This is a genomic window from Variovorax sp. 01T432 (genome assembly GCF_056398605.1).
This window is the reverse complement of record NZ_JBFTPS010000025.1, coordinates 55104-103158: the sequence shown is the minus strand read 5'-3', so window position 1 is coordinate 103158 and position 48055 is coordinate 55104. Positions and strand designations below refer to the sequence as shown.

The 48055-nt window shown below is 68.4% G+C and carries 49 protein-coding genes (1 of these 49 running past the window's edge); 24 read left to right on the top strand and 25 right to left on the bottom strand.

The features are described 5' to 3' along the window. Positions 1-31: 31 nt before the first annotated feature. The 6 genes from AC1DNF_RS19665 to AC1DNF_RS19640 all read right to left on the bottom strand — a co-directional run bounded on the left by AC1DNF_RS19665 (position 32) and on the right by AC1DNF_RS19640 (position 6762). The gene (locus AC1DNF_RS19665; protein WP_478150288.1) at positions 32-673 is read right to left on the bottom strand and encodes an alpha/beta fold hydrolase; all 642 of its coding nucleotides are present in this window, start codon (positions 671-673) and stop codon (positions 32-34) included. After that, entirely contained in the window at positions 670-1122 is a 453-nt protein-coding gene (locus AC1DNF_RS19660) for a MaoC family dehydratase (RefSeq protein WP_478150287.1), read from the bottom strand. Before AC1DNF_RS19660 ends, AC1DNF_RS19665 begins: the two co-directional genes overlap by 4 nt. Before the next feature lie 106 nt (positions 1123-1228). Next, positions 1229-2506, bottom strand: coding sequence for a benzoyl-CoA 2,3-epoxidase subunit BoxA (gene boxA, locus AC1DNF_RS19655; RefSeq protein ID WP_478150286.1), 1278 nt, complete (start codon positions 2504-2506; stop codon positions 1229-1231). 55 nt (positions 2507-2561) lie between these two features. After that, positions 2562-3989, bottom strand: coding sequence for a benzoyl-CoA 2,3-epoxidase subunit BoxB (gene boxB / locus AC1DNF_RS19650; protein WP_478150285.1), 1428 nt, complete (start codon positions 3987-3989; stop codon positions 2562-2564). Positions 3990-3998: 9 nt separating this feature from the next. Next, positions 3999-5666, bottom strand: coding sequence for a 2,3-epoxybenzoyl-CoA dihydrolase (boxC, locus tag AC1DNF_RS19645; protein ID WP_478150284.1), 1668 nt, complete (start codon positions 5664-5666; stop codon positions 3999-4001). A gap of 166 nt (positions 5667-5832) precedes the next feature. Beyond that, on the bottom strand, positions 5833-6762 hold the full coding sequence (locus tag AC1DNF_RS19640; RefSeq protein ID WP_478150283.1) for a helix-turn-helix transcriptional regulator: 930 nt from the start codon (positions 6760-6762) through the stop codon (positions 5833-5835). A 170-nt stretch (positions 6763-6932) separates the two neighbouring features. On the opposite strand from AC1DNF_RS19640, the gene AC1DNF_RS19635 reads away from it, so the two are divergent. The 9 genes from AC1DNF_RS19635 to AC1DNF_RS19595 all read left to right on the top strand — a co-directional run bounded on the left by AC1DNF_RS19635 (position 6933) and on the right by AC1DNF_RS19595 (position 16087). Then, positions 6933-7403: a 4-hydroxylaminobenzoate lyase gene (locus tag AC1DNF_RS19635; RefSeq protein WP_478150282.1), complete on the top strand. Its 471-nt coding sequence runs from the start codon at positions 6933-6935 to the stop codon at positions 7401-7403. After that, positions 7400-8962 (top strand): 3,4-dehydroadipyl-CoA semialdehyde dehydrogenase, encoded by a 1563-nt coding sequence (locus AC1DNF_RS19630; RefSeq protein WP_478150281.1) that lies wholly within the window; start codon positions 7400-7402, stop codon positions 8960-8962. Before AC1DNF_RS19635 ends, AC1DNF_RS19630 begins: the two co-directional genes overlap by 4 nt. Before the next feature lie 37 nt (positions 8963-8999). Then, a complete protein-coding gene (locus AC1DNF_RS19625) occupies positions 9000-10550 on the top strand; it encodes a benzoate-CoA ligase family protein (protein ID WP_478150280.1) in 1551 nt (516 codons plus the stop codon). Next, positions 10547-11347: an alpha/beta fold hydrolase gene (locus AC1DNF_RS19620; protein ID WP_478150279.1), complete on the top strand. Its 801-nt coding sequence runs from the start codon at positions 10547-10549 to the stop codon at positions 11345-11347. Before AC1DNF_RS19625 ends, AC1DNF_RS19620 begins: the two co-directional genes overlap by 4 nt. Further along, complete coding sequence (locus tag AC1DNF_RS19615; RefSeq protein ID WP_478150278.1) at positions 11344-12510, top strand: ABC transporter substrate-binding protein; 1167 nt, start codon at positions 11344-11346, stop codon at positions 12508-12510. Before AC1DNF_RS19620 ends, AC1DNF_RS19615 begins: the two co-directional genes overlap by 4 nt. A 163-nt stretch (positions 12511-12673) precedes the next feature. Then, positions 12674-13546 (top strand): branched-chain amino acid ABC transporter permease, encoded by an 873-nt coding sequence (locus AC1DNF_RS19610; protein ID WP_478150277.1) that lies wholly within the window; start codon positions 12674-12676, stop codon positions 13544-13546. Beyond that, a complete protein-coding gene (locus tag AC1DNF_RS19605) occupies positions 13543-14493 on the top strand; it encodes a branched-chain amino acid ABC transporter permease (RefSeq protein WP_478150276.1) in 951 nt (316 codons plus the stop codon). The genes AC1DNF_RS19610 and AC1DNF_RS19605 overlap by 4 nt, the downstream gene beginning before the upstream one ends. Continuing rightward, a complete protein-coding gene (locus AC1DNF_RS19600) occupies positions 14490-15236 on the top strand; it encodes an ABC transporter ATP-binding protein (RefSeq protein ID WP_478150275.1) in 747 nt (248 codons plus the stop codon). Before AC1DNF_RS19605 ends, AC1DNF_RS19600 begins: the two co-directional genes overlap by 4 nt. 149 nt (positions 15237-15385) lie before the next feature. Continuing rightward, the gene (locus tag AC1DNF_RS19595; RefSeq protein WP_478150274.1) at positions 15386-16087 is read left to right on the top strand and encodes an ABC transporter ATP-binding protein; all 702 of its coding nucleotides are present in this window, start codon (positions 15386-15388) and stop codon (positions 16085-16087) included. Positions 16088-16125: 38 nt separating this feature from the next. Here AC1DNF_RS19595 and AC1DNF_RS19590 read toward each other — a convergent pair whose 3' ends face one another. Continuing rightward, entirely contained in the window at positions 16126-17295 is a 1170-nt protein-coding gene (locus AC1DNF_RS19590) for an MFS transporter (RefSeq protein ID WP_478150273.1), read from the bottom strand. A gap of 207 nt (positions 17296-17502) precedes the next feature. Here AC1DNF_RS19590 and AC1DNF_RS19585 point away from each other — a divergent pair, with 207 nt between their 5' ends. Further along, on the top strand, positions 17503-17754 hold the full coding sequence (locus AC1DNF_RS19585; protein ID WP_478150272.1) for a hypothetical protein: 252 nt from the start codon (positions 17503-17505) through the stop codon (positions 17752-17754). A 22-nt stretch (positions 17755-17776) separates the two neighbouring features. Continuing rightward, positions 17777-18127: a hypothetical protein gene (locus tag AC1DNF_RS19580; RefSeq protein ID WP_478150271.1), complete on the top strand. Its 351-nt coding sequence runs from the start codon at positions 17777-17779 to the stop codon at positions 18125-18127. 13 nt (positions 18128-18140) lie between these two features. Here AC1DNF_RS19580 and AC1DNF_RS19575 read toward each other — a convergent pair whose 3' ends face one another. From AC1DNF_RS19575 to AC1DNF_RS19520, 12 genes are all read right to left on the bottom strand, one after another. Continuing rightward, the gene (locus tag AC1DNF_RS19575) at positions 18141-18371 is read right to left on the bottom strand and encodes a hypothetical protein (RefSeq protein ID WP_478150270.1); all 231 of its coding nucleotides are present in this window, start codon (positions 18369-18371) and stop codon (positions 18141-18143) included. Positions 18372-18383: 12 nt separating this feature from the next. Continuing rightward, entirely contained in the window at positions 18384-19661 is a 1278-nt protein-coding gene (locus tag AC1DNF_RS19570; RefSeq protein ID WP_478150269.1) for a hypothetical protein, read from the bottom strand. 47 nt (positions 19662-19708) lie between these two features. Next, complete coding sequence (locus AC1DNF_RS19565; protein WP_478150268.1) at positions 19709-20719, bottom strand: lysylphosphatidylglycerol synthase domain-containing protein; 1011 nt, start codon at positions 20717-20719, stop codon at positions 19709-19711. A gap of 94 nt (positions 20720-20813) precedes the next feature. Further along, positions 20814-21632, bottom strand: coding sequence for a M55 family metallopeptidase (locus tag AC1DNF_RS19560; protein WP_478150267.1), 819 nt, complete (start codon positions 21630-21632; stop codon positions 20814-20816). Continuing rightward, complete coding sequence (locus AC1DNF_RS19555) at positions 21629-22735, bottom strand: DmpA family aminopeptidase (RefSeq protein ID WP_478150266.1); 1107 nt, start codon at positions 22733-22735, stop codon at positions 21629-21631. Before AC1DNF_RS19555 ends, AC1DNF_RS19560 begins: the two co-directional genes overlap by 4 nt. Further along, the gene (gsiD, locus tag AC1DNF_RS19550; protein WP_478150265.1) at positions 22704-23618 is read right to left on the bottom strand and encodes a glutathione ABC transporter permease GsiD; all 915 of its coding nucleotides are present in this window, start codon (positions 23616-23618) and stop codon (positions 22704-22706) included. Before gsiD ends, AC1DNF_RS19555 begins: the two co-directional genes overlap by 32 nt. Positions 23619-23625: 7 nt before the next feature. After that, the gene (gsiC, locus tag AC1DNF_RS19545) at positions 23626-24546 is read right to left on the bottom strand and encodes a glutathione ABC transporter permease GsiC (RefSeq protein WP_478150264.1); all 921 of its coding nucleotides are present in this window, start codon (positions 24544-24546) and stop codon (positions 23626-23628) included. Between the two features lie 69 nt (positions 24547-24615). Next, positions 24616-26169 carry a glutathione ABC transporter substrate-binding protein GsiB gene (gene gsiB / locus AC1DNF_RS19540; protein WP_478150263.1) on the bottom strand — a complete coding sequence of 518 codons (1554 nt, stop codon included), beginning with the start codon at positions 26167-26169 and terminating at the stop codon, positions 24616-24618. A gap of 67 nt (positions 26170-26236) precedes the next feature. Continuing rightward, positions 26237-28108 (bottom strand): dipeptide ABC transporter ATP-binding protein, encoded by a 1872-nt coding sequence (locus AC1DNF_RS19535; protein WP_478150262.1) that lies wholly within the window; start codon positions 28106-28108, stop codon positions 26237-26239. Positions 28109-28114: 6 nt separating this feature from the next. After that, positions 28115-29083, bottom strand: coding sequence for an isoaspartyl peptidase/L-asparaginase family protein (locus AC1DNF_RS19530; protein ID WP_478150261.1), 969 nt, complete (start codon positions 29081-29083; stop codon positions 28115-28117). Next, entirely contained in the window at positions 29080-30030 is a 951-nt protein-coding gene (locus tag AC1DNF_RS19525) for a MurR/RpiR family transcriptional regulator (protein ID WP_478150260.1), read from the bottom strand. The genes AC1DNF_RS19530 and AC1DNF_RS19525 overlap by 4 nt, the downstream gene beginning before the upstream one ends. A 136-nt stretch (positions 30031-30166) precedes the next feature. After that, a complete protein-coding gene (locus AC1DNF_RS19520; RefSeq protein ID WP_478150259.1) occupies positions 30167-32029 on the bottom strand; it encodes an AMP-binding protein in 1863 nt (620 codons plus the stop codon). 162 nt (positions 32030-32191) lie between these two features. Here AC1DNF_RS19520 and AC1DNF_RS19515 point away from each other — a divergent pair, with 162 nt between their 5' ends. The 5 genes from AC1DNF_RS19515 to AC1DNF_RS19495 all read left to right on the top strand — a co-directional run bounded on the left by AC1DNF_RS19515 (position 32192) and on the right by AC1DNF_RS19495 (position 37935). Further along, entirely contained in the window at positions 32192-32434 is a 243-nt protein-coding gene (locus AC1DNF_RS19515; protein WP_477925351.1) for a hypothetical protein, read from the top strand. A 103-nt stretch (positions 32435-32537) separates the two neighbouring features. Next, on the top strand, positions 32538-34340 hold the full coding sequence (locus AC1DNF_RS19510) for an NAD(P)-binding domain-containing protein (RefSeq protein ID WP_478150258.1): 1803 nt from the start codon (positions 32538-32540) through the stop codon (positions 34338-34340). A gap of 579 nt (positions 34341-34919) precedes the next feature. Beyond that, entirely contained in the window at positions 34920-36731 is a 1812-nt protein-coding gene (locus AC1DNF_RS19505; protein WP_478150257.1) for a feruloyl-CoA synthase, read from the top strand. 30 nt (positions 36732-36761) lie between these two features. Further along, on the top strand, positions 36762-37223 hold the full coding sequence (locus AC1DNF_RS19500; RefSeq protein ID WP_478150256.1) for a surface-adhesin E family protein: 462 nt from the start codon (positions 36762-36764) through the stop codon (positions 37221-37223). A 115-nt stretch (positions 37224-37338) separates the two neighbouring features. Further along, positions 37339-37935 (top strand): hypothetical protein, encoded by a 597-nt coding sequence (locus AC1DNF_RS19495; RefSeq protein WP_478150255.1) that lies wholly within the window; start codon positions 37339-37341, stop codon positions 37933-37935. A gap of 23 nt (positions 37936-37958) precedes the next feature. Here the strand turns inward: AC1DNF_RS19495 and AC1DNF_RS19490 are convergent, their stop codons facing one another. After that, entirely contained in the window at positions 37959-39287 is a 1329-nt protein-coding gene (locus tag AC1DNF_RS19490; RefSeq protein ID WP_478150254.1) for an AsmA family protein, read from the bottom strand. A gap of 103 nt (positions 39288-39390) precedes the next feature. Here AC1DNF_RS19490 and AC1DNF_RS19485 point away from each other — a divergent pair, with 103 nt between their 5' ends. The 5 genes from AC1DNF_RS19485 to minE all read left to right on the top strand — a co-directional run bounded on the left by AC1DNF_RS19485 (position 39391) and on the right by minE (position 43282). After that, on the top strand, positions 39391-39828 hold the full coding sequence (locus tag AC1DNF_RS19485; protein ID WP_478150253.1) for a hotdog fold thioesterase: 438 nt from the start codon (positions 39391-39393) through the stop codon (positions 39826-39828). 62 nt (positions 39829-39890) lie between these two features. Further along, positions 39891-41243 carry a solute carrier family 23 protein gene (locus tag AC1DNF_RS19480; protein WP_478150252.1) on the top strand — a complete coding sequence of 451 codons (1353 nt, stop codon included), beginning with the start codon at positions 39891-39893 and terminating at the stop codon, positions 41241-41243. Between the two features lie 151 nt (positions 41244-41394). Beyond that, positions 41395-42141, top strand: a complete 747-nt coding sequence (gene minC, locus AC1DNF_RS19475; protein WP_478150251.1) for a septum site-determining protein MinC — start codon at positions 41395-41397, stop codon at positions 42139-42141. Between the two features lie 47 nt (positions 42142-42188). After that, complete coding sequence (minD, locus tag AC1DNF_RS19470; RefSeq protein ID WP_478150250.1) at positions 42189-43004, top strand: septum site-determining protein MinD; 816 nt, start codon at positions 42189-42191, stop codon at positions 43002-43004. 2 nt (positions 43005-43006) lie between these two features. Continuing rightward, entirely contained in the window at positions 43007-43282 is a 276-nt protein-coding gene (gene minE, locus AC1DNF_RS19465) for a cell division topological specificity factor MinE (RefSeq protein ID WP_478150249.1), read from the top strand. 25 nt (positions 43283-43307) lie between these two features. Here the strand turns inward: minE and AC1DNF_RS19460 are convergent, their stop codons facing one another. Together AC1DNF_RS19460 and AC1DNF_RS19455 are read right to left on the bottom strand one after the other, a co-directional pair. Further along, positions 43308-44195 carry an alpha/beta hydrolase gene (locus AC1DNF_RS19460; protein ID WP_478150248.1) on the bottom strand — a complete coding sequence of 296 codons (888 nt, stop codon included), beginning with the start codon at positions 44193-44195 and terminating at the stop codon, positions 43308-43310. Positions 44196-44270: 75 nt separating this feature from the next. After that, positions 44271-44873 (bottom strand): TetR/AcrR family transcriptional regulator, encoded by a 603-nt coding sequence (locus AC1DNF_RS19455; protein WP_478150247.1) that lies wholly within the window; start codon positions 44871-44873, stop codon positions 44271-44273. A 124-nt stretch (positions 44874-44997) separates the two neighbouring features. On the opposite strand from AC1DNF_RS19455, the gene phaP reads away from it, so the two are divergent. Together phaP and AC1DNF_RS19445 are read left to right on the top strand one after the other, a co-directional pair. Continuing rightward, on the top strand, positions 44998-45501 hold the full coding sequence (gene phaP, locus AC1DNF_RS19450; RefSeq protein WP_478150246.1) for a TIGR01841 family phasin: 504 nt from the start codon (positions 44998-45000) through the stop codon (positions 45499-45501). An 81-nt stretch (positions 45502-45582) separates the two neighbouring features. Further along, positions 45583-45831, top strand: a complete 249-nt coding sequence (locus tag AC1DNF_RS19445) for a hypothetical protein (protein WP_478150245.1) — start codon at positions 45583-45585, stop codon at positions 45829-45831. Positions 45832-45835: 4 nt separating this feature from the next. Here the strand turns inward: AC1DNF_RS19445 and AC1DNF_RS19440 are convergent, their stop codons facing one another. From AC1DNF_RS19440 to AC1DNF_RS19430, 3 genes are all read right to left on the bottom strand, one after another. Continuing rightward, entirely contained in the window at positions 45836-46249 is a 414-nt protein-coding gene (locus AC1DNF_RS19440) for an RcnB family protein (protein WP_478150244.1), read from the bottom strand. A gap of 113 nt (positions 46250-46362) precedes the next feature. Then, positions 46363-46728, bottom strand: a complete 366-nt coding sequence (locus AC1DNF_RS19435) for a hypothetical protein (protein ID WP_478150243.1) — start codon at positions 46726-46728, stop codon at positions 46363-46365. 35 nt (positions 46729-46763) lie between these two features. Beyond that, positions 46764-47339 carry a cob(I)yrinic acid a,c-diamide adenosyltransferase gene (locus AC1DNF_RS19430; RefSeq protein ID WP_478150242.1) on the bottom strand — a complete coding sequence of 192 codons (576 nt, stop codon included), beginning with the start codon at positions 47337-47339 and terminating at the stop codon, positions 46764-46766. A gap of 68 nt (positions 47340-47407) precedes the next feature. Between AC1DNF_RS19430 and AC1DNF_RS19425 the strand changes: the two genes are divergently transcribed. After that, positions 47408-48055 carry the 5' portion of an FAD-binding oxidoreductase gene (locus tag AC1DNF_RS19425; RefSeq protein ID WP_478150241.1) on the top strand. It continues 777 nt past the right edge of the window, so 648 of the gene's 1425 nt are visible here — the first part of the coding sequence; it begins with the start codon at positions 47408-47410; its stop codon lies beyond the right edge, outside the window.

Genomic DNA, 48055 nt, shown 5'->3' with positions numbered 1-48055 from the left:
GAGCCGTTCTGCCAAGCGCATCACAGTCGGCTTATCCCCAACGATCAGACTCTTCATCCACGACTCCTTGAAGTACGTGGATAGACATCATATCTAATCTATTGAACGCAAAATGGTATGAATCCGGCAGCGGGCCGGCCGGTGCGGGCCATCGCGTCAGGCCTCCGGCCCTGGCGACCGCGGCGGCGGCTTCCGGCTCGCCCAGGTAGGGCGCCAGCGCCAGGATGCCGGCCACGTCGCCGGGATACTCGTCGGCGTACAGCAGCGCGCCGAAGCCGCCGAGCGAGATGCCGGCCATCCAGATCGACGCGTAGCCGCTGGCCTGCGCGGGCGCGATGACGTCGGCGCGCAGGCGCTCGAAGATGCTGCGGTCCATGTAGTAGCCCATATGCGCGTCAGCGCGCAGCACGTCGACCGCCAGGCCGAGGGAGCGCACCTCGGCGATGAAGCCCTCGTCTTCCAGTTCACGCATGGCCATGCCTCGCCCGGGCAGCATGACGAGCAGCGTGCGGGCTTGCGCGGTGCAGGTGCTCCTGTCCAGGAGGGAGGGCATCGGCACGACCGCTTCGCGCGGGATCAGGCCGGACCCGGAGAGGCCGCAGGCGGCGAGCGCGGCTGCGGCGCTCGCCCACAGGCCGAGCCGCCGCCGTGGGGAGGCGGGATCGGCCGTCATGCCTTGCCCGGCGCGGAGCCCAGCCTGAACAGGCTGGTCGCCTGCAGGTCCAGCACCGGCAGGTCGCGCTGGTTGATGAGCCGCCAGCGCCAGCGCAGGATGCCCAGTGTCGGCTTCTTCTCCGATCGGCGAACTTCGATCACGTCGGCCACGAGCCGCAGCGTGTCCCCCGGGCGCACGGGGTTGGGCCAGTGCAGATGCGCGAGGCCCGGCGAGGCGAAGGATTCGGAGTCCGCCAGCGCCGCGTCGGTGATGAGCCGCATCGCGATGGCACCGGTGTGCCAGCCGCTCGCGATGAGCCCGCCGAAGGGCCCTTCGGCGGCCAGCGCCGGGTCGGTGTGGAACCACTGCGGGTCGTAGGCCTTGGCAAACTGCAGCAGCTCCGCCTCGGTCACGACATAAGGTCCGGCCTCGATCACCTGCCCCGCGTGAAAGTCAGCGAATTTCATCGAGGGGATTGTGGATGAGGCTAAGTAGTTCGCCATCAGGCAGGCCTGACCCCGGGGCATGAAACCGGGGTCACAGTCAAATTCGGCGTTCGATGGCATGAGTTTCTTAGTAGGTCTCGAGGTGCAGCCGCCCCTCGCGCTTGAGACTGGCGCCCACGGTGTCCCAGTCCAGCCCGGCGTCGGTGGCCACGTCGCGCAGGGCGAGGACCACGCCCTCTTCCATGCTCTTCAGGCCGCAGACATAGAAGTGGCTCTGGCCGTCCTTGAGCAGCGCGGCCAGGTCGGCGGCGCGCTCGCGCATCGCGTCCTGCACATAGCGCTTGGGCTGGCCCGGGGTGCGCGAGAAGGCGAAGTTGATGTCGATGAAGTCCTTGGGCAGCGTCTGCAGCGGTCCGAAGTACGGCAGCTCCTGCTGCGTGCGCGCGCCGAAGAAGAGCATCAGCTTGCCGCCCTCGAACTTGCCGCTCTTGCGCAGGCGTCGGCGCCATTCGGTCATCGCGCGCATGGGGGCGCTGCCGGTGCCGGTGCAGATCATCACGATGTGCGACTTCGGGTGGTTCGGCATCAGGAAGGAGCTGCCGAAAGGGCCGATGACCTGCACCTTGTCGCCGACCTTGAGGTCGCACACGTAGTTGCTGCACACGCCGCGCACGGGCTTGCCCTGGTGGTCTTCGAGCACCCGCTTCACGGTCAGCGAGATGTTGTTGTAGCCCGGCCGCTCGCCGTTGCGCGGACTGGCGATCGAGTACTGGCGCGCGAAGTGCGCCTTGCCGTTGGCGTCGGTGCCCGGCGGGATGATGGCGATGGACTGGCCTTCCAGCACCGGGAAGGGCATGGCGCCGAAGTCGAGCACGATGTGGTGCGTCTGGTTCTCGTAGCCGGCCTCGGTGCAGTTGAAGTTGCCCACCACGGTCGCGGTGGTGGGGCTCTTCGGCGGATGGAGGTTGGTGTAGGCGTGGGCGGCCGACCACGGGGGGACGGTGGCGCCGTACTGGGCCGAGTTGAAGGCGACCTCGCCGGGCGCCGCGGGCGGCTGCGGCACGGCGGCGGGCACCTGCATCAGCGCCTCCTGCGGCGCGCCGACGCCGTCGGCCTCGAGCTGCTCGGGCGTGAGCTCGGCGGGCAGTTCGTCCCAGGTCAATTGCTCCTCGATCGAGTAGGCGCGTGCGATCGGCATGGTGCGCCAGTTGTCGATGGAGCCCGTGGGGCACGGCGAGATGCACGCCATGCACCCGTTGCACACGTCCGCGCGCACGACGTAGTTGCGGTCGTCGTGGGTGATCGCATTGACCGGACAGGTCGCTTCGCAGGTGTTGCAGCGTATGCAGATTTCGGGGTCGATCAAGTGCTGCCTGATCACCCCGATGTCGACGGCCATGTCCATAAAGTTGTCTCCTTGGGTCCTCCCCCCAGTCGGGGGAAGGAATCGGTGCAGTGTCTCAGCCGAAGCGGACGTATTCGAAATCGACGGGCTGTCGGTTGATGCCCATCACCGGCGGCGCGATCCAGCCGGCGAACTTGCCGGGGTCGACCACGCGGCCCATCAACGATGCCACGAAGGCGAAGTCTTCGCTGGTGGGCAGCCATTCGCTCTTCCTGGCGGCCCATTCGGTTTCGCTCACCACGCGGCCGTCGGGGGACATCTTGATGCCGGCCAGGGCGCCGATCTGGCGGTTGAAGGCCTTGTGGGGCACGGTCAGCCGCGTGGGGATGCCGGCCTTCTCCAGCACCTTGTTCCAGCGGTTGACGCCGGCCACGGAGTCCTTGATGAAGTCGTCGCGCAGCACTTCGTTGAGCGCGTTGAGCATGGGGACGTCCTTCTCCTGGAGCTGGCCGTTCACCACTTCGAGCACCTTGTAGGTCTGGCTCTTGAGCACGTGGTCGTCGACGCGCTTGCCTTCTTCGTAGCGGCCCTTGAGGCCGGAGCTGTAGAAGGTGGCGGCGTTGCTCGACTGGTCGGCGCCGAACAGGTCGATGGTGACGCTGTAGTGGAAGTTCAGGTAGCGCTGGATGGTGCCGAGGTCGATGGCACCGGCGGCGCGCACCTTCTGCGGGTCGTCGGTCTTGAGCTCGTTCATCACGGCGGCGGTGCGCGAGAGCACGCGCGAGACGCCGCTTTCACCCACGAACATGTGGTGGGCTTCCTCGGTCAGCATGAACTTGGTGGTGCGCGCGAGCGGGTCGAAGGCGCTTTCGGCCAGGGCCGAGAGCTGGAACTTGCCGTCGCGGTCGGTGAAGTACGTGAACATGAAGAACGCCAGCCAGTCGGGCGTCTTCTCGTTGAAGGCGCCCAGGATGCGCGGGTTGTTCTGGTCGCCCGAGGTGCGCTGGAGGAGCGCCTCGGCTTCCTCGCGGCCGTCGCGGCCGAAGTGCTTGTGCAGCAGGTAGACCATGGCCCACAGGTGGCGGCCTTCCTCGACGTTGATCTGGAAGAGGTTGCGCAGGTCGTACATGCTGGGCGCGGTGAGTCCCAGGTGGCGCTGCTGTTCGACGGACGCGGGCTCGGTATCGCCCTGCGTCACGATGATGCGGCGCAGGTTGGCGCGGTGTTCGCCGGGCACGTCCTGCCAGGCCTTCTCGCCCTTGTGGTCGCCGAAATGGATCTCGCGGCTGGCGTCGCCCGGGTTCAGGAAAATGCCCCAGCGGTAGTCGCGCATCTTGACGTGGCCGAACTGGGCCCAGCCCTGCGGGTCCACGCTGACGGCGGTGCGCAGGTAGACGTCGTAGTTGGTCGAGCCCTCGGGGCCGACATCGTCCCACCAGTTGATGAAGTTGGGCTGCCAGCCTTCGAGCGCGCGCTGCAGGGTGCGGTCTTCGCTCAGGTTGACGTTGTTCGGGATCTTTTCGCTGTAGTCGATGGTGCTCATGGGAGTTCCTTAAACGCGGTTGAGATCGAAGCCGGCCTTCTCGCCGGTGCCGTAGACCTTGAGGGCACCCTTTTCGCCGACGGCGTTGGGGCGGTTGAAGATCCAGTTCTGCCAGGCCGTGAGGCGGCCGAAGATGCGGGTGAGCATGTTCTCCTGGCTGGCGAAGCGCAGGTTCGCTTCGAGGCCGGTGAGCGCGTCGGGCGACATGGCGGCGCGCTCCTCGATGGCGATGCGGATTTCGTCGCTCCAGTCGATGTCGTCCGGCGCCATGGTGACCAGGCCCAGCGTGAGCGCTTCGTCGGCGTCGAGCGCCTTGCCGGCGGCACCGCGCGCGGCTTCCATCGGCGCGCTCTCTTCATAGAAGCGGCGTTGCAGGCGGCTCTGGTCGTTGACCATCGGATAGAAGCCGAAGTTGAACTCGTTGAGCGTGAGCTTCGGCGCGCGCGCGGCATCGTCGGGCAGCGCGAGCATGTAGCTGCGGTCGGCCGACAGGGCGATCTCGGCCAGCGTGCCGGCGAAGCAGGAGCCGGACTCGATCAACGCGAAGAGGCTGCGCGAGGAGACGTCGAGGCGCGCGAGCGTGCGGCGCAGCGCGCCGATGGTCTCGCGCACCAGCCAGTGGTCCTGGTGGGCGAGCATGGTGGCGTCGCTGGCGAGCACGGCCTGGGCGTCGCCCTCGGTCTTGAGCAGCCAGGTGCCGATGTCCAGCTCGTTGGTGCGCATGTTGAGGATGGCGTCGTCGAGCTGGCGCGCCATGGCGAGCGGCCACCATGCGGCACCGGCGGCTTCGATGCCGGCGATGTCGGTGGGCTGCGCGCCGGCCGGGGCCTTGACGGTGAAGGTGGCGGTGCGGCGGGCGCGGTCGATCTCGATGGTGACGTGCTCGTAGCGCAGGCTGTCGGGGCCGTCCTCGCGCTCGATGCGCGGCAGGCTCAGGCCCTTGCCGCCCTGGCGCATGCTGGCTTCGCCCAGCTTGGCGGCGCGCTCCTGCACGACGGTGGCGAACTGCGCGGGCTTGGCGATGGCATCGACCAGGCGCCAGTCGACCGCGCGCTGGCCGCGCACGCCTTCGACGCTGGTGCAGAAGATGTCGGCAAGGTCATGGCGCACGTGGCGCTTGTCGGTGACGCGGGTCAGGCCGCCGGTGCCGGGCAGCACGCCGAGCAGCGGCACTTCGGGCAGCGAGACGGAAGAGGAGCGGTCGTCGACCAGCACGATCTCGTCGCAGGCCAGCGCCAGTTCGTAGCCGCCGCCGGCGCAGGCGCCATTGACCGCGGCGAGGAACTTGAGGCCCGAGTGCTTCGACGAGTCCTCGATGCCGTTGCGCGTCTCGTTGGTGAACTTGCAGAAGTTCACCTTCCAGGAATGGCTCGACACGCCGAGCATGAAGATGTTGGCGCCGGAACAGAAGATGCGGTCCTTGGCGCTGGTGACGATGACCGAGCGCACTTCAGGATGCTCGAAGCGCACGCGGTTCAGGGCGTCGGCGAGTTCGATGTCGACGCCCAGGTCGTAGCTGTTGAGCTTGAGCTTGTAGCCGGGGCGGATGCCGCCGTCTTCGGCGATGTCGAGCGAGAGCCGGGCCACCGCGCCTTCGACGCTGAGCTTCCAGTGGCGGTACTGCGTGGGGTCGGTGCGGTAGTCCACGCGGGCGGGGTGAGCAATGGTTTCAGTCATGTCGAGGTCTCCTGGGTGCCGTGTTTCGAGATCGTTCAAGGAACAATAGTGCAGCTATCGATCGCCGGGACATGCATCATGCTGCATGTTTTGGGACGCGTCAACCCTGGATCGACGTTTTTTTAAGGGCGCTTTCCGCGTCTCCTGGCTTCTTCAGTCCGGTTTCTCAGGCCGTCTGGCTCATCGTTTCCCGCACGGCGCCGCGCAAGGCCTCGAAGCTTTGCGCCAGGTCCCGCCCGGTGGTGTCGACACGGATGTCGGCCTTCGAATAGAAGGCGGCGCGCCCGCTCAGGATGCGGCGCAGGTCGTCCATGGCTTCCTTGCTGGCGGCCATGGGACGGGTGTCGCCCTGGGCGGCGACGCGGCCCATGTGTTCCTCCGGCGCGGCCTGCAGCCACACGGTGGTGCAGTGGGCGAGCAACTGGTTGAAGGTGGCCGGGTCCGAGACGATGCCTCCCGGCGTGGCGATGACGGCCTCGCTGTAGATCTGAACCGTTTCTTCCAGCGCGCGGCGCTCGTAGCGGCGGTAGGCGTTGGTGCCGTAGAGGTCATGGATCTCGCGCACGCTGCAGCCGGCGAACTTCTCGATCTCGCGGCTGAGTTCGATGAAGGGCACCTCGAGGTCGTCGGCCAGCATCTGGCCGAGGGTCGACTTGCCGGCGCCGCGCAGCCCGACGAGGGCGATGCGGCGATGCCGCCCCGGGTCGCCGGCGGCCGTGCCGAGCAGTTCGCCCAGCGCGATGCGGGCGCGGCGCAGGTCGGCTTCGCCGCGGCCCTCGAGCAGCTCGCGGATCAGCAGCCATTCGGGCGAGACGGTGGTGACGTCGCCGACCAGTTCGGCCAGGGAGCATTGCAGGGCGCCCGCGACCTGCTGCAGCACCAGGATGGAGGCATTGCCGATGCCGTATTCGAGGTTGGCGAGGTGGCGCTCGGAAACCTCGGCCGACTGGGCCACCGCCTTGCGCGTGAGCCCGCGGCGCGCGCGCAGGTTGCGCACGCGCTCGCCCAGCGCCACCAGCAGTGGGTTCTTGGCTTCCTCGGCCGGCACAGCCGGGTCGGCTAGCGCGGTCAGTACCGCGTCGGCGCGCTCATTCATGTCGATCCTTCGTCTCCACCGTTCGCCCTCTACGGGTAAACACCATAGATGCACTATATTGCTTGACACCTATTGTGTCGATGCTTATGGTTCGTGCACAGGCAAGATACTGCAGGCAAGCAAATGCCGCAAGCCGAAGCCGCAAGTTTCACTCACGGATGAACACACCCATGTCCAAGGAAAGCTTCCACCAGCTGGTCGCCAGCGTCACCGCGCAGATCGCCGGACGCCCGCTCGATGCCGGGCTCGACGAATGGCTCAACACCGAACTCGGCGCGGGCAGCCCCGGCTACGAAGCCTTGAAGCAGGCCTGCATCGAGGGCGTGGCCGAAGGCTGGCTGTGCGAGCGCGAAGGCGGCGGCATCCGCTACGGGCGGGTGTTCAAGGCCGAGGACGCGCTGCGCCGCTTTTCGGTCGACGTGGTCGACATGCGGGACATCGCCGGGCCGCATCACACGCATCCGGGCGGGGAAATCGACCTGATCATGCCGCTGGAAGGCGACGCGACCTTCGACGGCCGGCCCGCGGGCTGGTGCGTCTATGCGCCGGGCAGCGCCCATCACCCGACCGTCGCCCAGGGGCGCGCGCTCGTTCTCTATCTCCTGCCCGAGGGGCAGATCCAATTCACGAAGACCGCATGACCGAACTTCTCTCCAATTACGTCGCCGGCAAGTGGCAAGCCGGCAGCGGCGCGGGCACGCCGCTTTTCGACCCGGTGCTGGGCACCGAACTGGTCCGCGTCGACGCGACGGGGCTCGACCTGGCCGAGGCCTTCGGCTTCGCACGCGAAACCGGCGGCGCCGCGCTGCGCGCCCTCACCTACCGCCAGCGCGCCGGGCTGCTGGCCGCCGTGGTGAAGGTGCTGCAGGGCCGGCGCGACGCGTACTACGAGATCGCCACGGCCAACTCCGGCACGGTGAAGAACGACTCGGCCGTGGACATCGACGGCGCGATCTTCACGCTGGGCCAGTACGCCAAGTGGGGCGATGCGCTGGGCGATGTGCGCGTGCTGCGCGACGGCGACGCGGTGAAGCTGGGCAAGGAGCCGGTGTTCCAGTCGCAGCACCTGCAGGTGCCCACCCGCGGCGTGGCGCTCTTCATCAACGCCTTCAACTTCCCGGCCTGGGGCCTGTGGGAGAAAGCGGCGCCCGCCCTGCTCTCCGGCGTGCCGGTGATCGTGAAGCCCGGCACCTCGAGCGCCTGGCTCACGCAGCGCATGGTGCGCGACGTGGTGGATGCCGGCGTGCTGCCGGCCGGCGCGCTGTCGGTGATCTGCGGCAGCTCCAGCGGGCTGATGGACCAGCTCGCGCCCTTCGACGTCATGTCCTTCACGGGCTCGGCCGAGACGGGCGCGGCGATCCGCTCGCACGCGGCCGTGACGCAGCGCTCGGTGCGCGTGAACATCGAGGCCGACAGCCTCAACTCCGCCCTGCTGATGGCCGGCGCGGCGCCGGGCTCGGAGGCCTTCAACCTGCTGGTGCGCGAGGTGGTGCGCGAGATGACGGTGAAGGCGGGCCAGAAGTGCACGGCGATCCGCCGCATCTTCGTGCCGGCCGAGGTGTACGACGCGGCGGCGCAGGCCATCGGCGCCAAGCTGGCCGGCATCACGGTCGGCAACCCGCGCAGCGAAGGCGTTCGCATGGGCTCCCTGGTGAGCCGTGCCCAGCTGAATGCGGTGCGCGAAGGGCTGGAGGTGCTCAAGGCGCAGACCAGCGTGCTGCATGACGGCAGCCGGCAGCCGCTCATCGATGCCGACCCTGCCGTCGCGGCCTGCATCGGCCCGGTGCTGCTGGGCGCGCGCGATGCCGATGCGGCGCGCGGCGTGCATGAGGTCGAGGTCTTCGGGCCGGTGGCCACGCTGCTGCCCTATCGCGATGTGGATCATGCGATCGCGCTGGCGCATCGCGGGCAGGGCTCGCTCGTGACTTCGCTTTACGGCGCGGACGAAGCCGCGCTCGGCCAAGCGGCCGTGCAGCTGGCCGCGAGCCACGGGCGGGTGCATGTGATCACACCGGACGTGGCGCAGGCGCAGACGGGCCATGGCAACGTGATGCCGATGTCGATGCACGGCGGCCCCGGCCGCGCGGGCGGCGGCGCGGAGCTGGGCGGCTTGCGGGCGCTGGACTTCTACCACCGGCGCAGCGCGGTGCAGGCCAGCCCCGGCGTGCTGGCGCGGCTCGGGCTCGCGCCATCCGCCTAGAACGCATGCAGAGACAGAGATGACCCGAGGAGACACGATGAGCCTGCCCACCCCTTTCAATTTCGCCGAACACCTGTTCGCGCTCAACCGCGATCGCGCACAGAAGATCGCCTATGTCGACGACCGTGGCACGCTGAGCTATGGACAGCTGGAAGACCGCGCGCGGCGCCTGGCGTCCGGCCTGCTGGCGGCCGGCGTTCGCCGCGAAGACCGCGTGCTGCTGCTGATGCTCGACACCAGCGACTGGCCCGTGAGCTTCCTCGGCTGCCTCTATGCCGGCGTGGTGCCGGTGGCGGTGAACACCTTGCTCACGGCCGACGACTATGCCTACATGCTCGAGCACAGCGGTGCGAAGGCGGTGCTGGTTTCGGGGGCGCTGCTGCCGGTGCTGCAGGACGCGATGTCGAAGGCGCCGCACGAGGTGCGCGCGCTCTTCGTCTCGCAGCCCACCGGCGCGCTGCCCGATGGAGCGCACGATTTCGAGAGCGCGATCTTCGCCCAGCAGCCGCTGGCCGAGCCCGCGCCCACGGCGCCGGCCGACCACGCCTTCTGGCTCTACTCCTCCGGCTCGACCGGCAAGCCCAAGGGCACGGTGCACACCCACGCCAACCCGTGGTGGACGGCGGAGCTCTTCGGCAAGCCGGTGCTGGGGCTGACGGAGAACGACGTCTGCTTCTCGGCGGCCAAGCTTTACTTCGCCTACGGGCTGGGCAATGGCCTGACCTTCCCGCTGTCGGTCGGCGCCACGGTGCTGCTGATGGCCGAGCGCCCGACGCCCGCGGCCACCTTCCGGCGCTGGACCGGCGAGCACAAGCCGACCGTGTTCTTCGGCGCGCCCACGGGCTTCGCCGGCATGCTCGCCTCCGCGGCCCTGCCGGCGCGCGAGGCGGTGGCGCTGCGCATGTGTTCGTCCGCCGGCGAGGCGCTGCCGGCCGAGATCGCCCAGCGTTTCAAGCAGCATTTCGGCTGCGAGATCATCGACGGCATCGGCTCGACCGAGATGCTGCACATCTTCCTGTCCAACCGGCCGGGCGACATCCGCTACGGCACCACGGGCAAGCCGGTCGAGGGCTACGAGATCGAGCTGCGCGGCGAAGACGGCCAGCCGGTGCCTGTCGGCGAGGTCGGCGATCTCTACATCAAGGGCCCGAGTTCGGCGCTGATGTACTGGGCGAATCCGGAGAAGACCCGCGAGACCTTCAGCGGCGGCTGGACCAAGAGCGGCGACAAGTATTCTCGCGACGCCGAGGGCTACTACACCTACGCGGGCCGCAGCGACGACATGCTCAAGGTCAGCGGCATCTATGTCTCGCCCTTCGAGGTCGAGGCCACGCTGATGCAGCATCCGGCAGTGCTCGAAGCCGCGGTGATCGGCAAGGAAGATGCCGACGGGCTGACGAAGACCAAGGCCTACGTTGTGCTCCAGGCCGGCCGGTCGGTGACGGACGAGGAGCTGAAGGCCTTCGTGAAGGAGCGTCTCGCGCCCTACAAGTACCCGCGCTTCATCGAGTTCGTGGAAGAGCTGCCCAAGACGGCCACGGGCAAGATCCAGCGCTTCCGTCTTCGTGAACGGGAGCGCCAGGCGTGAGCCCGGCGTCGGAGTTCGCCGCCATCCGCTGGCGGGGAAAGGACGTGCGCATCGAGTACGCGCGCATCGCACCGGAGCGCACCGATGCGCCGCTGATCGTGTTCCTGCACGAGGGGCTGGGCTCGATCGCGATGTGGAAGGATTTTCCCGAGCGACTGTGCGAGGCCGGCGGCTATCGCGGACTGGTGTTCTCGCGCCCGGCCTATGGCCGCTCGACGCCGCGCGATGCGGACGAGCTGTGGGATGTCGACTTCATGCACCGCCAGGCGCATGAGGTGCTGCCTGCCTTCTTCGAGGCGATCGGCCTCGAAGAATCGCCCTGGCTCTTCGGCCACAGCGACGGCGGCTCGATCGCGCTGCTCCATGCCGCGCGCTTTCCCGAGCGGGTGGCCGGCCTGGTGCTGCTGGCGCCGCACATCTTCGTGGAAGAGCTGACCATCGCCAACATCGAGGAGGCGCGCAAGGCCTACCTGGGCACGGACCTGCCGAAGAAGCTCGCCCGCTACCACGACGATGTCGATTCCGCCTTCTGGGGCTGGAACCGCATCTGGCTGCATCCGCCCTTCCGGCAGTGGAACATCGAGGCCGAGCTCGGCACCATCCGCTGCCCGGTGCTGGCGATGCAGGGTGTGGACGACGAGTACGGCACACTCGCGCAGATTCGCGGCATCGCAGCGCGCGTGCCGGGCACGCAGTTGCTGGAGGTGCCCGACTGCGGGCATTCCCCGCATCGCGACCAGCCCGAAACGGCGATAGTTGCGACCGTTTCATTCATCAATAAAAGGAGACAACCATGACTCGACACATCGCGCGCACCGCGCTCACCGCCCTCGCGCTGGCCTGCATCGCCACGATCGGCCATGCCCAGCAAGGCAAGCTCAAGGTCGGCCTGATGCTGCCCTTCAGCGGCACCTATGCCGCGCTCGGCGCGGCCATCGAGAACGGCTTCAAGCTGCGCGTCGAGGAGCAAGGCGGCAAGCTCGGCGGCCGCGAGATCGAATACATCAAGGTCGACGACGAGTCGGACCCGGCCAAGGCGACCGACAACGTCAACAAGCTGATCAAGCGCGACAACGTCGACGTGATCATCGGCACGGTGCACTCGGGCGTGGCGATGGCGATGGCCAAGGCCGCGAAGGAGAGCGGCACGGTGCTGATCGTGCCGAACGCCGGCGCCGATGCGGTGACGGGCCCGATGTGCGCGCAGAACATCTTCCGCAGCTCCTTCTCGAACTGGCAGCCGGCCTATGCGATGGGCGAGGTCGCGGCCAAGCAGGGCAAGAAGACGGCGATGACCATCACCTGGAAGTACGCGGCCGGCGACGAGTCGGTCAACGGCTTCAAGGAAGGGTTCGAGAAGGGCGGCGGCAAGGTCGTGAAGCAGCTCAGCGTGCCCTTCCCCAATGTGGAGTTCCAGGCGCTGCTGACCGAGATCGCGGCGGCCAAGCCGGATGCGGTTTACTCCTTCTTCGCCGGCGGCGGCGCGGTGAAGTTCGTCAAGGACTACGCGGCGGCCGGCCTGAACAAGACCATCCCGCTCTACGGCCCGGGCTTCCTGACCGACGGCACGCTGGATGCGCAAGGCGATGCCGCGCAGGGCATGCTGACCACGCTGCACTATGCCGATGGCCTGAACACGCCGCGCGACAACGCCTTCCGCACCGCCTACGCGAAGGCCTTCAAGCTGCAGCCGGATGTGTATGCGGTGCAGGGCTACGACGCGGCGCAGATGCTCGGCATCGGCCTGACCGCCGTGAAGGGCGACATCGCGAAGAAGGCGGAGTTCGCCGCAGCCATCGAGAAGGCCCGCATCGACAGCCCGCGCGGCGCCTTCACGATCAGCAAGTCGCACAACCCGGTGCAGGACATCTACCTGCGCAAGGTCGAAGGCAAGGAAAACAAGATGGTGAACATCGCCGTGAAGAACCTGGCCGATCCCGCGCGCGGCTGCAAGATGTGAGGCACCCCGAGGCGGCGCGCACTCCGCGTCGCTTCGCCTTCCCCCCCTTGCAGGGGGCAACACCTGCGCCCCGGCGGAGCCGGTTCCGCGGTGTTTCCCGAATCGCGCTCTTGCGCCTCATGGACGCTCGTGTCCTCGACGAACCTACCCTGGAACCCGCAACGTGGATTTCGGTACCTTTCTTGTCCAATGCCTGAACTCGGTTCAGTACGGGCTGCTGCTGTTCCTGGTGGCCTCCGGCCTGACGCTGATCTTCGGCATCATGGGCGTGATCAACCTGGCGCACGGCAGCTTCTACATGCTGGGCGCCTACATGGCCTTCGCGCTGTCGCCGCTCTTTGGCGACCAGTTCATCGTGATGCTGGCGGCAGGCGTGGTGCTCGCCGCGGTGTTCGGCTATCTGCTGGAGTGGGCCTTCTTCAGCTATCTCTATCAGCGCGACCATTTGCAGCAGGTGCTGATGACCTACGGGCTCATCCTGGTGTTCGAGGAGCTGCGCTCGCTGCTGGTGGGCAATGACGTGCACGGCGTCAAGGCGCCGCCCTGGCTCGAAGGCAGCTTCGCGCTGGGCGACCTGATGAGCTATCCGTGGTATCGGCTGTTCGCCTCGGCCGCCTGCATCGTGCTGGCGATCGGGCTGTACTTCGTGGTGAACCGCACGCGGCTGGGCATGATGATCCGCGCCGGCGCGAGCAACCGCGACATGGTGCGCGGGCTGGGCATCGACATACGGCGGCTCTATCGCATCGTGTTCGCCGCCGGCGTGGCGCTGGCGGCGCTGGCCGGCATGATCGCCGCGCCGATGTCCTCGGTGTATCCGGGCATGGGGTCGAGCGTGCTGATCATCTGCTTCGTGGTGGTGGTGATCGGCGGCATCGGCTCGATCACGGGCGCGCTGATCGCTTCGCTGCTGGTGGGTTTCGTCGACACCTTCGGCAAGGTCTTCTTCGCCGAGCTGAGCGGCATGGGGGTCTACGTATTGATGGCGATGGTGCTGATCTGGCGCCCCGAAGGTCTGATGGGACGAAGGTCATGAGTACCCTGCGCCTCTGGCTGCCGCTCGTCTGCGCAGTCATCCTCGCCGTGCTGGGGCCGATGCTCAGCCCCTATCTCTCGGACCTGGTCGTGAAGGTGATGATCCTCGCGATCTTCGCCTTGAGCCTCGAACTGCTGGTCGGCATGACGGGGCTCGTGAGCCTCGGCCATGCGGCCTTCTACGGCATCGGCGCCTATGCGACCGTGCTGGGCTCGGGCAAGGAAGGCGGCTCGATCGCCTTGCTGCTGCCGCTGGCGATGGGCTGCGCGGCGGCCTACGCGCTGGTGGTCGGCGCCTTGAGCCTGCGCACGCGCGGCGTGTACTTCATCATGGTGACGCTGGCCTTCGCGCAGATGGCCTTCTTCGTGTTCCACGACACCGATGTCGGCGGCGGCAGCGACGGCATCTACATGTATGTGCGGCCGGCCCTCGGCGCGCTGGACATGGAAAAGGCCGGCGTGCAGTTCTACTTCGTGCTGGCGGCGCTGGCGTGCACCTACGGGCTGCTGGCGCTGATCCGCCGCTCGCGCTTCGGCGCCGCGCTGGCCGGCATCCGCGTGAACGAGCAGCGCATGCGGGCGGCGGGCTTCCCGGTCTATGCCTACAAGCTGGCGGCCTTCGTCATCGCGGGGGCGCTGGCAGGGCTGGCGGGCTTCCTGGTGGCGTCGCGCGACGGCGTGGTGAACCCGGAGCTGCTCGCGTGGAACAACTCGGGCGAGGTGCTGCTGATGATCATCCTGGGCGGCCTCGGCCACCTGCGCGGCGCGGTGATCGGCGCGGTGGCCTTCACGCTGCTGAAGGAACTGCTCTCGACGCACGCGCTGGTCGGGCCGCTGGCGGACCACTGGCAGCTGACACTCGGGATCGCGATCATCGCCTTCGTCGCGCTGCTGCCGAAGGGCATCATCGGACTCACGTCGCGCCTGTCGGCGAAGGGGGCGGCATGAACGTGCTGCTGTCGGTCGAATCGCTCACGCGCCGCTTCGGCGGCCTCGTGGCGGTCAACGCCGTGAACCTGGATCTTCGCCGCGGCGAAGTGCACGCGGTGATCGGCACCAACGGCGCCGGCAAGTCGACGCTGATCAATATGCTCTCGGGCGAGATTTCCGCCTCGGACGGGCGCATCACGCTCGACGGCGAGAACATCACGACGCGGGCGCAGTTCCGCCGCGCGCTGGCCGGCGTGGGGCGCAGCTACCAGCGCACCACGATCTTCCCGGAGTTCAGCGTGCTGGAGAACTGCCGCCTCGCGGCGCAGGCGGCGACGCCGCGGCCATGGGCGATCTGGCAGTCGGCAAAGCAATGCGCCACCAGCAATGCCGCCGCGCACGAGGCGCTGGCCGCCGCGGGCCTGAGCGCCGTCGCGGATCGTGTCGCGGGCACGCTGAGCCACGGCGCCAAGCGGCAGCTCGAGGTGGCAATGTGCCTGGCGACGAATCCGCGCGTGCTGCTGCTGGACGAGCCGCTGGCCGGCATGGGCGCAGAGGAGACCGAGCGCATGCTGGGCCTGCTGGCGAGCCTCAAGGCTTCGCACGCGATCCTGCTGGTGGAGCACGACATGGACGCGGTGTTCCGCATTGCCGACCGCATCACGGTGATGGTCAACGGCACGGTGATCGCGACGGGCGATCCGGCCTCGATCCGCACGAACCCCGAGGTGCGCACGGCCTACCTCGGAGAGGAACACTAGGATGAAACACCCCCGAAGCGCCTGCGGCGCCTCCCCCTCAAGGGGGCGATGCCGGCGGCCCGGCAAAGCCGGTTCCGCGGTATCCCTGGTATTTGGCCGCGCCGGTTTCGTGCGTCGCGGGTCTCGGCGAACACGGTGGAGCAACTGAGATGCTCGAGATCGAAGGACTCAACACTTACTACGGCGACAGCCACATCCTGCGCGGCGTGGATGTGCGGATACCAGCGGCGACCTCGGTCGGCCTGCTCGGACGCAACGGGATGGGCAAGACCACGCTGATCCGCTCGCTGATGGGCTATGTGCGGCCAGCCTCCGGCCGCGTGCGGCTCGACGAACAGGACGTGACCGGCTGGGCGCCGGAGAAGATGGCGCGGCGCGGCATCGGCTACGTGCCGGAGGGCCGCGGCATCTTCCCCAACCTCTCGGTGCGCGAGAACCTGCTGATGAGCGCGCGCGCAGGCATCGACGGCAAGCGCGAATGGACCTACGACCGCGTGATGACGACCTTCCCGCGGCTGACGGAACGGCTCTCGCACGGCGGGCAGCAGTTGTCCGGCGGCGAGCAGCAGATGCTCTCCATCGGCCGCGCGCTGATGACCAACCCGCGCCTGCTGATCCTCGACGAGGCGACCGAAGGCCTGGCACCGCTGATCGTGGCCGAGATCTGGCGCGTGATCGGCGACATCCGCGCCACCGGCATCGCGACGCTGATCGTGGACCGCGACTGGCGCAAGGTGCTGGCGCACACCGACCGCGCGGTGGTGATGGAGAAGGGGCTCATCGTGCGGCACGGCGCGTCGGCGGATCTGGTAGCCGCGCCCGAGGCGCTGGAGGAACTGCTGGGCGTCTGAGCCGCAGGCATGGCGCCCGGCAGATGGGGCTTGTTGCGTCAGGCTTCGGGCGAGGGGCGTCTGCCGCAGGCGATGGCCGCCAGCGCCAGCATCAGCGCGGCGACGCCGTAGATCCACACAGAAGCGACCAGCGGCAGCAGCAGGCCGGCGAGCATCGGGCCGGTGCCGGCGCCGATGTCGCGCCAGACCGAACGCGCGGCCAGCGCATGCAGGCGCTGCGGCCCGGGCGTGCGCCGCGCCACGATGGGCGGCAGCAGGGGCAATTGCAAGGCCCGCAGGACCACGATGGCGGCCGCGCAGCTCCATAGCCAGCCGGCGCCGAAGCCCACCAGCGCCACGGCCGTCACGAGCGACAGGCTCACCAGCAGGCGCTCGGCGCCGAAGCGCTCGGCCATGTGCCCGCCGACCGGGCTCAGGAAGATTTCCGCGAGGTAGCGCATGGCCATCAGCACGCCGGCCACGACCACCGCGCCGCCGGGCAGCAGGTCCTTGCCCAGGTACGACAGGCCGATGATGAAGAGGCCGTCGAGCGTCAGCCCCTCCATGAAGGACCAGCTGTCCAGGCTGTTGGGCCACTTGAAGCGGCGCTGCGGCTTCGTCACGGCATGAGGCGCCGAAGGCAGCCGCCGCGTCGCCCACAGCGCGAGCAGCGACACCACGGCCAGCACGAAGAAGATGGCCCGCGGGCCGCTCACGTACGCGAGCGCGGCGCCCAGGGGAAGGGCCACCACGGGCCCCATGGAAATAAAGGCGCGAGAGCGGCCGCTGCGCCGTGCCGCGCCGACCGGGTCGGCGGTCGACAGCACCTGGGTCGAGAGGTTGAGCGCGGCGAAGCACAGGCCCCACAGCAGGCGCAGCGGCAGCAGCGCCCAGAAGCCCGAGAGCGTGGCATAGCCCAGCGCGCACAAGGCGGCGGCGACGACGGCGAGGGTGCAGGTGGGACGGTCGCCGCGCCGCGCGTAGAAGCGCGCGACCCAGCCGTAGCCGGCGATGCGCACCAGCCGATTGGCCGCCAGCAGCATGCCGGCCTGCGCCAGCGTCACGCCGAACTGCGCGGCGTACATGGGCAGCAGCAGGTACAGCACCGTATCGGCCGGCAGCGACAGCCCCAGCGCGATGGCGGCATGGCGTGAATCCAGGTCGGTGGAAGGAAGCGGCACGGCGGGCGCGGGCTGCAGGGGCTGCGTGGCGGATGGGGGGGTGGACATCGATCTCCAGGATGCGCCTCGGGCACGGCGGCAGGGCGACATTAGCATCCTCGCTGAAGCGCGAGCCGGCGTGAAATGCTGCATGGCGCGGCTCAATTGACGCTCGAATCCATGGCTGTTCGGTCAATCGGAGCGGCGCCGCTCCCCACAGAATCACCGCAACCCAGCTTCGGATACCGGCGGACTCCTCGCCGCGAAGAACACGCAATGAACACAGAGCAGCAAGCACGACGGATCGTGCCCGAGACCCGGCGCGTGGCGCGGATCACGACGAAGAGATTTGCCGGCCCCTTCCTGGCGGTGATGGGCTACTACGCCATCGCGGTCGGCACCTTCGCGGTGATGGCTGCGTCGAGCGGGCCGGACGGCGATGTCCCGTCCTACGTCCGCTGTGCCATGGAAAACACGGGCCCGCTGGCGCTGCTCGCGGCATTTGCCGCCGGGCGCTGGTGGCATTGACGAAGACCGGGGTCATTACGCCGTGGACATCGAAGTCAAGTCGATCTCGCTGGGCGGACGCTATGTCGTGCAGGTGGAGCGCCGGGAGGCCCGCGATTCGCACGCGGGCTTTGCCTCGGAGCTATGGGATATGCAGACGGGCCGGTCGCTGTTCACGTTCACGGACGCCGACTGGTCCATCGAGCGCGCGCACTGGGCCAGCGAGTCGCTGGTGAGCATCGAGTTCCGCAAGCGCGCCGGACGGCCCGCGCCTCGCGGCCTCGTGGTCGGCATCGACTGCCTCCACGGGATCGCGAGAATCGGCAGCCGCGAGGAAGTGGGCCTGGATGCGCTGGAGAGCGCGTTGAAGACGATGCTGACGACGGCCGTCTGAGCCGCCGCACGCCTCAGGACGAGGAATGCTGTGAAAGGATGGGTGCCGGCTCGTTCGATGCCGGCCATTGCGCTTCATCGTCCGGCGCGAGTTCGCGCACTTCGGTGCGCAGCCCGCCGTTCGGATTGAGCACGGTGTAGCGCTCGGTCGGCACCGTCGCCTGGAACAGCGCCATCTCGTCCTTCAGCAGGTCCGTGAAGGACACTTCCGGAGCGGGAACGGAATTGAAAGCCAGGATTGCCATGAGGATGCCTCCTTAGGGATTGGGGCGCGCGGCCAAGTATATGGGCTTGTAGGTCTCCATCACATGAGTCAGGTGGTGGCGAAGCGGCGTCAATAAAGGCTCGAGCAGGGGCAGGTTCTCGTAGATCCTCGGGTTGTCGGTGTCCCGGTGGATGTTGAGGATCCCGAGCACGACGGACTCCCTGGACACCAGGTCCTGCGTGACCAGGGGCACGCAGACGAAGCTGCGCACGGTCTCCCGGATCGCCGGCTGGTCGAAGTAGGCAAGTGCCGCCGCCTGCGCCTCGGGCGGCAAGCCGCGATCGGCCATCTGCTGCTTGAGCAGCGGAATATTGCGCACCCCCGTGCAGATCATGTTGATGCAGGCGTCGACGGCGCCCGGCAAGGCCGGGCGTTGGTCTTCCACGCGCAGGGCCGGGCGCGGCTTTTCGTCGATCAGCATCGCGAAGCGCTGCAGCCGCCTGTCGCCGTCATGTTCATTGGAGGCGACCGACATGGCGGGAAGAATGTCCAGCACGCCGGCGGCGTTGTCGAGCGTCAGCGTGGGCAGCGAATAGTGCAGGCGCCCCGCCAGTTCGGCCTTGAGCGGCGAGGCGGCGGAGTCCTCGGCCTTCAGATAGATCATCAGGTTGACGCCGTATCGGATCTGCGAGCCCGGCGAAAGCTTTCCGTCGAATGCCCGCACCACGCCTTCGACCCATGTCAGCATCGCGCGCGCCAGGGCCTCGAGTTCGGCCGGCGGCCTGTTCTTGTTGGCGTCGAAGCCCCGGGCCAGGTGATCGCAGCGGTCGTAGGCGAGCTTGCAGGTTTCCAGCACGCCCCGGGGCGGCAGGGAGTGCAGCTGGTTCACCGAGTCGGTCAGCCTGTCCGCCTGGGAGGCCACGCCGCCGATCGCGGTGTTCAGCTTGGCGGATTGACCGGAGATGTCTTCGACGGTGCCGGTCAGCGAGGTGAGCAGGCCCCGGAGCTCGTCATTGGTCTTCCGGGCCTGGGCGGCCTTGGCAGCGTGGGTGCCCGCGCTCGCTAACGCCAGGGCGCCGAAGATCGCCCAGAACAGCGTCGGATGCCATGCGAAGGAGGCGCCGTGCAGCCAGGCGGGTGTCCAGAGGGTGTCGCCGATTTCCTTGGACCAGATCGTCAGCGTGTAGCCGGCGGCCATGGTGAGCAGCGCACGCAGGAGTTCGGCCCACTTCGAGGCGAAGGCCGAATCCCACCAGGTCTGGAAGATGTCCCATCGATCCCTGGCAGCCTCCCTCCAGGATCGATGGGTCGCACTGCTCGCAGTGGCCATGCGCAACCCCATTGTTGTTCTTGATGGGCCGAAAGTATGCGTCGGCGCTACGAAATGGGGAAGTCCCGCCTCCCGGCGGTATCGGCGGGATGAAGCGAGGCGTAGCGTTCGAGCGCCGCGTACAGCGCCAGCCCCCCGGCCAGAGGGAGAAGGTAATAGAGCGCCCGATAGGCCAGCACCGCGCCCATCAGCGCGCCCTGGCGCACGGAGCCCGACAGCAGCGCGAGGTAGACCGCCTCCAGGACGCCCAGCCCGGACGGAATCGGCACCAGCACGCCGACGATGGACGCGGCCATCAGAGTCCCGAGCGTCATGGCATAGGAAACCTGGCCGCCCAGCAGCAGGTACATCGCCGATCCCATCAGCGCCCAGTTCGTCGTCGAGAGCGCGAGTTGCACCAGTGCGAGCCGCGCGGAAGGCAAGCGCAGGCGCCGGCCTCGCACGGTCCACGCACGTCCGCGCGCCACTGCGCAAGCGAGGACGTAGCCGGCCGCGAGCAGGACCATCAGGACGCCGAGCGCGCGGAAGGTGCCGCCACCGAGGTGGGCCTGGCTCGGCGGCGTGATGGCGCCGGCGGCGAACAGGCTGCCGGCGAGCAGCCCGTAGCCGAGCCAGTTGGTCGCGAGGCTGAGCCCCACGACCTGCGCGATGGCGGCTTCGCCGAGACCCGCGCGCGCATAGAGCCGCGCGCGCAGGGCGATGCCGCCGACCAGCGAGCCGAGGTTCAGGTTGCACGCATAGCTGGTGACCGCGATGGCCCACGTGCGCCAGCGCGGCAGCGGGTCATGCGTGTAGCGCCTGCCGAGCAGGTCGAAACAGCCATAGAGGGCGTGACTCGCGGTCGCGAGACCCAGCACGCCGAGCAGGAGCAAGGGCCGGTAGCTCTTGAGCGCCCGCCAGGCGCCGGCCCAGTCGACCTCGTGCGCATGCGACAGCAGCAGGCCGAGGACGAGCACGCCGAAGGCCGGCAGCACCCATCGGCGGACGCGGCGCCAGAGCGACCATGCGCCGGCCGGGTTCGTGGTGTCGAAGGGGGGTGACGCATCGCTGCCGTTCATGGTTGCGGCGATCCTTGCCGCGACCGCGGCGCCATGCCATGCGCCGGCGGCGGCAGTGCGTGTCGGCGAAAACCTCGCGCGGCGGCCCTCGTCCTCAGCGCAGCATCGTCGACATGGCCGAGCAGCAATTGAGCATGCGCACGGCGGCTTCGACAGTGGGCGCGGGAAAGCGCAGCTCGGTGGAACCCATGCGCTCGAAGGCGGGCCACTGGCAGAAGAGGTCGGCCATGGCCGGCGCCTGGGTGCGCAGCGTGACCACCAGCGGGCCGGCGAAGACCAGCGGGCGAGCACCCGCGCGCGCTTTCAATCCCGCCAGCACGCCCGCGCGGATGGCCGCGCGCGAGTGCTCCGGGGACAGCGAGACGCCGCTCGTCTGCCCTGTCGCGCGCTTGGTCTGCACGAAAGTGGCGTGCGGAAAGAGCGCCTCGTTCTCCGCGATGAACACGTCGTCGCCGCTGCCCATGACCACCGGCGCGTTGTACTCGCCGGCCAGCGCCCCATAAAGGCCGGCCTCGCCGAGCTCGCGCTCGTTCAGCCAGATGCCGGCGAAGGCGAAGCTGTTGATGGTGTGGGCCAGGATGCCGCGGCCCTGCGCGCGCGAGTGGTAGCCGACCATGCACACCGCATCCACGCCCTCCTCCACGCCGGCGACCATGCTGAGATAGCGCGGCTTGCCCTGGACGGCGCGGGCGCGCGGGTCGAGCAGGTCCGGCGGCATGTTGCGGAAGCCCCCGTGCGAGTCGTTGACCAGCACCTCGGTCGCGCCCGCATCGAAGGCCCCGGCGATGGCCGCGTTGGCTTCCTGCGCCATCAGCACGCGGGCGCGCTCGTACTCGGGGTTGCCGGGCCGCGCCTGCTCGTGGTGGTAGACGCCGGCGACGCCCTCGATGTCGGTGGAGATCAGGACTTTCATGGGGAGGCGCTTGCGGCGAATGAGGACGGTGAAAGAAGATCGGACAGCGCTGTGCGGTGGTGGCCATCCCGGCCCGTCAGGGCGCGCGCTTGCCAGAGTGCGTGGACGATGGCCTGCTCGGTGCTATCGACCACGGCCTGGAACAGGCCGTCGAGCATGCCGTCGTGCAGCATGGCGATGGCCGGCATCGGCCGCTCGACCGCGTCGGGCACGGTGTAGGCGGTGGAAAAGGCCAGCGCGATGTCGCCGCTGCGGTGGCCGAAGACCGAGCCCGTGCGCGCCAGCCCGGCGCCCGCGCGCAGTGCCATGCGGCGCAGTTGTCGTGCATCCAGGGGCGCGTCGGTGGCGACGATGAGGATGATCGAGCCCATCTCCGGTTGCGGATCCGGCGGCGCGGCGGCGAGCCGTGCGGCCAGTTGCGCGCCGATGGGCCGGCCCGCCATCACCAGCTGCGGCAGGTTGCCGTAGTTCGCGAGCACCAGTGCCCCGACCGTGTGAACGCCAGCGCCCTGCCGGGGCACATGGCGCGAGGCGCTGCCGATGCCGCCCTTGAGCTGGAAGCTCGACATGCCGCGCCCGGCCCCGACCGCCCCCTCCTCGAACTCGGCGCCGGCGCATTCCAGGGCGCGAAGATAGTCGGCCTCGGTCACGGCCATGCGGCGGATGTCGTTGAGAAAGCCGTCGTTGCACTCGAAGACCAGCGGGTTGACGGTGGGCAGGCTGCGGCCGCATTCCGGATGGGCGGCCAGGCAATGGCGGATCTGCGCCGTGGCCACGGTGCCGACCGAGAAGGTGTTGGTGAGGGCGATGGGTGTTTCCAGCACGCCGAGCTCCTCGACCTGGACCAGGCCGACGCTCTTGCCGAAGCCGTTGAGCACCACGGAGGCGGCCGGCACCTTGTCGCGAAAGGGGTCGCCGGGGTGCGGGCGAAGCACCGTGACGCCGGTCTGGATGTCGCCCTCGTCGCGCGTGAGGTGGCCCACGCTGACGCCCACCACGTCGGTGATGGCATTGCGCGGGCCGGCGGGCAGGAGGCCGATGCGCGGCAGCGAGGCGCGTGCGAAGGGCGGCTTAGGCACGATCGATCTTGGGGTCGAGCGCATCGCGCAGCGCGTCGCCCAGCAGGTTGAAGGCCAGCACGGTGAAGAAGATCGCGAGGCTCGGGAACAGCGCCACGTGCGGCGCGTTGACCATGTCGGCACGGGCCTCGTTGAGCATCGCGCCCCATTCCGGCGTCGGCGGCTGCGCGCCCATGCCCAGGAAGGAGAGGCTGGCGGCCGTGATGATCGAGGTGCCCACGCGCATCGAGAAGTACACCACGATCGACGAGATGGTGCCCGGCAGGATGTGGCGCACGATGATGGTCCAGTCCGAGGCGCCGATGCTGCGCTCGGCCTCGATGTAGGTCTGGTGCTTGAGCACCAGCGTGTTGCCGCGCACCAGACGGGCGAAGGCCGGCACGCTGAACACCGACACCGCCACCACCACGTTGGTCATGCTGCTGCCGAGGATGGCGACCACGCCGAGGGCCAGCAGGATGCCGGGAAAGGCGAAGAGCACGTCGGAGATGCGCATCACGATGCGGTCCCACCAGCCCTCGTAGTAGCCCGCGAGCAGGCCGAGGGCGGTGCCGATGAGGCCGCCGGCCAGCACCGACAGGAAGCCGGCGGCCAGCGAGATGCGCGCGCCCATCAGGATGCGGCTGAGGATGTCGCGGCCCAGCGGATCGACGCCGAACCAGTGCGCCGACGACGGGCCGCTGTTGAGCATGTCGTAGTCGAAGAAGTTCTCGGCGTCGTAGGGCACGATCCACGGCGCGAACACGGCCACCAGCACCAGCAGCAGCACGAAGGCCGCGGCGACCAGGCCGACCGGCTGCTTCTTGAAGCGCCGCCAGCATTCGCCCCAGGGCGTGCGGACCTTGCCGTTGTCGGAGGCCACGGAGACGGTGAGCGCGGCGGGCATGTCGGGAGCTTGCGTGTTCATGGCCGCCTCACTTGTAGCGAATGGTGGGGTTGATGTAGCCGTAGAGCACGTCCACCACCAGGTTGATCAGGATGAATTCGAGCGAGAAGAGCAGCACCAGCGTCTGGATGACCGGGTAGTCGCGCATCTGCACCGAGTCCACGAGCAGGCGGCCGAGGCCCGGCCAGTTGAAGACGGCCTCGACCACGATCGAGCCGCCCAGCAGGAAGCCGAACTGCAGGCCCATCATGGTGACGACCGGGATCAGGGCATTGCGCAGCGTGTGCTTGGCGATGACGCTGAATTCCGCCACGCCCTTGGCGCGCGCCGTGCGCACGAAGTCCTCCTGGATGACTTCGACGAAGGAGGCGCGGGTGAAGCGCGCCATCACGGCCGCGACCGCCGCGCCCAGCGTCAGCGAGGGCAGGATGTAGTGTTTCCAGCTCCCGGCGCCGACAGTGGGCAGCCAGCCCAGGCCGACCGAGAAGATCTGCATCAGCAGCATGCCGAGCGCGAAGGCGGGAAAGGAGATGCCCGAGACCGCGAGCGTCATGCCCAGGCGGTCGGGCCATTTGTTGCGGTAGACCGCCGACACGATGCCGATGCCCATGCCGATCAACACGGCCCACACCATGCTGGTGAGGGTCAGCATCACGGTGGGCCCGAAGCGCTCGCCGATTTCGGCCGACACCGGCCGGCGCGTGCGGATGGAGGTGCCGAAGTCGCCCTGCAGGATGTTCGAGAAGAAGTGGATGAACTGCCGCGGCAGCGGCTGGTCCAGGCCCAGCTCCTTGCGCACCACCGCGACGGTCTGTTCGTCGGCCTCCTGGCCGGCGGCCAGGCGCGCCGGATCGCCCGGGAGCATGTGCACGAACAGGAACACCAGCACGGCCACGATGAGCAGTGTGGGGATCAGGCCCGCGAGTCGTTTGAGGAAGTAGTTCAGCATGGGGCAGGTGCCGCAAGGCGCGGCGGCGCGAGGCCGCCGCGGGGGACAGTCAGGAGGCTTGCAGGTCGATCAATCGGACACCGCGACGGCGTCCGAGTTGATGTTGCCGTCAGGCATCACGTACACGCCCGACAGGCGCTTGGCATGGGCCGAGAGGTTCTGCTCGGTGACCAGCGGCAGGCGCGGCAGGTCCTTGCGGATCTGTTCCTGCGCGGTCTTGTAGAGGGCGGCCTTCTCGCCGTCGTCCACGGTGACGAGCGCCTTGGCGATGCTCGCATCGACCACATCGTTCTTGTAGTACGACATGTTGTTGAGCTTGGGCGCCCAGGCCTCGGATGCGAACAGCGGGCGCAGTCCCCAGTCGGCCTCGCCGGTGGAGGAGGACCAGCCGGTGTAGTACATGCGGACCTTGGCGGTCTTCGGATCGGCCCAGGTGTCGACCCACTCGGTGCGCTGGCCCACTTCGAGCGCCTGCACCTGCAGCTTGATGCCGACCTGCGCGAGCTGCTGCTGCACGAACTGGATGGCCTTCTGCGCCGTCGTGTTGTTGTAGGCGCTCCACAGCGTCGACTCGAAGCCGTCCGGGTAGCCGGCTTCCTTGAGCAGTTCCTTCGCCTTCTTCACGTCGTAGGGCACGGGGTCCATCTTCTCGGCGAACTTCACGCCCTGGGGCACCACGCCCTGGGCCGGGAAGGCGTAGCCGCCGAAGGCGACCTTCGACAGGGCTTCCTTGTTGATGGCGTAGCCGATGGCCTCGCGCACCTTCGGGTTGTCATAGGGCTTCTGCAGCACGTTGAAGCTGAGGAAGCGGGTGATGATCGACGGCGTCGCGACGACGACGAGCTTGTCGCTCTTCTTCAGAAGCTCGGCCTGCTCGTAGGGGACGGGGAAGGCGAAGTCGGACTCGCCGGTCTGCAGCATGGCCGCGCGCGTGTTGTTCTCGAGCACGGGCTTCCAGGCCACGGTGTCGACCTTGGGGAAGCCCTTCTTCCAGTAGCCGTCGAACTTCTTGCCGCGGACCGCTTCGGTCTGCTTCCACTCGACGAACTCGAAGGGGCCGGTGCCCACGGGATGGAAGGCGATGTCCTTGTTGCCCCACTTCTTGAGCGCGGTGGGCGAGATCATCGCGGCCGAGGCGTGGGCCAGCGAATTGATGAAGGGGCCGAAGGGCTCCTTGAGCGTGAAGCGCACGGTCGTGGGGTTCAGGGCCTCGACCTTGCTCACGCGGTTGAACTGGTTGTAGCGCAGCAGCTTGTTGTCCTGGTTCAGCACGCGGTCGATCACGAACTTCACGGCCTCGGCGTTGAAGTCGGTGCCGTCGTGGAACTTCACGCCGGTGCGCAGCTTGATGGTGTAGACCAGGCCGTCCTTCGACACTTCGTAGCCTTCGGCCAGCACGGGCTGCACGTTGAGGTCCTTGTCGAACTGGAAGAGGCCTTCGTAGAAGGACTTGGTGACCGCGGTGGTCAGCGTCGTGTTGGTGTTGTAGGGGTCCAGCGTCTCGGGCGCGGCGTTGATGGCCAGCACGACATCGCGCGCGGCCAGGGCGCTGCCCGAGGCGGCCAGCATCGCCAGGCCCAGCAGCGTGGATGCCCATCGAAGGGTGGAGGGGGATTGCTTCATGGATGAACTCCAGTGGGGGGTGACAAGAAAAACAGGTCTGGCCTGCGGATGGAAAAAAGAAACGTGCTCAGAAGGTTCCGCCGACGGCGTGGCGGGCGACGAAGTGGCCGGGGCCGATCTGCACCAGCGGCGGCACCACGGGCTCGTCGCCGACATCGCGGATGGGGCTCGGGATCTCGCCCTCGAGCAGCGCGCGCACCTTGTGCCGGCGGGCCGGATCGGCCACAGGCACCGCCGCCATCAGCTTGCGGGTGTAGGCATGCTGCGGCGCCTCGAAGACGGCGCGGCGCGGGCCGATCTCGACGATCTGGCCCAGGTACATGACGGCGACGCGATGGCTGATGCGCTCCACCACCGCCATGTCGTGCGAGATGAAGAGGAAGGCGACGCCCAGCTCGCGCTGCAGGTCGAGCATCAGGTTCACGATCTGCGCCTGGATGGACACGTCCAGCGCCGAGACCGATTCGTCGGCGACCACCACCTTGGGGTTGAGCGCCAGCGCGCGCGCGATCGCGATGCGCTGGCGCTGGCCGCCGGAGAACTCATGCGGGTAGCGCTGTGCGACTTCGCGCGGCAGGCCCACCTTCTGCAGCAGCCAGTCGACGCGCTGCTGCGCCTCGGCGCCCTTGGAGATGCCGTGGATCAGCAGCGGCTCCATGATCGAGAAGCCGACGGTCACGCGCGGGTCGAGCGAGGCGAAGGGGTCCTGGAAGATGAACTGGATGTTGCGCCGCAGGGCCTGCAGTTCGCGCGTGGGCAGCTCGCGGATGTTGCGGCCGCCGAACTCGATGGCGCCGCTCTGGCTCTCGACCAGGCGCAGCAGCGAGCGGCCGGTGGTCGACTTGCCGCAGCCGGACTCGCCGACCAGCGCCAGCGTCTCGCCGGGGTAGAGGTCGAAGCTGATCTTCTCGACCGCGTGGACGCGACGCTTGACGCGCCCGAAGACGCCGCTGCGCACGTCGAAGCGGGTCACGAGGTCGCGCACGCGCAGGATCGGGCCGGCCTCGGCGCGCACGGTGTCCTGCGGCGTCTCGGCGATCGGGGCGGGGGCGTCGGCCTCGGTGCGCAGCAGCGGGAACTTGGCCGGCAGGTCGGTCCCCTCCATCGCGCCCAGGCGCGGCACGGCCGACAGCAGCGCGCGCGTGTAGGCATGCCTGGGCGCGGCGAAGACGGCGTCGGATGTGCCTTCCTCGACCTGGTCGCCGCGATACATCACGAGCACGCGGTCGGCCACCTCGGCCACCACGCCCATGTCGTGCGTGATGAAGACCACGCCCATGTGCATCTCGGCCTGCAGCTCGCGGATGAGCTGGAGGATCTGCGCCTGGATGGTGACGTCCAGCGCGGTGGTCGGTTCGTCGGCGATCAGCAGCTGCGGCTTGCACGAGAGCGCCATGGCGATCATGACGCGCTGGCGCATGCCGCCCGAGAGCTGGTGCGGAAAGCGGTCGAGCAGGTTGCGCGCTTCGGGGATGCGCACCAGCTCCAGCATGCGCAGGGCCTCGGCGCGCGCGGCGGCGTTGGACTTGCCCTGGTGGATGCGGATGGCCTCGGCGATCTGCTCGCCGGCGGTGAACACCGGGTTGAGCGAGGTCATCGGCTCCTGGAAGATCATCGCGATGTCGGCGCCGCGGATGCCGCGCATCGTCGTGTCGCGGGCCTGCGCGAGGTCCAGCACGCTGCCGTCGCGGCGGCGGAAGACCATGCTTCCGCCGAGGATGCGGCCGCCGCCATGCTCGACCAGGCGCATGAGCGCCAGCGAGGTGACGGACTTGCCCGAGCCGGACTCGCCGACCACGGCCAGCGTCTCGCCGTGGTCGACGTGGAAGGACAGGTTCTTGACGGCATCGACCACGCGCTCGGAGGTCGAGAAGCGCACGGTCAGGCTGTCGACGGCCAGCACGCGGCCCTCGGGGAGAGTCAGGGGTGGAGTGGACATGGCGTCTCAGCGATGGATGGCGGTCTGCGGCGCTTCGTCGCCGCGGGCATGGGCGCGGTACATGCCTTCGGTGTTGAAGCACAGGCTCAGGTGGCCCTGGCGATCGACAGCGATCAGGCCGCCGCTGCCGCCGATGGCCGGCAGCGCGCGCATCACGACAGCCTGTGTGGCGGCCTCAAGAGAGGCGCCGCCGTAGGCCATGCGCGCGCAGACGTCGTAGGCGGCGGCGACGCGGATGAACATCTCGCCGCTGCCGGTGCATGAGACGGCTGCCGTGCGGTCGTCGGCATAGGTGCCGGCGCCGATCAAGGGCGAGTCGCCGATGCGGCCGATGCGCTTGTTGGTCATGCCGCCGGTCGAGGTGGCCGCGGCCAGGTGGCCGTGGATGTCGAGCGCGACGGCGCCCACGGTGCCGAACTTGCGGTCTTCGTCGAGGGGCGTGGCGCTCTTCATGGCGGCGGCGCCGTCATGGTCGAGCACCGCGTGCCCTGCGTGGCGCACGCGATGGAGCTGCTGGCGCCGCGCCTCGGTGGAGAAGTACGAAGGCTCGACCATCTCCAGCCCATGCTCGCGCGCGAAGGCCTCCGCGCCGGCACCGGCCAGCAGCACGTGCGTTCCGTCGTCCATCACGGCGCGGGCCGCGCGGACGGGGCGGCGGATGTGGCTCACGCCGGCGATGGCGCCGGCCCGCAGGTCTTCGCCGTTCATGACGGCGGCGTCGAGCTCGTGGGTCTCGTCATGCGTGAAGACCGCGCCATGCCCGGCGTTGAAGAGCGGGCAGTCTTCCAGCATCTCGACGGCCAGGCAGGCGGCGTCCAGCGCGCTGCCGCCGCCGAGGAGAAGGGCCTGGGCCGCGCGCACCACCTGGTGCAGCGCGTCGTGGTAGGCCTGCGCCTGCGCCGCGTCCAGGGAGGCGGCGCTGATGGTTCCGGCACCGCCGTGGATCGCGATGACGGGCTTGTGGGGGGTGTTCATGACAGTGTCTTCTTGCGGGCCGGGGCGATGGCGCGCGATGGGAGGGTGGCCGGCATCTGCGAGCGCGCGCCTTGCGCGTCGTGCAGCCACGGCATGATCGATTGCACGATGCGGCCCGCGGACTGGGCCGCGCCCGGCGCCCGCAATGCCGTGGCGCTGATGAGGGCCTCGATCAGGGCCAGCACGCTGGTTTCGCAGTTCGGGCGGTAGCGGGTCTCGGTCTGGGCATAGAGAACGACGTCGGCCAGGGGCGCCAGCGGCGAGCTGGGGCGGTCGGTCAGCGCCAGCACGGCGCAGCCCTGGCGGTGGGCGATCTCGGCCAGCATCACGGTGTCGGTGAGGTAGCGCGGGAAGGTGAGCGCGATCAGCACGTCCTCGCGGCCGGCGTGCAGCAGGGTGCGGGCCGCATGCGTGACGCCGCTGACGCTCGCCAGCAGGCGCACGTCCTTGCAGCACGAATCCAGCCCGTGCTGCAGCAGGCCGGCCAGCCACGCGCTGGCGCCGAAGCCGGCGATGTAGATCGTGCGCGCCTTCACCAGGCGCTGGACGGCGGCCTCGCAGGCCGTGTAGTCGAGCGTCTGGCGCGTTGCTTCGATGTTGCGGCGGCTCTCGTCGAGCGCGGTGCGGAAGACCTCGGCGACGGTCGTCGGGTGTTCGAGGTTGCCGCGCAGCTGCTCCACGGGCGCGAGCAGCGGCTCGAAGCCGCGCACGAGTTCGGCGCGGAAGGCGGCATAGCCGTCGAAGCCGAGAGCGCGCGCGAAGCGGTTCGCCGTGGCGACCGAGACGCCCACCGTCGCGGCCAGCTCGTCGATGGGCAGCGTGGCGACGTGCAAGGGGCGCTCCAGAACGTAGTCCGCGACCTGGCGATGCGAGCGCGTCAGGCGCGGCAAGGCCTGGGCGATGCGCTGCGCCACGGTGGTGCCGGTGGGGTCGGAAGTGGTGCTCATGCCGGCTGAAAACCGCCCCGAAGAGTGCCGTCGATGTAAATCACATTACAAATTCAAGATCGTTTGGGAAATTTTTGATCATTTCCGATCGAATTGCAAATTTCGGACCATGGACCCACGGTCCTGAGGGCCGGGGTCAGCCCACCATGACCTCGGCTTCGAACAAATAGCTCGCCAGCGCCTGCTCGACGGCCAGCACGGAAAACCGGGCAGCCTGCGGCAAGGTCACGCTGACGCGCATGCCGCGGCGGCCGCCCTCGCTGACCTGCACCCGCGCGCCGGGGAGGCCGAGTTGATCGCCGACGACGCCCTTGACCAGACGGGCCGCGGCATCGCAGCGCAGCTGTGGCTTGTAGATCTTGCCCACCGAGGTGAGAGGGATGGCCTCGACGATGTGGATCCGCTTCGGCCACGCGGGGCGTTCGCCGATGCTCCGCTGCGCGTGCTGGTGGAGTTCGTCCTCCGTGGCTTCGGCGCCCGGCCTCAGGGCCACGTAGCACACCGGCAGCTCGCCGGCGTAGGCGTCGGGCATGCCCACCGCTGCGGCAAGGCCCACGGCGGGGTGCGTGGCCATCGCGTTCTCGATCATCAGGGGGTCGATGTTGTGGCCGCTGCGGATGATCAGGTCCTTGGCGCGGCCGGCGATGTAGATACGGCCCTGCGCGTCGGTGTAGCCCAGGTCGCCGCTGTTGAGTACCCCGCCTTCGAAGACGCCGGCATCGTGCCCCGGGTTGCGGTAGCCCGGCGACACATGGGGTCCGCGAACGGTGATCACGCCGATCTCGTCGGCTTCGCATTCCGGCCCCAGGCGGCCATCGGCCTCGAGCCGATGCACCGCGACGCGGGTGTAGGGCAGCGCCCAGCCGACCGAGCCGACACCGCCGGCGCCGGCCACGGGGTCGATGGCGATCAGGCCCGAAGCCTCGGTCATGCCGTAGACCTCGAACAGGCCACGGCCGGTGGCCTGCCTGAAGCGCGCGCCCACCGCCGGCGGCAGCGACGCGGCGCCGCAGAAGCCGGCGCGCACGGCGCCGATGTCGGCACCGTCGAGCGGCACATCCAGCACCGCGCCCATCGCCGTGGGCACGGCGCCCACCAGCGTGGCCCCGTACCGGGCGGCCAGGCGCCAGAAGCCCTGCACCATGGCCGGATTGCGCAGGCCGCCGGGCGACATGATCAGGAGACTGACGCCGGCCATGAAGGCGCTGAGGCCGCAGAAGACCGTCCCGCCCACGTGGAACAGCGGCAGCGTCGCGGTGAGCGTGTCGGTGGCGCGCATGTCACCCAGGACCGCGCCTCCGAGGGCCGCCACGAGCTGGCTGCGGTGGGTGTGCGTCACCAGTCGCGGTGTCCCGGTGGTGCCGCCGGTGTGGAAGTAGGCCGACACCTCATCGTCGCGGCCCGCCTCGCCGAAGGCCAGATGGTCGTCGGCCTGCGCCATCAGCGCCGCATGGAAATCGAGCACGCCTTCCTCGGCCGGCGTGCCCGGCGGGGCCACGCGCAGCAGCACGAGCCCGGGCACCTGCTCGCGCAGGGCCAGCGCCTTCTGCCAGATGTCCAGCACCGGATGCGGACCCAGGGCGACCAGGATGCGCGCGCCGGAAGCCTTCAGCAGTTCCGCGATGTGTTCCGGCTGAAGCAGGAAGTTGATCGGCACCGCATAGCCCGCCGCCTCGGCACCCCAGAGGGTGGCATGGGTCTCGACCAGGCTCGGCAGCATGTAGGCCACGCCGGGGCGCGGGCCGGCGAGGCTCGCGAACAGGTTGGCCGCGCGCCGCACCAGGCCGAGCAGTTCGCGGTAGCTGACCCGGCGGGCCTGCTCGTCGGGCGCCCCGGACATCAGCATCGTGAGCGCGGCGCGATCGGGCCAGCGCGCCGCGCCGGCAATGAACACATCGAGGATGCTGCGCTCGGGCAGGCGCTGTGCGAGCGTCATCTCGGCCTCGAAGCGCGCCAGGTCGTCCGGGTTGCGGACGCCGATCTCGGGCAGAAGAGCCATGGTCTGAGTCTCCGGACGATGAACCGCGGCGACCTTAGCCCATCGACGCGGGCGCATCAACGCACGTGAACCCTGGGTGGCGGCAGCGAACTCCATCCAGGAGAGGACGAGCCATTTGAAGGGCCGGCGGGTGCGAACCACTATTCCCGCAAGGAGGCCCTCATGCACACATTCACGACACTGCCCGCTCTCTGCGCCGCCACCGCCCTGCTGCTTGGCATCGGCGGATGCGGCGCGCATTTCGACCGTCCGCTGCCCACGGCCGGTATCAGCGCGAAGGCGAAGGACGCGCAGCCCGCCGCCGCGCCGGACGCGCTCGACGTCTATATCGGCGAACGGTTCTCGAACGCGCAGAAGGCGCTCGCGAACAAGCACGACGAGGAGCCGCCCGCGCCCTCCTTCTGATCGGCCACCGGGTTTTACCTCTGACCGCCTCCGAGGCGATGGGCGAATCATTTGCGGCGGCTCCTGACTGCTCGCCGTACACCCAACGCCACGGAGACATTCGATGACAGACCCGATCACTGGCCCCACCCGGGCCGCCGCCGCATGGCTGGCCGACTTTGGCGCCGCGCTGGAACGCAAGGATGTGGAGGGCGCCGTCGGCCTGTTCGACACCGATGCCTACTGGCGCGATCTCGTCGCCTTCACGTGGAACATCCGCACGCAGGAAGGACCCGAGGCGATCCGCGCGATGCTGCAGGCGACGCTCGCCGACACACAGCCCTCGGGCTTCCGGATCGAGGGCGAAGCGACCGAGGCGGACGGCATCGTCGACGCGTGGTTCCTCTTCGAGACGCGCGTGGCCCGAGGCCGCGGCCATCTGCGGCTGCGCAATGGCAAGGCCTGGACGCTCCTGACGACGATGACCGAACTCAAGGGCTTCGAGGAAAGGACCGGCGAGCGCCGCGTCAAGGGCGCCGAGCACGGCGTGCAGCCCGGGCGCAAGAGCTGGCTCGAACGCAAGCAGGAGGAGCAGGAGGCCCTGGGCACGACCGAGCAGCCCGAGGTGCTGATCATCGGCGGCGGCCAGGGCGGCATCGCGCTCGGCGCGCGCCTGCGCAGGCTGGGCGTGCCGACCATCATCGTGGAGCGCAACGCCCGGCCCGGCGACTCCTGGCGCAATCGCTACAAGTCGCTGTGTCTGCACGACCCCGTCTGGTACGACCATCTGCCCTACCTGCCCTTCCCGGACGACTGGCCGGTGTTCTCGCCGAAGGACAAGATCGGCGACTGGCTGGAGATGTACACCAAGGTGATGGAGCTCAACTACTGGAGCTCGACGACGGCGAAGAAGGCGCGCTTCGACGAAGACAAGCAGGAGTGGGAGGTGATCGTCGAGCGCGATGGCAAGGAGAGGGTGCTGCGGCCGAAGCAGCTGGTGTTCGCGCTGGGGGTCTCGGGCTATCCGAACATTCCTTCGATTCCGGGCGCCGAGAACTTCAAGGGCGACCAGCATCACTCGAGCCGGCATCCGGGCCCGGAGGCCTACCAGGGCAAGAAGTGCGTGGTGCTGGGCTCGAACAATTCGGCGCACGACATCTGCGCGGCGCTCTGGGAGCACGGCGCCGACGTGACGATGGTGCAGCGCTCGTCGACCCACATCGCGCCCTCGGATTCGCTGATGGAACTGGCGCTGGGCGGGCTCTACTCGGAGCAGGCGGTGAAGAACGGCATCGACCACCACAAGGCCGACCTGATCTTCGCGTCGGTGCCCTACAGGATCATGCACGGCTTCCACATCCCGGTGTACGAGGAGATGAAGCGGCGCAATGCCGACCTCTACAGCCGGCTCGAGAAGGCGGGCTTCATGCTGGACTTCGGTGCCGACGGCTCGGGGCTCTTCATGAAGTATCTGCGCCGCGGCTCGGGCTACTACATCGACGTGGGCGCCTCGGAACTGGTGGCCAACGGAAGCATCAAGCTTCGCAGCGGCGTGAACATCGAGCGCGTGAACGAACACTCGGTGACGCTGAGCGACGGCAGCGAGCTGCCGGCCGACCTGCTGGTCTACGCCACGGGCTACGGGTCGATGAACGGCTGGCTGGCCGACCTGATCTCGCCCGAGGTGGCCGACAAGGTCGGCAAGTGCTGGGGCCTGGGCTCGGACACGCCGAAGGACCCCGGGCCATGGGAAGGCGAGCTGCGCAACATGTGGAAGCCGACGCAGGTCGACAACCTGTGGATCCACGGCGGCAACCTGCACCAGTCGCGCCACTACTCGCAGTTTCTGGCGCTGCAGCTGAAGGCGCGCATGGAGGGGATTCCGACGCCTGTGTACGAGCGCGCGCCTTCGTACCATCGGCGCTGAGGCGCGACGGCGCTATTCGATGAAGCGCCGCCGGTGACCGGGCGGTCTGCTGTCCGCATCCCGCACGCGGTGGCCACATCGTTGCCACATCTGATGCTCCTGCGCCTGTCGCGCTCGAAACGGTGAACCGGCCCGCGCTGCCGACGCCAGCGCGACACGAACTTTGAGGGTCTTTCGGGCCATGCCCGCGGCAACACGCGGAACAATGCGCCCGCCGCGCGTAAGCATGCGGCGGCCGGGGTTGGCGTGGACTGAAAGCGCACCCCGTATCGACAAGAAACAGCAAAGGAGAGGACTTCATGAACATCACACGCACGACACTCGCGCTTGCACGCCGGAAGCGAATGCGGTACCCAGGGCGTCGGCCCAGATCTCGGAAGACGTGATCCGAATCGGCTTCATCAGCGGTGGTCGAGCCGATCCGCGGCGAGGCGGCGTGGACCACCCGGGCCGAGAGCCGCTGCGCGCGGTGGAAGGCCTCGTGAATCATCCGCCGCTCGCCCCTGCGGTCGAACCTGATTCGCGCAGCGGATGCCTCCGGCAAACTTCCACGCCAAGAAACCCAAGGAGACAGCACCGATGAATGCCCCCGGCTTCCTCGACGACGAAAAACAGGTCGCCCCGCCGCGCACCGTCCGCATCGACTTCGACGACGGCTCCTTCGCCCTGCGCTCGCCCATCGCGCTCAGGCCTTATGCGCGTTGCATCGGCGAGTGGCTGGAGCGCTGGGCCCGAGAGACGCCAGACRCAATCGCCCTCGCCGAGCGCGACGAGAGCGGCGAAGCCTGGCGCAAGCTCGACTACCGCGCGCTGCGCCATGCCGTGGGCGCGGTGGCGCAGGGCCTGCTGGACCTGGGCGTGCCGAAGGATCGCCCGGTCGTGATTCTTTCCGACAACGCGCTCGACCACGCGGTGCTGGTGCTCGCGACGATGCACATCGGCCGCACCGCCTGTTCGCTCTCCAGCGCGTACTCCCGCATGGCGAAGGACTCGACGCGGCTGCACGGCATGCTGCGCACGCTGGAGCCGGCGCTGATCTACGCTTCCGACGCCGAGGTGTACGGCGCGGCGCTGGCCGGCTGCGATGTCGACGCGGTCACGGTGTTCAGCCGCAACGCCGGGGCGCACCCCGGCGCCCTGCCCTTCGAACGCCTGATGCAGACGCGGGAGACGCCGGCGGTCATGCAGGCCTTCGACGCGATCACGCCCGACGACCACGCCAGGTACCTGCTGACCTCGGGCTCCACGGGGCGGCCCAAGGTGGTGATCAACACGCATCGCATGCTCTGCGCCAACCAGCAAATGATGGCGCAGACCTGGCGTTTCCTGACGGCGGAGAAGCCGGTGCTGGTCGACTGGCTGCCCTGGAGCCATACCTTCGGCGCCAATCACAACTTCAACATGGTGCTGTGCCATGGCGGCGCGCTCTACATCGACGAGGGCCGGCCGGCGCCGGGCCTGATCGAGAAGACGGTGCGCAACCTGCGCGAGGTGCGCCCCACGCTGCTGTTCAATGTCCCGCGCGGCTACGACATGCTGCTGCCCCATCTCGAAGCGGACGATGCGCTCGCCGCCGATGTGATGTCCCGCCTGCGCCTGGCCTTCTACGCCGCGGCCGCCCTCGCGCCCTCGACCTGGCAGCGGCTCGAGGCGGTGGCCCGGCGCGCACGGCCCGCGCAGCCGCTGTGGCTCACCACGTCCTGGGGCGCGACGGAGACATCGCCGGCGATCACGTCGGCGCACTGGCGGCTCGACGGCGCCGGCTGCATCGGCGCCCCCCTGCCGGGACTCGAACTGAAGTTCGTGCCCAGCGGCGACAAGCTGGAGATGCGGGTGAAAGGCGTCTCGGTGTTCCCCGGCTACCGTCGCGCGCCGCGCGAGACGGCCGAGGCTTTCGACGAGGAAGGCTACTACCGGATCGGGGACGCGGGCTACCTGGCGGACGCCGAACGGCCGGAACGCGGCGTGATCTTCAACGGCCGTGTGGCGGAGGACTTCAAGCTCAGCAGCGGCACATGGGTCTCGGTGGGCACACTGCGGGTGGAACTGGTGTCGCGGCTTGCACCGCTGGCCCAGGACATCGTGATCACGGGCCATGATCGCGACGAGATCGGCATGCTGGTCTTTGCCAGCCCCCAGGGCGCGGCGCGGCCGCGCGAGGAGTTGCACGCCGCGCTGCTGCGCGTCATGCGAGAGTTGCGCGACGCGGGCGCTGGATCCTCGCAGTGTCCGGCACGGGCACTGGTGCTGGACGCCCCGCCGAGCATCGACGCGGGCGAGATCACCGACAAGGGCTACATCAACCAGCGCGCGGTGCTGGCGCTGCGCGCCGCGGAGGTCGAACGCCTGCACATGTCCGCACACGGCCCGGAGGTCGTGCGCATGGGCTGAGGGCGCGGCGGCGCGCGGCAGCTGGCTAGAATGAAAAAGCGGGTTCGTCGATCGCCGCGCATCAGGAGGAGCCGAGGTGGGAAAGTGGCTTGTGTTGTTCAGCCTGGCCTGCACCCAGGTCCAGGCGCAGACGAACTGGTTCACCGTGGAGGGCAACCCTCGCGATGCAGGTGTCGATACGTTCAGGTCGACCCCGTGGCGATCGCCGCCTCGGACGAACAGAAGACCATGAATGTGCGTGTCAGCCGGTCGAGCCAGCGGCTCAATTGGGAAAACCTGCCGTATCGGTCGTACGAATCCCGGGTCGTCTTCAACTGCCGCGCCAGAAGAGCGTCCTACGTGTCCGTGAGCTTCTATGCCCAGCCCTTGTGGCAGGGCGAGCCCTACACGACGTCGAACTACACCGACGATCCCCGGCCGATGCTTTTCAAGGACATCGACCCCAATCCGACGGCCCGCATCATCCGCGCGGCCTGTCGAAGTACTGCTTAAGCACTCAGCGCAAGGACTTCACGCCACAAGATCGTGTTGTTCGTGCAATCCACGACGGTCCCGTACATGAAAATGGCCGCCTCGGCGGCGCCAGGCCCGTGGGTACAGGGAACACATGAATTCAGCCAAATTGCAAATCACGGGACCGGACGCGACGCCCTGCGTCCTCGGCGGCCCCATGTGGATCTACGAAGGCGCGACGCTGCTCGCGACCATGGACCCGGTGCCGGTCAACCCGGAAGGCACGGAGGTTCACCTGGAGTACTTCACGCCCACGGATGCCGCCGCTCACCAGAAGAACGCCATCGGCAAGCTGCTGCTGTTCGAGTTGGTCGCCTTCATCGTCGAGAACTTCACATCGGTGCTGGCCATCAGCTTCACGCTGAGCCGCAACATCGAGAGCTATGGCGACGGCATGAAGCTGGCGAGCATGCGTTGCGCGGTGCTGCAAAGCATGGGCGCCGGGCACGTCCTGATCGCACCCAAGCCCGACGCCGCGCACGCCGGGCACTTCGTGGTGTCGGGGCTGTGGGAGTACACCCCGGCGACGCTTGCCGCGCTCCAGACGGTGCTCCAGGCCGAGCGCGATGCCTACGACGAGCGGCAGGCCCTCGCCGCCGGCAATCGGGGGATGCCGCGCCTCGACGCATGGATGCGGCGCTTTATCCCGCGCGGCGCCTTGCCCGGGAGCGCGGGCGAACCCACGCGCTAGGCGGGCCAGGAGAGGCCGTGGGCTCAGGGTCGTCGCGCCTTGGGCTTCTTCGGCTCGCCGCCGCCGAAGAGTTTCTCCACCCGCTGCCCGATGCGCGCGCCGATCGCGGTGCCGACTCCCGGGAGGACCGCCGAGCCCACGGCGGCGCCGGCAAGTGCGCCGCCGGTCATCGAGAGTTCGGGCTGGTCGAGCGTGCCTGCGAGTTTGAGCGGGATGCCGACCATGCCATCGACGAGATCGACGGCGGCCTCGCCATTTAGACGCCGATCGGCCACCGTGGCGCTGCCGCTGGCCGTAAGCAAACCGGAATGCGCCCGCAGACCGCTGTAGCGCATCACCATGCCGTCCTCGCCGGACTGGGTGTCGAGCGTGCCCGTGAGTTCGTCGAGCGCCGTCCGGCCGCCATGGCTGATACCGGCGGTGCGCACCGCCTTCTGCAGGTCGAAGCCGATCAGCGTGGCGGGTCGCACCGTGAAGGCCGTGCGGGTATGCAGGTTGCGCAGGAGTTCCGTCGGACTGTCGCCTTCGGTATCGAGCGTGGTCTGACCCTGGAGCCGGCCCTCCAGGGGGCTTCGCCTGTCGAAGGAGCGTGCCAGAGCCACGAGGTCCACGTCCCTGGGCGCGAGCTGGGCGGTGATGCGCAGGCGCCCCTTGTCGCTGGTGTGCAGTTCGGTGCTGCCGTTCCACGTGCCGCCGCCGGCATCGATCAGCGTGCGCCAGCGGTCCTGGCCCTTCTCGCGCTCGATCCGCAGCCGGGCTGGCGGCGACGCGCCGGGGCGCTGGACCTCGGCCTCGCGGGGGCGCCATGCCGGATCGAAGTCCACGTCGGCGTCGTAGGCCAGCGCGATGTCGCGGCGATCGAACCACACCACGTCGCGCAGGCGTACGTGCGCCACCGGGGTTTCCGCCAGGGCCCATGCGCCACCCAGCGCACCGAGAACGGCGCCGGCTTCCTCGGGCCGGAAGCGCCCGCGAAACGCGCGCACGGATGCGCGCGGGAGTACCGCGCCCTCGACTTCCACCGCTTCGGCCGCGATCGTGTGGTGCCAGAGGGCGGACAGCCGGGGCCGCACGACGATGCGCCGCACGCTGATCGGCCGCTCCTGCACGGTCGAGACGTCGCGCAGCACCACCACGGGCGAGGGCCGCAGCGACCAATGCACCTCGCCGACCCGAAGCGCGACACCCGAGGCCTTCTCGAAGCGGGCGGCGATCCAGGCGGCGATCTGCGCGTCGCTCGGCAGCAGCAGGTAGGCCGTCAGCGCCACGCCGCCCAGCAGCAAGGCCACCGCGGCGGCGACACCGACGGTCCATCGTTGGGCACGGGTCAAGGAGGACAGACGGATCATCATGCGAGCATCGCTGCGCACGACCGGCGGCGCTGTCGGCCAGAGGCGCGTCCTGCGGGACTCCAATCGTGATAGTTTTGGCGGCCCTGACCTGGAGACCCTCCCAATGCGCATATGGAAGAAAGAGATTTCGATCGAAGCCCTGACCGAAAGCCACGTCGGCACGGCCGTATCCACCCTCGGGATCGAGTTCGTCGAACTCGGCGACGACTTCATCCGAGCCCGCGCGCCGGTGGACCGGCGCACGGTTCAGCCGTTCGGCATCCTGCATGGCGGCGTGTCGGTGGTGCTGGCGGAAACGCTGGGCTCCTGCGGCGCCTACTACTCGACGCCCGAAGGGCAGCGGGCGGTGGGCGTGGACATCAACGCCAATCACATCCGGGCCACGATGTCGGGCTGGGTGACCGGCATCGCGCGGCCCGTTCACCGCGGCCGGACCACGCAGGTGTGGCAAATCGACATGACCAACGACGAGGGCGAGCTGACCTGTGTCTCGCGCATCACCATGGCGGTACTGGCGCCGCGCGGCACACCCGCGGGCTGAGGCGTCGGTTCGCCCGCTAGAACAAGAATCACGGCAACTACAACGACCGAGGAGATACCACCATGAGCGATTCCTACTTTCCCCGCTGGCGCCAGGTCGGCGCCGAGGCCACGGTCGTCGCGACCGACGAGCGCCTCTCGTGGCCGCAGACCGCAGCCATGGGTGTGCAGCACGTTATCGCGATGTTCGGCGCGACGGTGCTGGCACCGATCCTGATGGGCTTCAATCCGAACATCGCGATCCTGATGAGCGGCATCGGGACGCTGATCTTCTTCGTGGTCACGGGCGGGCGCGTGCCCAGCTATCTGGGCTCGAGCTTCGCATTCATCGGCGTGGTGATCGCCGCCACCGGCTATGCCGGGCCAGGGCCGAACCCTCATCTGGGCGTGGCGCTGGGCGGCATCATCGCCTGCGGGCTGATCTATGCGCTCATCGGGTTGCTGGTGGCGTTGACCAATGAGCGCCACCACAAATCGGCGCCGATCAAGGGCCTTGAGGTCGACGAGATCGAGCAGGACGCCGCGGTGCACTGGATCGAACGACTGATGCCGCCGGTGGTCACGGGGGCCGTGGTCGCGGTGATCGGTCTGAACCTGGCGAGCGTGCCGATCAAGAACATGGCGCCGACCGGCTTCGACACCTGGATGCAGGCATTGACTTTCCTGAGCGTGGGCCTGATTGCGGTCTATACGCGCGGCATGGTCCAGCGGCTGCTGATCCTGATGGGCCTGATCGTCGCGAGCGTGATCGACGCGGTGCTGACCAACGGCCTCGGGCTGGGCAAGCCGATCGATCTCGGCGCCCTCGGCGCCGCGGCGTGGATCGGGCTGCCGACCTTCACCGCGCCGGTGTTCGAGGTCAATGCGATCCTGCTGATCGCGCCGGTGGCGGTAATCCTGGTGGCCGAGAACCTGGGGCACATCAAGGCCGTGAGCGCCATGACGGGGCGCGATCTCAATCCCTACCTCGGGCGTGCCTTCATCGGCGACGGCATCGCCACCATGGTGAGCGGCGCGGCCGGCGGCACGGGCGTCACGACCTATGCGGAAAACATCGGCGTGATGGCGGCCACCCGCATCTACTCGACGGCGATGTTCGTCGCCGCCGCGCTGATCGCGCTGGTGCTGGGCTTCAGCCCGAAGTTCGGCGCGCTGATCCAGGCGATTCCGCTGCCGGTGATGGGGGGCGTGAGCATCGTGGTGTTCGGATTGATCGCGGTGGCCGGCGCCAGGATCTGGGTCGCCAACAAGGTCGATTTCTCGGAGAACCGCAACCTGATGGTGGCCGCGATCACGCTGATCCTCGGCACCGGGGATTTCACACTGAGATTCGGCCAGTTCGCGCTCGGCGGCATCGGGACGGCGACTTTCGGCGCGATCCTGCTCTATGCGCTGCTGGGGCGCTCGCGCGACTGAGCGCACGTTCTCCCCTGGCGGGGGCGCAAGCCCTTGCCGAAGTTGCAACCCCTTGCAATAAATGTTGTCCGGCGTGTTCATTCGCGGCCCCGCTGGAGGCGCACGGCCCTGTGGCCGTTAGACTTCAACGCTTTTCGCACACCCTTTTCCAATGGCCGATGCATCCGCCGCGCGCACCAAGGCGGTTTTCGAATTCAAGAGCGCCACGCTGCCGCTGATCGCGGTGATCCTCCGGACGGTCGATCTCGAGGTTCTGGCCCGCGCGCTCGACGCCCAACTGGCGGACTCGCCCGATTTCTTCGAGCAGGAGCCGGTGGTGATCGACCTCTCGCAGCTGCAGGACGAGGGCACGGACGCCGAACTCGACTTCGCCCTGCTGCGCGAGCTGCTGGCGCGCCACCAGACCCAGCCCATCGCGGTGCGAGGCGGCAGCGACGCGCAGAACGCGGCGGCGCGCGCGGCCGGCCTTTCCGTCACCGCCATGCCTGCCGCGCCGGCGCCGCGCCCCGCAACGGAGCCGCCGACCGAGGCGCCCCAGATCGTGCGCGAGGTGCCGGTGCCGGCCAGCGGCACGCTGGTGATCGACAAACCCCTGCGCTCGGGCCAGCAGGTCTACGCACGCGGCGGCGACGTGATCGTGACGGCGGTCGTGAACTTCGGCGCGGAAGTGATCGCCGACGGCAACGTGCATGTCTATGCACCGCTGCGGGGCAAGGCCATCGCGGGGGCCCGCGGCGACATCGGGGCCCGCATCTTCACCACCTGCATGGAAGCGCAGCTGGTGGCGATCGCCGGCATCTATCGCACCGCCGAGGTCGCACTGCCGGCGGACATCGCGGGCAAGGCGGCACAGATCTCGCTCGACGGCAAAAAAATCGTGATGGCCACGATTCTGTAGTGCGATGCACTGCGCGGACTGACAACTGAAACAAAAGAAGGAACGGAATGGCCAAAATTGTGGTGGTGACCTCGGGCAAGGGCGGCGTCGGCAAGACGACCACGAGCGCGAGCTTCGCATCGGGACTGGCATTGGCCGGGAAGAAGACGGCTGTCATCGACTTCGACGTCGGCCTTCGCAATCTCGACCTGATCATGGGCTGCGAGCGGCGGGTGGTGTATGACCTGATCAACGTGATCCAGGGCGAGGCCAACCTGAGCCAGGCGCTGATCAAGGACAAGCAGTGCGACAACCTCTTCGTGCTGGCCGCCTCGCAGACGCGCGACAAGGACGCGCTCACGCAGGAAGGGGTCGAGAAGATCCTCAAGGATCTGGACGCACAGGGCTTCGACTTCATCGTGTGCGACTCGCCCGCCGGCATCGAGACCGGCGCGCTGATGGCCATGCACTTTGCCGACGAGGCACTGATCGTGACCAATCCCGAGGTGTCGTCGGTGCGCGATTCCGACCGCATCCTGGGCATGCTGGGCTCCAAGACCAAGCGTGCCAGGGAAGGCGGCGAGCCGATCAAGGAACACCTGCTCATCACGCGTTACAACCCCAACCGCGTGGCCGGGGGGCAGATGCTTTCGCTGGACGACATCAAGGACATCCTGCGCATCAAGCTGATCGGCGTGATCCCCGAATCCGAAAGCGTGCTGCAGGCCTCCAACCAGGGCGTGCCGGCGATCCACGACAAAGACACCGACGTGGCGCAGGCCTACAGCGACGTGGTGGCGCGCTTCCTGGGCGAGGACAGGCCGATGCGCTTCATCGATGCCGAAAAGCCGGGCTTCTTCAAGCGCATGTTCGGAGGGCGGTAGCCATGTCACTGTTCTCCTTCCTGCTGGGCGAAAAGAAGAAGACGGCGAGCGTCGCGAAGGAACGGCTGCAGATCATCCTCGCGCACGAGCGCGGCAGCCTCGGAAGCAAGCGGCCTGACTATCTGCCTCAGCTGCAGGCGGAGCTGATCGCGGTGATTTCAAAGTACGTGTCGATCAAGGCCGAGGACATCAAGGTCCACCTCGACCGGCAGGAAGACCTGGACGTGCTGCAGGTCAAGATCGAGCTGCCCGACGCGGCCGCCGTCCCGGCGCGCTGATCCTCCGGCCGCTGCTCGCGGCCTCTCAAGGCCGCGCGATGAACGCGACCACGGCCTGCACCACCGACGGCTCCTTGAGGATGCGCCGGTGTCCAAGGCCCTGCGTGGCAATCAGCTGCGCGCCGGCAATAGTCTCGCTGTAGGCCACACCATCGGCGAAGCGATTGACCCGGTCGTCACGGTCGTGCACCACCAGCGTCGGCTGGGCGATGCGCGGGCCGACGGCGGCGGGCTCCAGCAGGCTCATGAGGAAGCCCTCGCGCGCCTCGATCCTGCCTTGCATTGCCGCGCGGGTGCGTTCGCTGAGACCGAAAACGTGCGCAAAGTAGCGGGTGAACTCGCGCGCCGAGGCGGGCGGCGCCAGCAGCACCAGCCGCTGCGCCGGCAGGCCGCGGCTTGCGGCGTAGGCCAGGGCATTCGCACCCATCGAATGCGCCACGACGGCCTTCAGCGAGCTCCCCTCCCGCACCGCCAGACGCGCCGCCATGTAGTCGATGGCGCGCGCGAACTGCGGGAGGTTGCTGGCGGTGCCACCGCTGCGGCCGTGGGCCGGCATTTCCACCAGCACGGGCGCAAAGCCCGCCTCCGTCACGGCCTGCGCGAGCGTGAGCAACTGCCCGGCGTGGCCGCCCCAGCCATGGACGAGCAGGACCAGGGGCGCATCCGGCAAGGCGGTGCGGAAGTTGTAGATGCTCAAGGTGGCGTTCTCGAAGGGCCAGACCTCCCGCCGCCAATGCGCGGCCGGAACGTGGCGGCGGTTCAGCCACTTGGACGGCAGGGGCGTGCCGAACAAGCGGCATGCGGCGCGGACGCCGAATGCCGGCCAGATACGCTGGGCGGCGGCCAGGCCGAGGCGCAGCGCGCGCATCAAGGAACCCGTGCCGTAGTAGTTAGAAGCGGGACTGGTCAGCATGGTTTTGCTCCTTTATCGCACGATCGTGCGAAATACGAAAATAGGAAGAGACATGTCGAGGAAGACACGGGAGCCTCAGGCCCGATAGCTGGCAAGCAGGCGCTCCCAGGTCAACGTCGCCCGGTCCGCCGCACGTGGATCGCGCAGGAAACGCGCGTCGTGCAGCAGGGCCATCACGAGGCCGTTGATCTCGCCGACCAGCTGCGCCGGATCCGTATCGCTCTTGAGCTCTCCGGTCTCGACGGCCTGGGTCACGGTACGGCGCAAGGCGGCACGCCATCGCGTGACTTCGGCCAGCAGGAGGTCGCGCAGTTCACCCTCGCGGTCATCGAGCTCGAAGGCGCCGGCGGTGTAGATGCAGCCCGTCTGGACCTCGACGTCGCGGGTGCGCGCGATCCAGCGCCCGACGATGTCGGTCAGCCTCGCGAGCCCTTTGGGCTTCTGCATGGCCGGCACGAACACATCGGCCAGGAAGCGGCGGCCGTATTCCTCGATGACGGCCTTCTGCAATGCCTCGCGCGAACCCACGCGCGAAAACACGCCGCTCTTGGAAAGCCCCAGCCGGCTGGCCACCGCCTGGAGCGTGATGGCCTCCAGGCTCTCCGCCGAGGCGAGATCCATGGCCGCGCCGACGATGGCGGCGCGCGTCAGTTCGCTCTTCTGGGTCTTGGCATCCATGGGCGGAATTTAGCACACTCGTGCGAAACCTCGGAGCGGATTCATCCGCGAAGGATGAGGCTTCGGGAAACGGCCCTGTGGGGGTATCGTGCAAGCCTCAACCACAACACGGAGAGCGCGCACCATGGCAACCAGCAAGTCGAGCACCGCAGGCCGCACCACTGCCGCGAAGAAGACGCGTCCCGACGCTGCCGCCAAGGTGGCCGATGTCCAGGACGCGCTCATCAAGCCGCTGAAGGGCATGGCCGAGCAGCTGAAGAACCTGCCGATCGCGGGCGCCGCGGGCGCGATCGCGGAAAGCGGGCGCAAGGACCTTCAGGCACTGATGCAGGCCAATGAGAAGTCCTACCAGGGCCTGCAAGCGGTGGTGCAGCGGCAGACCGAGATGCTCAAGGCTTCGATCGTCGAATGGCAAGGCACCATGAAGGGAATGTCGAGCGCCGACCCGCGCGAGAGCCTTTCGAAGCTGGATGCGATGGGCAAGGCGGCTTTCAAGCGCGCGCTGGACGACATCCGCGAACTCTCGGAACTGGCAGCGAAATCGCAAGCCGATGCCTTCGAGGTGGTACGTCAGCGGATTCGCGACAACGTGGATGAAGTGAGCAAGCTGCTGCAGCAGCGAAAGTGAATATCGAGAAAAAGGTCCGTGACGCAGCCCGCAGGAAGCGTACATTGGGATGACCTCCTCAGCGATCGGAACGAATCAGTCATGGCATCGAATTCTCAGACGCAGGTTTCATTGAAGGCAGCCAACGAGGCTGCAGCCCGGGAAAGGCTGCGGCAGGCACTGCCTGCCACGGTCGATCGCCTCCATCATCGCCAGGCCGACCAGATCGACGACAGCGACATCGATGCCTACGTGAAACTGAACTGGCTCGAGTGGCAGGGCGGCGGGTTGCGGCTCACCATCACGGGGCGCAACGTATGCGCTCAGCTCGCGCCGAGCGCCGCCAACTGAGCCCTTATTGCCCCGCGATGATCTGAGCGATGATGCCGCTGGCCACAGCGATCAGAACGAAGTCACCACCCACGCCCACCCACTGGTAGCCGCGCGGCGGCGGGCTCAGGTGGTGGCCGCGCCAGTCTTCGACGACATAGTTGCGGCCGCGGAACTCCGGCGGCACGCGACCGCCCCGGCGCCATTCATCGCGCGGCACCGGGAAGCCCCGGCGATCGGCTTGACGGCCCTCACGGTAGTCCTGATGGTCACGGAACCGATCAGGGCCACCGCGGCGGTCATCCGCCCGGTACCGCTGGCCTTGTTGGGCGTCGCGATCCTGTCCTCGGTCGAAATGGCGGTCCTGCGCGAAGGCGCTGCCCGCCATGCACATCGCAAGCGCTGCTGCGGCGACCGTCATGTTCTTTGACTTGATCATTCTGGAACTCCTTCTGCGTTGGTGAGGACTCCAGTGTGCGCCCTGCGCGTATCGCCAACACCCTCTGAGCGTCGGTGCGGGGTCAAGCTATGTAAAGAAAGGCCCGCGGTGTATCAGGGCGCGCTGCTCTGCGGGCCGACAGCCGGCGGCGCGGCACGGCCTCGAGATCCGGGCGCGAGCTTGCGGCCGATCTTCTCGCCCAGGCTGCGCACAGGCTGGCTGGCCCGCTCGGAGACGCTGTTGACGCCGTGTTCCGTCGCCTGGCTGGCACGCGCGATGCCATGACCGGTGGCATCGGCTCCACGCTGGATACCGCCCAGAACCTTGCTGTTGTGCGGTGGTGCCTTCGACGCGGGCGCGCGCTGATGGGTTCTGGCCGGAGTGTCGGCGTTCCGGGCCGAAGCAGCGGACGGCACGGCGAGCGCAGCTGCCAGCACGAGCCATGCGGTGGATGAGAGGAGGCTGGAAGGGATTGACATGGGTCCTTTGGATCTGATTGCGAATCGGGGCTTCATCATTCGTCGTCGGCGGCCGCCGCGCGCGCGAGTCGCTCGCTCTTCCAGTACACGTCGTCGCCGCCGTCGACGCGGTTGAGCACCCGCGCCAGCACGAAGAGCAGGTCGCTCAGACGATTGAGATATTGGCGCAGCGTTTCGTTGAGGGTCTCGCTCGCACCCAGCGCCACCACTGCGCGCTCGGCACGCCGTGCCACGGTCCGGCACACATGCGCGAGCGACGCGGCGCGCGTGCCGGCGGGAAGAATGAACTCGGCAAGCCGCGGCAAGGCGGCATTGTGCTGCGCCAGCGCTTCATCGAGTTGCAGCAGCGCCTCGGTCTTGAGCAGCGTGAAGCCCGGCATTGACAGCTCCCCGCCGAGATTGAAGAGCTGGTGCTGCACGTCGACCAGCAGCTCGCGCACAGGTGCGGGCATCGGCTCGGACAGCAGCACGCCGATATTGGAGTTGAGTTCGTCCACATCGCCCATGGCGTGCACGCGCAGGTGATCCTTGGGCACCCGCGTGTTGTCGCCGAGGCCGGTGCTGCCATCGTCGCCGGTGCGCGTGGCGATCTGTGTGAGTCGGTTGCCCATGTGTCGATGTGTTCTGTGTCTTGGGGAGATGCGGTTCGTAGAATGGTAGACCCTTCAGGAGACCGCCGATGAACGCCCCTACCGCCCTCGCCCATCTGACGCCCGAAATCGCGCTGCGCGAGGTGCCCGAAGCATTGATCGAGGCGCTGAAGGCGCGCTTCGCCGACCGCTGCTCGACCGCGCTCGCGGTGCGCACGCAACATGGTCGCGACGAGTCGTCTTTCGACGCGCCGCCGCCCTCGGCGGTGGTCTTTGCGGAGAGCACGCAGGACGTGGCCGATGCCGTGAAGCTCGCGAGCGACCACAGCGTGCCCGTCATCCCCTTCGGCGTCGGCTCGTCGCTGGAAGGCCATCTGCTGGCGGTACAGGGCGGGATCAGCGTCGACCTGAGCCGCATGAACCGCGTGCTCTCGGTCAATGCCGACGACCTCACCGTCACGGTGCAGCCCGGCGTCACGCGCAAGCAGCTCAACGAGGAGATCAAGAGCACTGGCCTCTTCTTCCCGATCGACCCCGGGGCCGACGCATCGATCGGCGGGATGACCGCCACCCGCGCCAGCGGGACGAACGCCGTGCGCTACGGCACCATGCGCGAGAACGTGCTGGCGCTGGAGGTGGTCACCGCCAGCGGCGAAGTGATCCGCACGGGCACGCGCGCCAAGAAGTCGTCGGCCGGCTACGACCTGACGCGCCTGATGGTCGGCAGCGAAGGCACG

Excerpts from the sequence above, each read along its gene's own strand:
- AC1DNF_RS19485 (WP_478150253.1), top strand. The coding sequence starts at position 39,391 with ATGCGCATATGGAAGAAAGAGATTTCGATCGAAGCCCTGACCGAAAGC.
- AC1DNF_RS19480 (WP_478150252.1), top strand. The coding sequence starts at position 39,891 with ATGAGCGATTCCTACTTTCCCCGCTGGCGCCAGGTCGGCGCCGAGGCC.
- AC1DNF_RS19625 (WP_478150280.1), top strand. The coding sequence starts at position 9,000 with ATGAGCCTGCCCACCCCTTTCAATTTCGCCGAACACCTGTTCGCGCTC.
- gsiD (WP_478150265.1), bottom strand. The coding sequence starts at position 23,618 with ATGAACACGCAAGCTCCCGACATGCCCGCCGCGCTCACCGTCTCCGTG.
- AC1DNF_RS19560 (WP_478150267.1), bottom strand. The coding sequence starts at position 21,632 with ATGAAAGTCCTGATCTCCACCGACATCGAGGGCGTCGCCGGCGTCTAC.
- gsiC (WP_478150264.1), bottom strand. The coding sequence starts at position 24,546 with ATGCTGAACTACTTCCTCAAACGACTCGCGGGCCTGATCCCCACACTG.
- minC (WP_478150251.1), top strand. The coding sequence starts at position 41,395 with ATGGCCGATGCATCCGCCGCGCGCACCAAGGCGGTTTTCGAATTCAAG.
- boxB (WP_478150285.1), bottom strand. The coding sequence starts at position 3,989 with ATGAGCACCATCGACTACAGCGAAAAGATCCCGAACAACGTCAACCTG.
- minD (WP_478150250.1), top strand. The coding sequence starts at position 42,189 with ATGGCCAAAATTGTGGTGGTGACCTCGGGCAAGGGCGGCGTCGGCAAG.
- AC1DNF_RS19615 (WP_478150278.1), top strand. The coding sequence starts at position 11,344 with ATGACTCGACACATCGCGCGCACCGCGCTCACCGCCCTCGCGCTGGCC.
- AC1DNF_RS19585 (WP_478150272.1), top strand. The coding sequence starts at position 17,503 with ATGAACACAGAGCAGCAAGCACGACGGATCGTGCCCGAGACCCGGCGC.
- gsiB (WP_478150263.1), bottom strand. The coding sequence starts at position 26,169 with ATGAAGCAATCCCCCTCCACCCTTCGATGGGCATCCACGCTGCTGGGC.
- AC1DNF_RS19525 (WP_478150260.1), bottom strand. The coding sequence starts at position 30,030 with ATGAGCACCACTTCCGACCCCACCGGCACCACCGTGGCGCAGCGCATC.
- AC1DNF_RS19515 (WP_477925351.1), top strand. The coding sequence starts at position 32,192 with ATGCACACATTCACGACACTGCCCGCTCTCTGCGCCGCCACCGCCCTG.
- AC1DNF_RS19605 (WP_478150276.1), top strand. The coding sequence starts at position 13,543 with ATGAGTACCCTGCGCCTCTGGCTGCCGCTCGTCTGCGCAGTCATCCTC.
- AC1DNF_RS19445 (WP_478150245.1), top strand. The coding sequence starts at position 45,583 with ATGGCATCGAATTCTCAGACGCAGGTTTCATTGAAGGCAGCCAACGAG.
- AC1DNF_RS19500 (WP_478150256.1), top strand. The coding sequence starts at position 36,762 with ATGAAAAAGCGGGTTCGTCGATCGCCGCGCATCAGGAGGAGCCGAGGT.
- AC1DNF_RS19630 (WP_478150281.1), top strand. The coding sequence starts at position 7,400 with ATGACCGAACTTCTCTCCAATTACGTCGCCGGCAAGTGGCAAGCCGGC.
- AC1DNF_RS19530 (WP_478150261.1), bottom strand. The coding sequence starts at position 29,083 with ATGAACACCCCCCACAAGCCCGTCATCGCGATCCACGGCGGTGCCGGA.
- AC1DNF_RS19535 (WP_478150262.1), bottom strand. The coding sequence starts at position 28,108 with ATGTCCACTCCACCCCTGACTCTCCCCGAGGGCCGCGTGCTGGCCGTC.
- AC1DNF_RS19570 (WP_478150269.1), bottom strand. The coding sequence starts at position 19,661 with ATGGCCACTGCGAGCAGTGCGACCCATCGATCCTGGAGGGAGGCTGCC.
- AC1DNF_RS19520 (WP_478150259.1), bottom strand. The coding sequence starts at position 32,029 with ATGGCTCTTCTGCCCGAGATCGGCGTCCGCAACCCGGACGACCTGGCG.
- AC1DNF_RS19660 (WP_478150287.1), bottom strand. The coding sequence starts at position 1,122 with ATGAAATTCGCTGACTTTCACGCGGGGCAGGTGATCGAGGCCGGACCT.
- AC1DNF_RS19665 (WP_478150288.1), bottom strand. The coding sequence starts at position 673 with ATGACGGCCGATCCCGCCTCCCCACGGCGGCGGCTCGGCCTGTGGGCG.
- boxA (WP_478150286.1), bottom strand. The coding sequence starts at position 2,506 with ATGGACATGGCCGTCGACATCGGGGTGATCAGGCAGCACTTGATCGAC.
- AC1DNF_RS19440 (WP_478150244.1), bottom strand. The coding sequence starts at position 46,249 with ATGATCAAGTCAAAGAACATGACGGTCGCCGCAGCAGCGCTTGCGATG.
- AC1DNF_RS19495 (WP_478150255.1), top strand. The coding sequence starts at position 37,339 with ATGAATTCAGCCAAATTGCAAATCACGGGACCGGACGCGACGCCCTGC.
- boxC (WP_478150284.1), bottom strand. The coding sequence starts at position 5,666 with ATGACTGAAACCATTGCTCACCCCGCCCGCGTGGACTACCGCACCGAC.
- AC1DNF_RS19455 (WP_478150247.1), bottom strand. The coding sequence starts at position 44,873 with ATGGATGCCAAGACCCAGAAGAGCGAACTGACGCGCGCCGCCATCGTC.
- AC1DNF_RS19430 (WP_478150242.1), bottom strand. The coding sequence starts at position 47,339 with ATGGGCAACCGACTCACACAGATCGCCACGCGCACCGGCGACGATGGC.
- phaP (WP_478150246.1), top strand. The coding sequence starts at position 44,998 with ATGGCAACCAGCAAGTCGAGCACCGCAGGCCGCACCACTGCCGCGAAG.
- AC1DNF_RS19640 (WP_478150283.1), bottom strand. The coding sequence starts at position 6,762 with ATGAATGAGCGCGCCGACGCGGTACTGACCGCGCTAGCCGACCCGGCT.
- AC1DNF_RS19460 (WP_478150248.1), bottom strand. The coding sequence starts at position 44,195 with ATGCTGACCAGTCCCGCTTCTAACTACTACGGCACGGGTTCCTTGATG.
- AC1DNF_RS19510 (WP_478150258.1), top strand. The coding sequence starts at position 32,538 with ATGACAGACCCGATCACTGGCCCCACCCGGGCCGCCGCCGCATGGCTG.
- AC1DNF_RS19575 (WP_478150270.1), bottom strand. The coding sequence starts at position 18,371 with ATGGCAATCCTGGCTTTCAATTCCGTTCCCGCTCCGGAAGTGTCCTTC.
- AC1DNF_RS19490 (WP_478150254.1), bottom strand. The coding sequence starts at position 39,287 with ATGATGATCCGTCTGTCCTCCTTGACCCGTGCCCAACGATGGACCGTC.
- AC1DNF_RS19555 (WP_478150266.1), bottom strand. The coding sequence starts at position 22,735 with ATGCGCTCGACCCCAAGATCGATCGTGCCTAAGCCGCCCTTCGCACGC.
- AC1DNF_RS19595 (WP_478150274.1), top strand. The coding sequence starts at position 15,386 with ATGCTCGAGATCGAAGGACTCAACACTTACTACGGCGACAGCCACATC.
- AC1DNF_RS19565 (WP_478150268.1), bottom strand. The coding sequence starts at position 20,719 with ATGAACGGCAGCGATGCGTCACCCCCCTTCGACACCACGAACCCGGCC.
- minE (WP_478150249.1), top strand. The coding sequence starts at position 43,007 with ATGTCACTGTTCTCCTTCCTGCTGGGCGAAAAGAAGAAGACGGCGAGC.
- AC1DNF_RS19635 (WP_478150282.1), top strand. The coding sequence starts at position 6,933 with ATGTCCAAGGAAAGCTTCCACCAGCTGGTCGCCAGCGTCACCGCGCAG.
- AC1DNF_RS19590 (WP_478150273.1), bottom strand. The coding sequence starts at position 17,295 with ATGTCCACCCCCCCATCCGCCACGCAGCCCCTGCAGCCCGCGCCCGCC.
- AC1DNF_RS19435 (WP_478150243.1), bottom strand. The coding sequence starts at position 46,728 with ATGTCAATCCCTTCCAGCCTCCTCTCATCCACCGCATGGCTCGTGCTG.
- AC1DNF_RS19600 (WP_478150275.1), top strand. The coding sequence starts at position 14,490 with ATGAACGTGCTGCTGTCGGTCGAATCGCTCACGCGCCGCTTCGGCGGC.